Annotated in this window: 57 protein-coding genes (1 of these 57 running past the window's edge); 33 read left to right on the top strand and 24 right to left on the bottom strand. The window is 62.7% G+C overall.

The genetic code is table 11. The annotated features are described in order from the left end of the window. The 5 genes from iolG to NKI54_RS10735 all read right to left on the bottom strand — a co-directional run. A protein-coding gene (iolG, locus tag NKI54_RS10715) for an inositol 2-dehydrogenase (RefSeq protein ID WP_352691455.1) crosses the window boundary here: on the bottom strand, window positions 1-980 show its 5' portion. It extends 22 nt beyond the left edge of the window; only the first 980 of its 1002 coding nucleotides appear in the window; it begins with the start codon at window positions 978-980; its stop codon lies beyond the left edge, outside the window. A 68-nt stretch (window positions 981-1048) separates the two neighbouring features. Next, on the bottom strand, window positions 1049-1816 hold the full coding sequence (locus NKI54_RS10720; RefSeq protein ID WP_352691457.1) for an ATP-binding cassette domain-containing protein: 768 nt from the start codon (window positions 1814-1816) through the stop codon (window positions 1049-1051). A 2-nt stretch (window positions 1817-1818) separates the two neighbouring features. After that, complete coding sequence (locus tag NKI54_RS10725; protein ID WP_292655972.1) at window positions 1819-2895, bottom strand: ABC transporter permease; 1077 nt, start codon at window positions 2893-2895, stop codon at window positions 1819-1821. A gap of 114 nt (window positions 2896-3009) precedes the next feature. Continuing rightward, window positions 3010-3951 (bottom strand): sugar ABC transporter substrate-binding protein, encoded by a 942-nt coding sequence (locus tag NKI54_RS10730; protein WP_352691460.1) that lies wholly within the window; start codon window positions 3949-3951, stop codon window positions 3010-3012. A gap of 309 nt (window positions 3952-4260) precedes the next feature. Further along, window positions 4261-5292 (bottom strand): LacI family DNA-binding transcriptional regulator, encoded by a 1032-nt coding sequence (locus NKI54_RS10735; protein ID WP_023677522.1) that lies wholly within the window; start codon window positions 5290-5292, stop codon window positions 4261-4263. A gap of 116 nt (window positions 5293-5408) precedes the next feature. Between NKI54_RS10735 and NKI54_RS10740 the strand changes: the two genes are divergently transcribed. The 3 genes from NKI54_RS10740 to NKI54_RS10750 are packed head-to-tail and all read left to right on the top strand — an operon-like array spanning window position 5409 to window position 8144. Then, window positions 5409-6557 (top strand): fatty acid desaturase family protein, encoded by a 1149-nt coding sequence (locus NKI54_RS10740; RefSeq protein ID WP_502898212.1) that lies wholly within the window; start codon window positions 5409-5411, stop codon window positions 6555-6557. A gap of 40 nt (window positions 6558-6597) precedes the next feature. Further along, complete coding sequence (locus tag NKI54_RS10745; protein WP_352454826.1) at window positions 6598-6912, top strand: MocE family 2Fe-2S type ferredoxin; 315 nt, start codon at window positions 6598-6600, stop codon at window positions 6910-6912. 2 nt (window positions 6913-6914) lie between these two features. After that, on the top strand, window positions 6915-8144 hold the full coding sequence (locus tag NKI54_RS10750; protein WP_352635044.1) for an NAD(P)/FAD-dependent oxidoreductase: 1230 nt from the start codon (window positions 6915-6917) through the stop codon (window positions 8142-8144). 34 nt (window positions 8145-8178) lie between these two features. Here NKI54_RS10750 and NKI54_RS10755 read toward each other — a convergent pair whose 3' ends face one another. From NKI54_RS10755 to hslV, 5 genes are all read right to left on the bottom strand, one after another. Then, complete coding sequence (locus tag NKI54_RS10755; RefSeq protein ID WP_352576350.1) at window positions 8179-9138, bottom strand: DUF1402 family protein; 960 nt, start codon at window positions 9136-9138, stop codon at window positions 8179-8181. 182 nt (window positions 9139-9320) lie between these two features. After that, complete coding sequence (gene hslU / locus NKI54_RS10760) at window positions 9321-10634, bottom strand: ATP-dependent protease ATPase subunit HslU (RefSeq protein ID WP_352454824.1); 1314 nt, start codon at window positions 10632-10634, stop codon at window positions 9321-9323. 4 nt (window positions 10635-10638) lie between these two features. Further along, a complete protein-coding gene (locus tag NKI54_RS10765) occupies window positions 10639-11235 on the bottom strand; it encodes a DUF2585 domain-containing protein (RefSeq protein WP_352634846.1) in 597 nt (198 codons plus the stop codon). 4 nt (window positions 11236-11239) lie between these two features. Beyond that, the gene (locus NKI54_RS10770; protein WP_352634848.1) at window positions 11240-11782 is read right to left on the bottom strand and encodes a GNAT family N-acetyltransferase; all 543 of its coding nucleotides are present in this window, start codon (window positions 11780-11782) and stop codon (window positions 11240-11242) included. Continuing rightward, the gene (gene hslV, locus NKI54_RS10775; protein WP_023677530.1) at window positions 11772-12323 is read right to left on the bottom strand and encodes an ATP-dependent protease subunit HslV; all 552 of its coding nucleotides are present in this window, start codon (window positions 12321-12323) and stop codon (window positions 11772-11774) included. Before hslV ends, NKI54_RS10770 begins: the two co-directional genes overlap by 11 nt. Window positions 12324-12549: 226 nt before the next feature. Between hslV and hisB the strand changes: the two genes are divergently transcribed. The 14 genes from hisB to NKI54_RS10845 all read left to right on the top strand — a co-directional run bounded on the left by hisB (window position 12550) and on the right by NKI54_RS10845 (window position 23818). After that, entirely contained in the window at window positions 12550-13149 is a 600-nt protein-coding gene (gene hisB, locus NKI54_RS10780; RefSeq protein WP_352634850.1) for an imidazoleglycerol-phosphate dehydratase HisB, read from the top strand. 4 nt (window positions 13150-13153) lie between these two features. Next, complete coding sequence (locus NKI54_RS10785; RefSeq protein ID WP_023677532.1) at window positions 13154-13627, top strand: DUF2628 domain-containing protein; 474 nt, start codon at window positions 13154-13156, stop codon at window positions 13625-13627. Window position 13628: 1 nt separating this feature from the next. Then, complete coding sequence (gene hisH / locus NKI54_RS10790; protein ID WP_023677533.1) at window positions 13629-14279, top strand: imidazole glycerol phosphate synthase subunit HisH; 651 nt, start codon at window positions 13629-13631, stop codon at window positions 14277-14279. Window positions 14280-14282: 3 nt separating this feature from the next. Beyond that, window positions 14283-14573 carry a DUF1330 domain-containing protein gene (locus NKI54_RS10795; protein WP_023677534.1) on the top strand — a complete coding sequence of 97 codons (291 nt, stop codon included), beginning with the start codon at window positions 14283-14285 and terminating at the stop codon, window positions 14571-14573. Window positions 14574-14575: 2 nt separating this feature from the next. Then, window positions 14576-15319: a 1-(5-phosphoribosyl)-5-[(5-phosphoribosylamino)methylideneamino]imidazole-4-carboxamide isomerase gene (gene hisA / locus NKI54_RS10800; protein ID WP_023677535.1), complete on the top strand. Its 744-nt coding sequence runs from the start codon at window positions 14576-14578 to the stop codon at window positions 15317-15319. Between the two features lie 3 nt (window positions 15320-15322). Beyond that, a complete protein-coding gene (locus NKI54_RS10805; RefSeq protein WP_352634852.1) occupies window positions 15323-16159 on the top strand; it encodes an arginase family protein in 837 nt (278 codons plus the stop codon). Then, a complete protein-coding gene (gene hisF, locus NKI54_RS10810) occupies window positions 16156-16950 on the top strand; it encodes an imidazole glycerol phosphate synthase subunit HisF (RefSeq protein WP_352635046.1) in 795 nt (264 codons plus the stop codon). The genes NKI54_RS10805 and hisF overlap by 4 nt, the downstream gene beginning before the upstream one ends. 36 nt (window positions 16951-16986) lie before the next feature. Next, window positions 16987-17313 (top strand): phosphoribosyl-ATP diphosphatase, encoded by a 327-nt coding sequence (locus tag NKI54_RS10815; protein WP_352645299.1) that lies wholly within the window; start codon window positions 16987-16989, stop codon window positions 17311-17313. Window positions 17314-17331: 18 nt separating this feature from the next. Beyond that, window positions 17332-18291 (top strand): type I pantothenate kinase, encoded by a 960-nt coding sequence (gene coaA, locus NKI54_RS10820; protein WP_023677538.1) that lies wholly within the window; start codon window positions 17332-17334, stop codon window positions 18289-18291. A 77-nt stretch (window positions 18292-18368) separates the two neighbouring features. Then, window positions 18369-19376, top strand: coding sequence for a glycosyltransferase family 2 protein (locus NKI54_RS10825; protein WP_352454814.1), 1008 nt, complete (start codon window positions 18369-18371; stop codon window positions 19374-19376). Next, a complete protein-coding gene (locus NKI54_RS10830) occupies window positions 19376-20146 on the top strand; it encodes a class I SAM-dependent methyltransferase (RefSeq protein ID WP_023677540.1) in 771 nt (256 codons plus the stop codon). The genes NKI54_RS10825 and NKI54_RS10830 overlap by 1 nt, the downstream gene beginning before the upstream one ends. A 7-nt stretch (window positions 20147-20153) precedes the next feature. Beyond that, window positions 20154-20549, top strand: coding sequence for a GtrA family protein (locus NKI54_RS10835; protein ID WP_023677541.1), 396 nt, complete (start codon window positions 20154-20156; stop codon window positions 20547-20549). Beyond that, complete coding sequence (locus NKI54_RS10840; protein ID WP_352576333.1) at window positions 20539-22113, top strand: hypothetical protein; 1575 nt, start codon at window positions 20539-20541, stop codon at window positions 22111-22113. The genes NKI54_RS10835 and NKI54_RS10840 overlap by 11 nt, the downstream gene beginning before the upstream one ends. Window positions 22114-22204: 91 nt before the next feature. Then, window positions 22205-23818, top strand: a complete 1614-nt coding sequence (locus NKI54_RS10845; RefSeq protein WP_352691469.1) for a hypothetical protein — start codon at window positions 22205-22207, stop codon at window positions 23816-23818. On the opposite strand, the gene NKI54_RS10850 is transcribed toward NKI54_RS10845, so the two are convergent. The 3 genes from NKI54_RS10850 to NKI54_RS10860 all read right to left on the bottom strand — a co-directional run bounded on the left by NKI54_RS10850 (window position 23781) and on the right by NKI54_RS10860 (window position 26657). Further along, window positions 23781-24398, bottom strand: coding sequence for an alpha-ketoglutarate-dependent dioxygenase AlkB family protein (locus tag NKI54_RS10850; protein WP_352691471.1), 618 nt, complete (start codon window positions 24396-24398; stop codon window positions 23781-23783). The two genes, NKI54_RS10845 and NKI54_RS10850, sit on opposite strands and share 38 nt — an antisense overlap. Before the next feature lie 131 nt (window positions 24399-24529). Continuing rightward, entirely contained in the window at window positions 24530-24967 is a 438-nt protein-coding gene (gene arfB / locus NKI54_RS10855; protein WP_023677545.1) for an alternative ribosome rescue aminoacyl-tRNA hydrolase ArfB, read from the bottom strand. A 79-nt stretch (window positions 24968-25046) separates the two neighbouring features. Further along, window positions 25047-26657 (bottom strand): phosphoenolpyruvate carboxykinase, encoded by a 1611-nt coding sequence (locus tag NKI54_RS10860; protein WP_352568486.1) that lies wholly within the window; start codon window positions 26655-26657, stop codon window positions 25047-25049. Between the two features lie 342 nt (window positions 26658-26999). Between NKI54_RS10860 and NKI54_RS10865 the strand changes: the two genes are divergently transcribed. The 13 genes from NKI54_RS10865 to NKI54_RS10925 all read left to right on the top strand — a co-directional run bounded on the left by NKI54_RS10865 (window position 27000) and on the right by NKI54_RS10925 (window position 45182). After that, window positions 27000-27701, top strand: coding sequence for a response regulator transcription factor (locus tag NKI54_RS10865; protein ID WP_023677547.1), 702 nt, complete (start codon window positions 27000-27002; stop codon window positions 27699-27701). A 22-nt stretch (window positions 27702-27723) separates the two neighbouring features. Then, window positions 27724-29508 (top strand): sensor histidine kinase, encoded by a 1785-nt coding sequence (locus tag NKI54_RS10870; protein ID WP_023677548.1) that lies wholly within the window; start codon window positions 27724-27726, stop codon window positions 29506-29508. Window positions 29509-29539: 31 nt separating this feature from the next. Further along, on the top strand, window positions 29540-29986 hold the full coding sequence (locus NKI54_RS10875; protein ID WP_352568484.1) for an HPr kinase/phosphorylase: 447 nt from the start codon (window positions 29540-29542) through the stop codon (window positions 29984-29986). 164 nt (window positions 29987-30150) lie between these two features. Next, window positions 30151-30552 carry a PTS sugar transporter subunit IIA gene (locus NKI54_RS10880; RefSeq protein WP_254815942.1) on the top strand — a complete coding sequence of 134 codons (402 nt, stop codon included), beginning with the start codon at window positions 30151-30153 and terminating at the stop codon, window positions 30550-30552. After that, window positions 30549-30845: an HPr family phosphocarrier protein gene (locus NKI54_RS10885; protein WP_023677551.1), complete on the top strand. Its 297-nt coding sequence runs from the start codon at window positions 30549-30551 to the stop codon at window positions 30843-30845. The genes NKI54_RS10880 and NKI54_RS10885 overlap by 4 nt, the downstream gene beginning before the upstream one ends. Before the next feature lie 412 nt (window positions 30846-31257). Further along, entirely contained in the window at window positions 31258-32658 is a 1401-nt protein-coding gene (gene ahcY, locus NKI54_RS10890; RefSeq protein ID WP_023677552.1) for an adenosylhomocysteinase, read from the top strand. Window positions 32659-32846: 188 nt separating this feature from the next. Further along, on the top strand, window positions 32847-35408 hold the full coding sequence (locus NKI54_RS10895) for a sensor histidine kinase (RefSeq protein WP_023677553.1): 2562 nt from the start codon (window positions 32847-32849) through the stop codon (window positions 35406-35408). A gap of 8 nt (window positions 35409-35416) precedes the next feature. Continuing rightward, entirely contained in the window at window positions 35417-36928 is a 1512-nt protein-coding gene (gene tsaE / locus NKI54_RS10900; RefSeq protein ID WP_023677554.1) for a tRNA (adenosine(37)-N6)-threonylcarbamoyltransferase complex ATPase subunit type 1 TsaE, read from the top strand. A gap of 41 nt (window positions 36929-36969) precedes the next feature. Beyond that, window positions 36970-37728: a nucleotidyltransferase family protein gene (locus tag NKI54_RS10905; RefSeq protein WP_352568482.1), complete on the top strand. Its 759-nt coding sequence runs from the start codon at window positions 36970-36972 to the stop codon at window positions 37726-37728. Next, a complete protein-coding gene (gene addB / locus NKI54_RS10910; protein WP_352691473.1) occupies window positions 37725-40862 on the top strand; it encodes a double-strand break repair protein AddB in 3138 nt (1045 codons plus the stop codon). The genes NKI54_RS10905 and addB overlap by 4 nt, the downstream gene beginning before the upstream one ends. Beyond that, the gene (gene addA, locus NKI54_RS10915; RefSeq protein WP_352590799.1) at window positions 40859-44371 is read left to right on the top strand and encodes a double-strand break repair helicase AddA; all 3513 of its coding nucleotides are present in this window, start codon (window positions 40859-40861) and stop codon (window positions 44369-44371) included. The genes addB and addA overlap by 4 nt, the downstream gene beginning before the upstream one ends. Before the next feature lie 73 nt (window positions 44372-44444). Continuing rightward, window positions 44445-44768 carry a thioredoxin gene (gene trxA, locus NKI54_RS10920; RefSeq protein ID WP_023677558.1) on the top strand — a complete coding sequence of 108 codons (324 nt, stop codon included), beginning with the start codon at window positions 44445-44447 and terminating at the stop codon, window positions 44766-44768. A gap of 132 nt (window positions 44769-44900) precedes the next feature. After that, on the top strand, window positions 44901-45182 hold the full coding sequence (locus NKI54_RS10925) for a cupin domain-containing protein (RefSeq protein WP_023718287.1): 282 nt from the start codon (window positions 44901-44903) through the stop codon (window positions 45180-45182). A gap of 48 nt (window positions 45183-45230) precedes the next feature. On the opposite strand, the gene NKI54_RS10930 is transcribed toward NKI54_RS10925, so the two are convergent. The 6 genes from NKI54_RS10930 to NKI54_RS10955 form a co-directional block, all read right to left on the bottom strand. Then, window positions 45231-45650, bottom strand: a complete 420-nt coding sequence (locus NKI54_RS10930) for a VOC family protein (RefSeq protein ID WP_352634865.1) — start codon at window positions 45648-45650, stop codon at window positions 45231-45233. A 61-nt stretch (window positions 45651-45711) separates the two neighbouring features. Continuing rightward, complete coding sequence (locus NKI54_RS10935; RefSeq protein WP_352472565.1) at window positions 45712-47037, bottom strand: bifunctional folylpolyglutamate synthase/dihydrofolate synthase; 1326 nt, start codon at window positions 47035-47037, stop codon at window positions 45712-45714. Window positions 47038-47092: 55 nt separating this feature from the next. Further along, window positions 47093-48019: an acetyl-CoA carboxylase, carboxyltransferase subunit beta gene (gene accD, locus NKI54_RS10940; protein ID WP_352634867.1), complete on the bottom strand. Its 927-nt coding sequence runs from the start codon at window positions 48017-48019 to the stop codon at window positions 47093-47095. A 37-nt stretch (window positions 48020-48056) separates the two neighbouring features. After that, window positions 48057-48896, bottom strand: a complete 840-nt coding sequence (gene trpA / locus NKI54_RS10945; protein ID WP_023677563.1) for a tryptophan synthase subunit alpha — start codon at window positions 48894-48896, stop codon at window positions 48057-48059. 2 nt (window positions 48897-48898) lie between these two features. Beyond that, entirely contained in the window at window positions 48899-50149 is a 1251-nt protein-coding gene (trpB, locus tag NKI54_RS10950; RefSeq protein ID WP_352576311.1) for a tryptophan synthase subunit beta, read from the bottom strand. A 33-nt stretch (window positions 50150-50182) separates the two neighbouring features. Then, entirely contained in the window at window positions 50183-50842 is a 660-nt protein-coding gene (locus NKI54_RS10955; protein WP_023677565.1) for a phosphoribosylanthranilate isomerase, read from the bottom strand. Window positions 50843-51009: 167 nt separating this feature from the next. Between NKI54_RS10955 and NKI54_RS10960 the strand changes: the two genes are divergently transcribed. After that, a complete protein-coding gene (locus NKI54_RS10960) occupies window positions 51010-51228 on the top strand; it encodes a hypothetical protein (protein WP_023677566.1) in 219 nt (72 codons plus the stop codon). Continuing rightward, the gene (locus NKI54_RS10965; RefSeq protein WP_352634869.1) at window positions 51218-51685 is read left to right on the top strand and encodes a T6SS immunity protein Tdi1 domain-containing protein; all 468 of its coding nucleotides are present in this window, start codon (window positions 51218-51220) and stop codon (window positions 51683-51685) included. Before NKI54_RS10960 ends, NKI54_RS10965 begins: the two co-directional genes overlap by 11 nt. Before the next feature lie 2 nt (window positions 51686-51687). Here the strand turns inward: NKI54_RS10965 and NKI54_RS10970 are convergent, their stop codons facing one another. The 4 genes from NKI54_RS10970 to NKI54_RS10985 form a co-directional block, all read right to left on the bottom strand. Then, window positions 51688-52446, bottom strand: coding sequence for a M48 family metallopeptidase (locus NKI54_RS10970; protein WP_352451640.1), 759 nt, complete (start codon window positions 52444-52446; stop codon window positions 51688-51690). Window positions 52447-52543: 97 nt separating this feature from the next. Continuing rightward, window positions 52544-53032 (bottom strand): DUF2852 domain-containing protein, encoded by a 489-nt coding sequence (locus NKI54_RS10975; protein ID WP_023677569.1) that lies wholly within the window; start codon window positions 53030-53032, stop codon window positions 52544-52546. 13 nt (window positions 53033-53045) lie between these two features. Continuing rightward, window positions 53046-53309, bottom strand: coding sequence for a hypothetical protein (locus NKI54_RS10980; RefSeq protein WP_352568475.1), 264 nt, complete (start codon window positions 53307-53309; stop codon window positions 53046-53048). Next, window positions 53290-53754: an Lrp/AsnC ligand binding domain-containing protein gene (locus NKI54_RS10985; RefSeq protein WP_352568474.1), complete on the bottom strand. Its 465-nt coding sequence runs from the start codon at window positions 53752-53754 to the stop codon at window positions 53290-53292. The genes NKI54_RS10980 and NKI54_RS10985 overlap by 20 nt, the downstream gene beginning before the upstream one ends. Window positions 53755-53924: 170 nt before the next feature. Here NKI54_RS10985 and NKI54_RS10990 point away from each other — a divergent pair, with 170 nt between their 5' ends. Then, on the top strand, window positions 53925-54938 hold the full coding sequence (locus NKI54_RS10990) for a 1-aminocyclopropane-1-carboxylate deaminase (RefSeq protein WP_352568473.1): 1014 nt from the start codon (window positions 53925-53927) through the stop codon (window positions 54936-54938). 2 nt (window positions 54939-54940) lie between these two features. Here NKI54_RS10990 and NKI54_RS10995 read toward each other — a convergent pair whose 3' ends face one another. Further along, window positions 54941-55708, bottom strand: coding sequence for an alpha/beta hydrolase (locus tag NKI54_RS10995; RefSeq protein WP_352568472.1), 768 nt, complete (start codon window positions 55706-55708; stop codon window positions 54941-54943). Window positions 55709-55852 lie beyond the last annotated feature (144 nt).

Below are 55852 nucleotides of genomic sequence, written 5' to 3' on the forward strand. Positions count from 1 at the left end.
ACGGTCTTGCCTTCCTTGGCCGATTTCAGCGCCGCATCCGCCAGCCTGAGCGCCACCAGCCCGTCCTTGCCGCTCGGCGCCGCCTTCTTGCCTGACGTCGCTGCCGCGATGAAGGCAGCGATCTCGTTGGCATAAGCGTCGAGGTAACGGGTCATGAAGAAATCGTGCAGCGGCGGCCGCGTATAGCCTTTCTCATTGGCCAGTTCGATCGACACCGGCCGCTGGTTCTCGGCCGCAATCATGCCTTCCGAGCCATGCACCTCGATGCGCTGGTCGTAGCCGTAGGTGGCGCGGCGTGAGTTGGAGATAACGCATTGCTTGCCGGAGGCGGTTTCGAGGATGACGCTGACGCTGTCGAAGTCGCCGGCCTCGCCGATCTTCTTGTCGACCAGCACCGAAGCATGCGCGCTGACCGCCACCGGCTCCTCGCCGAGCAGGAAGCGCGCCATGTCGAAATCATGAATGGTCATGTCGCGGAAGATGCCGCCCGAGCGGCCGATATAGTCGAGCGGCGGCGGGCCGGGATCGCGCGAGGTGATTGTCACCATTTCGACAGTGCCGATGGCGCCGTCGTCGATCGCCTTGCGCACGGCGGCAAAATGCGGATCGAAGCGGCGGTTGAAGCCGACCATCAGGGTGGCGCCGGCCTTATCGACGACGGCCAGGCAACGTTCCACCCTGGCGGCGTCGAGGTCGATCGGCTTTTCGCAGAAAATCGCTTTACCCGCTTTGGCGAAGCGTTCGATCAGATCGGCATGGGTATCGGTCGGCGTGCAGATGACGACCGCATCGATATCGCCGGCCTTCTCGATGGCATCGATGCTGCGCACTTCGGCGCCATAGGCAGAGGCCAGATCGGTCGCCGCCTTCTCGAAGGCGTCGGCAACTGCGACCAGCCTGGCCTCAGGATTGGAACCGACGGCGCGAGCATGGACCTTGCCGATACGGCCGGCACCGAGAAGAGCAAAGCGAAGAGGCATGAAGAGTTTTCCTTTGAGAATGATTCGGAAGGGAGGGCGTGTCAGCGCCTGTGGCTCGGCGTTGGCCGTTACGCCGCAAGTTCCGCCTGCCCGGTCTTGGCGCCGGTAATGTAGGAGACGATATCGTTGCCGTCGGTGTCCTGCTTGCGCAAATTAGCGACGATGCGGCCGCGCCGGAAAACGACGATCCGATCGACCAGATCGAACACCTGGCGCATGTTGTGAGAGATCAGGATCAGCGGTTCGCCATTCTCCTTCAGCGTGCGGATGATGTTTTCGACCTGCATCGTCTCCTGCACGCCGAGTGCCGCCGTCGGCTCATCCATGATGATGAGCTTGGACGCAAAGGTCGCGGTTCTGGCAATTGCCACGCACTGGCGCTGGCCGCCCGACATGTGGCGGATAGTATTGGAAAGATTGGGGATCTTGACCGCTGTCCGGACCAAGGCTGCCTCGGTCGCCTTGCGCATGAACTTGCGATCGAGGATCGAGAAGGGCCCGAGATTGAAAAGCACCCGCTCGCGGCCGAGGAACAGGTTCGACGGCACGTCGAGGTCGTCGGCGAGCGCCAGGTTCTGGAACACCGTCTCGATGCCCGCCTCGCGGGCTTCGATTGGGCCGGCAAAATTCACTTCCTTGCCGTCGAACCACATCTTGCCGTTGGTGCGCTGCTCGACACCGGTGATCTGGCGCACGAAGGTCGATTTGCCGGCGCCATTGTCGCCCATGATGGCGACATGCTCGCCCTTGCGCAGCTCGAAGTCGGCACCCTCCAGCGCATGGACGCCGCCATAATACTTGGTCAGGTTTTCGGTTTTCAGGACGATGTCCGACATGATCAAGCCCTCATTGCCCGCAGGCGTTGGCGCCACTGGTCGAGAACGACTGCGCCGACGATGATCACGCCTTTGACCATCTCCTGATAATAGGCGTCGAGGCGCAGAAAGGTGAAGCCGGAGATGATGACGCCGAAGATCAGCGAGCCGATCACTGTCCCGATAATCGAACCGCGGCCGCCCGACAGCGAGACGCCGCCGATAACCGCCATGGCGATCGCGTCGAGCTCGTACATTACACCCATGCCGGCCTGGGCGGTGAGATTCTTGGAGCTCAGCACCACGGCGGCGAGCGCGGCGAGGACGCCGGCAATGACGTAGACGAGGATCTTGTGGTTGGCGATGTTGATGCCGGACATGCGCGCGGCGTCCTCATTGGAGCCGATTGCATAGCAGTGCTTGCCATATTTGGTGTAACTCAGGATCAGCTGGAACAGCACTGCGAGCGATATGAAAATGATGACCGGCATCAGCCCCTTGCCAATGGCGGCGAAACTCTCGGTCGGAAACGAGATCGGCTGCCCCTTTGACCACCATTTGGCGATGCCGCGCGCGGTGACCATCATGCCGAGCGTGGCGATGAACGGCGGGATGCGCGTGTAGGCGATCAAAGCGCCGTTGACCAGGCCGGCCAGCAGGCCGCAGCCGATCGCGACCAGCACGGGCACGATCACCGGCAGGTCGGTCCAGCCCTGCGCGATGAACATCGCCTTCGGGTTCGGGTTGCCATTGACGGTCGCCACCTGGGCGAAGCTCATGGCTATCATCGCCGTGGCGCCGACGATCGAACCTGAGGACAGGTCGATGCCGCCGGTAATGATCACCTGCGTCACGCCGATGGCAATGATGCCGACTATCGACACCTGCAGGATGATGATCTGCAGGCGCGCTTCGTTGAAGATCGCATCGATATTGTCGCGGGTGTTGAACAGGAAGCTGTCGCCCAGGAAAACCCGGCCGATCAGCTCGAAAGCGCCGACCAGGATGACGAGCGCCAGGAAGACGTTGAATTCGGCCGGCCATGCGCGCCGCTTCGCATCATAGCTGAGCCCGCCGACGCCGTGAGATGTCTGTGCCAATCGTGCTTCCTCCGTCAGCCACGGTCTCCACTCGGCGCTGTTCAGGCCGAGAGGGAAAAAGCGGAGCGGCGCTGTCTTACTTTGGCGCGCCGCTCCGTATCGGACAGGTCCGCCTCAGTTCTTCTTCAGGAACTTGTCGATGTTTGCCGGCGTGACCAACTGGAACGGGATGTAGACCTTGTGCTCGACCTTCTCGCCCTTCGCCAGCTTGAGCGCTGCGTCAAGCGCGCCGGCACCCTGGCCGGCCGCGTCCTGGAACACCGTCGCATCGAGGTCGCCCGTCTGCATCGCGGCAAGCGCATCCTGGGTAGCGTCGACCCCGCCGACGACAACCGACTTCATGTCGATGTTGGCGGCCTTCATCGCCTGGATGGCGCCGATGGCGCTTTCGTCATTATTGGCGATGACGCCGTCGAACGGCTTGCCGGTCGACAGCCAGTTGGTCATCAGGTTCTGCGCTTCTTCGCGCTTCCAGTTCGACGTCTGCTTGTCGATGATCTTGATGAAGCTGCACTCCGGCGTGGCGATCACGTCGTCAATGTCCTTGGTGCGCTGCACCGCTGCCTGGTTCGACAGCTCGCCCATGATCACATAGACGTTGGCTTCAGTCTTGCCGGCCTCCTTGAACAGGCGGCAGACCTCCTTGGTCTCGAGCGTGCCGGAATCGGCTTCGTTCGAGGCGACGAAGGCCTGGTTTTCGGGCAGCGTGTCGACGTTGACCGGCTCGCGATTGACATAGACCAGTGGAATCTTGGCAGCGGCGGCTGCGTCCGACATCGCCTGAGTCGCCGAGGTGTCGACCGGGTTGACGATGATGGCGTCGACGCCTGAGGCGGCGAAGTTCTTGATCTGGTCGAGTTGCTTAGCGACGTCGTTCTGCGCATCCTCCACCTGCAGCTCGACGCCGTCCATGCCCTTGGCCTGTTCAATCATGCCGTTGCGCAGCACGGTGAGAAAATTGTCGTCGAACAACGCCATCGACACGCCGATCTTGGCAGCAAAGGCGGACGAACTCATCAGCGCCGCGAACGCGACGCCCAAAAGCAGTTTTTTCATTTTATTTCTCCTCCACATTGGTGTCCGGCTGCACCGATCTACCCGGAATCCCCGATCTCGCGGGGAATTCTCTCCCGATTGCCATTTTTAGTTCCGGAGGCATTTGCCTGAAACAGATCTTCCGGAACGAAAGAACCAAAATTCTCAGTTGGTGAAATATTTATTCCATTTCGCTTGGGCGTCAAGCGAGATTTCGCCATGAGGAATGGATTTTCGGCATTTCGAGCGCTTTTAGACGGACGCTAACGCAAGCCAGGCCTGAAAGCGTTCTGATAGATTACATCATGTCTGCCGCCGATGACCGCGACGTCAGATGTTTTCCGGCAGATAAATGTCGAAGGGCAGAAAGGTCTGGCCCGGCGCATTCGCAGCGCCGGTCTCGATGGCATGCGCCATCAGCCCGACAAGCTCGCGGCAAAGCGCCGCCAGTGGCGTCGAGATCACCATGGTCAGGAAATTATCTGCCAGCGCCGCGCGGGAGTCGGGCGTGATCTCGTTGCAGACGACCGCCGGCATCTCAGCCGGCTTTGCCTCCCTCAGCGCCGAGATCGCGCCTTCCATGCCGCCACCGGCGACATAGCAACCGGCGAGATCAGGGTGGCGGGCCAGAAGCTCGATCATTGCATCATGCGTGATCTGGTTCGCTTCCAGATTGACCAACGTCTCGAGGAGAGTGAATTCCGGCGCCTGCTCGCGAAAGAAGGAGCGAAAACCGATCTCGCGAAGCTCATGGCCATGGAAGCGATGGCTGCCGACGAAGAGGGCAACCTTGCCAGGTCTCTTCGCGGCCTTCGAGATCATCCAGGCAGCGGTGCGGCCGACCTTGCGATTGTCCAGGCCAACATAGCCCTCGCGAATACCGGACGCAAAGTCGGAAAGCAGGGAGAACACCGGTACGCCATTGGCTTTGAGAGCCTCGACGGCGACGGTCAGCGTCGGGTGATCAGGCCCGACCAGGGCGACGGCCCTGGATTTGGCGGCCAGCTTGCGCATCCGCTCGACGATCTCGTCCGGCGCCAGCGAAGCGGCGAAGTCGATGGTGGCCACGCCGCGAAAGCGCGGCGACTGCGATACCGCCAGTTCAAGCTCGCGGGCAAATTCACTGTAGAAGACGTCCTCCCGTCTCAACAGCAGGAACCCGAGCCGGTATTCGGGCAATTCATGGCGCATCCGCTGCTTGATCAATCCGGCTGCGTGATAGCCGATGCTGGTCGCGGCCTCATAGACGCGGCGCGCGGTTTCCTCGCGCACCGGCAAGCGGTTGTTCAGTACCCGGTCGACGGTGGCAACGCTGACCCCCGAAATGCGCGCCAGGTCGGTGATCGTCGGCCGTTTCGCCATCGCTGCCTCATTCCACTGTTTGGCCCTTTTACACCATTATGATGGAAAATGATAGAAACTATCTTTGTGATATTGAGCCTATCAGGGCTCGGCGTTATTTTGAACGCTGACCGAACATGATCGAGGCCTCCGCTATGGTGGATATTGGACTCCGAACCGGGAATACGAGCTCCGCAGCAGCGTCCCGACGCGACTACAGCCTGATCGGCCGCGACGCGAAGCTTGCCGTCGAGAGCGGGCTGGCGGAGGCCGAGTGGTATCACACCGACGTGCCGCGCAAGCAGATGAAGGAGCTGATGCAGCGCTCCGACGGCCCGGCGATCCGCGATACCATCATCTGGCTCGGCACCATGATCCTCAGCGGCGCCGGCGCCGCCTGGTTCTGGGGCAGCTGGTGGTGCGTGCCGTTCTTCTTCGTCTATGGCGTCCTCTACGGTTCCTCCACCGATTCACGCTGGCACGAATGCGGCCACGGCACCGCCTTCAGGACGCAGTGGATGAACGACGTGGTCTATCAGATCGCCTGCTTCATGATCATGCGCAATCCCGTGACCTGGCGCTGGAGCCACACGCGCCATCATACCGATACCATCATCGTCGGCCGCGATCCGGAGATCTCGGTGATGCGTCCGCCCGATCTGCTGCGCGTGGTGCTCAACTTCGTCGGCATTCTCGACGCCTGGCAGGCGATGAGCGACATGCTGCGCAATGCAGCCGGTATCGTCAGTCCGGCCGAAAGAACCTTCATTCCCGACCAGGAGCAGCCGAAGGCAATTCGCATTGCCCGCATCTGGACGACAATCTATGCCGCGACCATTGCGCTGGCGCTCTATACCGGCTCGTTCCTGCCGCTGATGCTGGTCGGTCTGCCCAGGCTTTACGGTGCCTGGCACCATGTCATGGTCGGCCTGCTGCAGCATGGCGGCCTGGCTGAAAACGTCACCGATCACCGGCTCAACAGCCGCACCGTCTACATGAACCCGATAAGCCGCTTCATCTACTGGAACATGAACTACCATGTCGAGCATCACATGTTTCCCATGGTGCCCTATCATGCGCTGCCCAGGCTGCACGAACTGATCAAGCACGATCTGCCGGCGCCGACACCGTCCATCCTGGCCGGCTACCGCGAGATGATACCGGCTTTCCTGCGCCAGCTGCGCAATGAGGATTATTTCATCAAGCGCGAACTGCCGCCGACGGCGAGGCCCTATCGCGAGGATTTCCACAGCGATAACGCTGCTGTTGCGGTGGCTGCTGAATGACAAGCCCATGCCAAGGCATCAAACATCGAGGGACCCGTAAATGAGCGACTGGGTCGAGGCCTGTGACGCCGAGGACATCGACGAAGAGGACGTGATGCGCTTCGACCATGGCGGCCGCACCTTTGCCATCTATCGCAGCCCCGACGACGGGTATTTCGCCACCGACGGGCTTTGCACGCATGAGAAGGTGCATCTGGCCGACGGGCTGGTGATGGACGATATCATCGAATGCCCGAAGCATAATGGCCGCTTCAACTACAAGACAGGGGCTGCCAGGGGCGCGCCGGTCTGCGTCGATCTCAGGACCTATCCGGTCAAGGTCGACGCCGGCAAAGTCCTTGTCCGGATCGGTTGATGATGACGAAGGGAATGGTCATCATTGGCGCCGGCGAATGCGGCGGGCGCGCCGCCCTTGCGCTGCGCGAGCTCGGCTATGATGGACCGGTGACGCTGGTCGGCGACGAGCCGCATCTGCCCTATGAGCGGCCGCCGCTGTCGAAAGACGCGATGGTTGCCGACGCGCCGCTGCTCAAGGCAATCGCCACCGACGCGATCCTGGCCGAAAGATCGATCAGGCATATCCATTCGGTTCAGGCGGTGGCGATCGACCGCGCGGCGCATGTCGTGCGCCTCTCGGACGGTTCCGTCCTGGCCTACGACAAGCTCCTGCTGGCGACCGGTTCGGTGCCGCGCAAGCTGCCGATGCCGGGCCTTGGCGGGCGCTGCGTCTACCTCCGGACCTTCAACGACGCGCTGGCCATTCGCGCCCATCTCAGCGCCGGAAATCGCATCGCCATCATTGGCGGCGGCTTCATCGGGCTTGAGCTTGCCGCGGCGGCACGCAGACTGGGTGCGGCGGTCACAGTTATCGAGGCGCAGCCGCGCATCTTGATGCGCGGCGTGCCGGCCGAGATCGCTGAGATCATCCATCAGGCGCATGAAGCCGAAGGCGTGAAAATCCTGTGCGGCGAGGGCATCGCCGCCATTGCCGATGATGGCGCCGAAGTGCGCATCGCGCTCGCCGGTGGACACGACATTGTCGCCGATCTTGCCGTGATCGGCATCGGCGCCGTGCCGGTGACCGGACTTGCCGCGGAGGCGGGGCTGACCGTCGACAATGGTGTCGCCGTCGACGCCGAGCTTCGCACCAGCGACCGGGATATCTTTGCCGCCGGCGATTGCTGTTCGTTTCCGCTCGCCATCTATGGCGGCCGGCGCGTGCGGCTCGAAGCTTGGCGCAATGCACAGGAGCAGGGCGCGCTCGCCGCAAGGAATATGCTTGGCGCCGGCGAGTCCCATGCGGCGGTGCCGTGGTTCTGGTCGGATCAGTACGGCCTGACCTTGCAGATCGCCGGCCTGTCGGACGAAGGCCGCAGCATCGTGCGCCGCGACCTCGGCTACGGCGCCTTCATCCTGTTCCACCTCGCCGAGGACGGCAGGCTGGTTGCGGCAAGCGGCATCGGCCCAGGCAACGCGGTCGCCCGCGACATAAGGCTGGCCGAGATGCTGATTGCAAAGCAGGCAAGGCCGGCGCCGGAAGCGCTAGTCTCGCAGGCGGTCAAATTAAAATCGCTGCTGGCGGCTTGATCCGCCGCGTGGATAATTGGCCGAACGCGTTCGGCTAAAACAGCGCTTTCAGCTCCGGCAGCTTGTCGTTGACCAGCCAGCCATAGTAATTTTCCTCGGGCAGCTTTTCCGGCTCGCCCGCAGCGCGGCGCTTGTCGTTCTCGGCTTTCAGCGCATAGGCGCGCTGTTCGGGATTGCCGACATTGTAGAGCGTCGACGTGATGCCGGGATTGCCTGAGATGTCGAAGCCGGCAATGCTTTTATAGGCGTCGATCGACTTCCTTATCGTCGCCGCGACATAAGGCAGTGTCAGGTCAGGGTCCATGATCGTCTTGTAGACCGCATTGGGGTCACCGACGTCGAGTTCCGGCAGGCCGGAAACCTTGTGCACGAGATCGCTCATCTGCAGTGCCGTCAGCGGATTGAGCTGGCCAAGGCCAAAAGTCTGGCCGGCATAATAAGGCTGGAAGAAAGTGGCGCCGAAGCGGTCGTTGGGAAAGCTCTCGCCGTTGACGGTTTTGCCGCGGAACGACCGGTTCCACACCTGTTCGCGGCACTCCCACAGATCGTAGCTGTCGGACTTCCCTGCGCATTTCGCAAATTGCGGCCGTTGCACGAAATCGGTGATGTCCTCGCCATCATAGGCAAAGGAGAGCTTGCTCGACAGATACGAGATCGCCTTGACGTAATAGGTCTGCAGCCGGTCATAGGCATCGACATTATAGGTATGCTCGCCGACGATGGCTCCAACGATATGCATTGGGTCGATGTCATAGGCCGCGGCTGCCTGCTTGATCTTACCGCGCAGCTCGGCATCGTTCTGGAGCAGCGCAAAGACTTTGCGGTATTTCGCCTGGAAGGTGGTGTTGGTCGCCTGGGTGCGCCGGCTCGAAGCGCCCGGTATGTCGGGCTGCTCGGTGTTGCGGTTGCCCGGCGGCACCATCGTTGCCGCTTGTGCGGCGAACATGGCTGCCGCCAGCGTCAGCCCCAAAATGACGAGGATTAGTTTTTTCATGCGCCGCCGCCCAAATAGTCGCCGGCAAACTAGGTAATGCTCCACCGGGAGTCGAGAGACGCCTGCACCCGACGGGACGAAAGCTTGCCGGATGCTTCCATTTGGCCACACATCGGGAATGCTGGGCCAAATTGGGGAGGCCGGGAGCAATTCCCCGACCCTCTTCGAGAATGAAGCGTCTCCTACAGGATGAAACGCGACAAGTCCGTGTTTCTGGAGAGGTCACCGACATGCTTCTCGACATAGGCGGCATCGATGGTCACCGAGGTGCCGTTGCGGTCCGGCGCGTCATAGGAGATATCGTCCAGCACCCGTTCCATCACCGTCTGCAGCCGCCTGGCGCCAATATTCTCGACGCTGGCGTTGAGGTCCACGGCGATGCCGGCCAACGAATCGATGGCGTCGTCGGTGAAGACCAGATCGACGCCTTCGGTCTTCATCAGCGCGATATACTGCTTGATCAGGCTGGCTTCGGTCTCGGTGAGGATGCGGACGAAATCGCCCTTCTCCAGCGCCCGCAGCTCGACGCGGATCGGCAGGCGGCCCTGCAATTCCGGCAGCAGATCGGAGGGCTTGGCGACGTGGAACGCACCCGAGGCGATGAACAGGATGTGGTCGGTCTTCACCGGTCCGTATTTGGTCGCAACCGTGGTGCCTTCGACCAGCGGCAGCAGGTCGCGCTGCACACCTTCACGCGAAACACCGGCACCGATGCCGCCTTCGCGCGAGGCGATCTTGTCGATCTCGTCAAGGAAGACAATGCCGTCATTCTCGGTCGATTCGAGTGCCCTGCGCACTACTTCGTCCTGATCGAGCAGCTTGTCGGACTCGTCGCTGATCAACAGCCCGTAGGACTCCTTGACGGTCGTCTTGCGCAACTTGGTCTTCTTGCCGCCCATCGCTTTCGACAGCATATCGTTGATGTTGAGCACGCCGATATTGGCGCCCGGCATGCCGGGGATCTCGAAGCCGGGCATGCCGCCATTGCCGGTATCGGCCACTTCGATCTCAATCTCCTTGTCGTCGAGCTCGCCGTCGCGCAGCTTCTTGCGGAAACTGTCACGGGTGGCCGGGCTCGCCGTCTTGCCGACGAGCGCTTCGAGCACCCGTTCCTCGGCGTTGATGTGGGCACGCGCCTTGACGTCCTCGCGCATCTTCTCGCGAACCAGCCCGATGGCGATCTCGACCAGGTCGCGGATGATCTGCTCGACATCGCGGCCGACATAACCGACCTCGGTGAACTTGGTGGCTTCGACCTTGACGAAAGGCGCACCGGCAAGGCGTGCCAGGCGGCGCGAAATCTCGGTCTTGCCGACGCCGGTCGGGCCGATCATCAGGATATTCTTCGGCATCACCTCTTCGCGCATCTGGCCCTCGAGCTGCTGGCGGCGCCAGCGGTTGCGCAAGGCAATCGCCACGGCACGCTTGGCGTCTTTCTGGCCGATGATGAAGCGGTCGAGTTCCGAAACGATTTCGCGAGGAGAGAAGGTGCTCATGTCACTAAATTCCACTTTGCCACTGCCGAACGGACTCGAACGGATGCAGCAGCATGATCACGTTGAGTGTCAGATTGTCCCGGATGAGATAGCCGACACCGAATTCGAAGATGAGGGCGAGGGTTACGATCACCCATATAGGAAGCCTTCGCGCCATGACAAACCCCAGCACCATGGCCAGCGTGTCCGACACCGAATTGATGATGCTGTCGCCATAATAGTCGAGCGAGATCGTGCCGGCGCGATAGCGATCGATGATGAAAGGGCTGTTCTCGAGCAGCTCCCAGCCGCCCTCTATAACCACCGCAAAGGCCAGCCTGAGCCCGATCGGCGAGCGCGGGAAAACGAACCACGCCAGCGCATAGAACAGGAAGCCGTGAATGATGTGCGAGAAGCTGTACCAGTCCGAAATATGCTGGGAATTCTCCGAGCTTTGCACAATGCCGTGCCACAGCTTGACGTAGCCGCAGGTACAGATCGGCGTCCGCCCCATGCCGTAGAGGACCCCGGCCTGGAAGATGACCAGGCCGAGAACCAGCAGAAGCCCCATTCGCCAACTGTCGTAGTAGGCCGAGACGGTTTTGTCGCTGGATACGCTCATGCTGCTATTGCCCCTCTTCTGCGTCACCCTGTTCGGCATCACCCTCTGGGGCATCAATCGCCATCAGCACGGCATCGCCATATTCCGACTTCCTGCGATCGATAGCCGTGAAACCGGCCTTTTCATAGGCACGGATAGCCCGTGCATTGGCGGGGTCCGGGTCGATGATGACGCGCGGCGTACCTTCCTCGAAAAGCTGCTCGACGAACTGCCGGACGATCGCCGAGCCGTGGCCGACCCCGACAAGCTCCGGCACGCCGATCGACAGATCGATGCCGAGCGTGCCGAACGGCTGGTCGCTATAGGGATGGCCGTCCTCCAGATGCGGATCGTAGCTCTGCAAATAGCCGATGGGCTTTCCGTCGAGCTCGATAATCAGCGGCTCGACCGAAATGCTGTCGATATGCTCGCGGATCTCCGCAATCTCGGTCTCTGGGTCGTTCCACCATTCGGCGACATGCGGCTCGGCAAGCCAGCCGGCGATCATCGGCAGGTCCCTCTGGGTCACCGGCCGAAAACCATAGCGGAGGCTCCGCTCAGGCGGCATCGAGGGTTTCGACGACGAAGTTGTTGTTGGTGTAGACGCAAATGTCTGACGCGATCTGCATCGCCTTGCGGGCGATCTCCTCTGCGCCCTTGTCGCTGTCCACCAGCGCGCGTGCCGCTGCCAGCGCGTAATTGCCGCCCGAGCCGATGGCCATGACGCCAAATTCGGGCTCCAGCACGTCGCCGGTGCCGGTCAGCGCCAGCGACACCGACTTGTCGGCCACCAGCATCATCGCTTCCAGCCGCCGCAAATAGCGGTCGGTGCGCCAGTCCTTGGCAAGCTCGACGCAGGCGCGTGTCAGCTGGTCGGGATATTGTTCGAGCTTGGCTTCAAGCCGCTCGAGCAGAGTGAAGGCATCGGCGGTGGCGCCGGCGAAACCGGCGATGACGTTGCCGCCCTTGCCGATGCGGCGCACCTTCTTGGCGTTGCCTTTCATGATGGTCTGGCCGAGGCTGACCTGGCCGTCGCCGGCGATCACCACCTTGCCGCCCTTGCGCACGGTCAGGATGGTCGTGGCATGCATGGTCAGTTCATTCGACATTTTCTGCTCCGATAAGCACCGATCCCATCGAGGCGATCGGCGCGTTACGAGTGACTTGATCGGCCATATGTATGCATAGGCCGGACGATTGCAAACCGGCCATCCACCGGGTCGGATCGGGCTCCGCAGCGGTAACTGGCAATCGCCGGATCATGCTGCTAGAAGGCTTTCGTTTTCAGGCATGTGAACGCCTGAATCGTGCAAAATCTGAGACAAGGATGAGGTCATGGCGCCCCGTTCCGCCGAGATAAGCCGCAAGACCAGGGAAACCGACATCGCCGTATCGGTTCAGGTCGACGGCTCGGGCAAATCCGACATTTCGACGGGCGTCGGCTTCTTCGACCATATGCTGGACCAGTTGTCGCGCCATTCGCTGATCGACATGACCGTGAGGGCCAAGGGCGACCTGCACATAGACGACCACCACACGGTCGAGGATACGGGCATTGCGCTCGGCCAGGCGCTGGCCAAGGCATTGGGCGAGCGGCGCGGCATCATGCGCTACGCCTCGATCGATCTCGCCATGGACGAGACACTGACGCGGGCGGCAATCGATGTCTCCGGCCGGCCTTTTCTGGTCTGGAATGTTTCATTCTCGTCGCCGAAGATCGGTACGTTCGACACCGAGCTGGTGCGCGAATTCTTCCACGCGCTGGCGCAGAATGCCGGCATCACGCTGCATGTCACCAATCATTACGGCGCCAACAACCACCACGTCGCCGAGACCTGCTTCAAGGCCGTGGCGCGTGTGTTGCGTTCGGCACTTGAGCGCGACCTGCGCCAGCCGGACGCGGTTCCCTCCACCAAGGGATCCCTGAAAGGGTAACGCCATGGCCATCTATGTCGTAATGGAGCCGCCAGGCCGCAGCGAAAGCGTGGACACTACCTTTATCCGTGACGGCTTTGCCTGGCTCGGCTTCCTAGTGCCGCCGCTGTGGCTGGCCTGGCACCGGCTGTGGGTCGAGGCGGCATTGGCGTTTGTCGCCATGGGCCTGCTCTCGATGCTGGGCGAAAGGCTGGACCTGGAAACAGCCGGCTCGCTTTTATCCCTGCTTGTCATGCTCTTTGTCGGACTGGAAGGGCAGGGCTTGCGGATCGCAGCCCTGCGCCGTCGCGGCTGGCATGAATGGGGCGTGGTCGAGGCCGACAGGCTCGACGACGCAGACGTCCGCTATGCATTGGAAGCCGATGCTCAGTCGGATGAACAACCGACGGTGCAACGCATCGTCCCAGACGCAGCACATGCCCGGTCGGCGCAGATGGGCCTGGCGCTGGGGCTGAACCATATTCCGGGAAAGCCCTGAGATGAGGGTGGCGATCATCGATTACGGGTCGGGCAATCTGCGCTCGGCCACCAAGGCCTTCGAGCGTGCTGCGCATGAAGCCGGCATTGCCGCCGCGATCGAACTCACCGCCGATGCCGAGCGGGTCAGGACCGCCGACCGCATCGTCCTGCCCGGCGTCGGTGCCTATGCCGATTGCGCCGCTGGACTGCGTGCGGTCGCCGGCATGTGGGAAGCGGTCGAGGAGGTGGCGATCGCCAAGGCTCGGCCGTTCCTCGGCATCTGCGTCGGCATGCAGCTGATGTCGGAGCGAGGCCTGGAAAAGACCGTCACAAAGGGCTTTGGCTGGGTCGCCGGCGACGTCAAGGAGATCACGCCGGCCGATCCGACACTGAAGATCCCGCAGATCGGCTGGAACACGATTGACCTGAAGCGCAAGCATCCGCTGTTTTCCGGCATTGCGACGGGTGGCAAGGGACTGCACGCCTATTTCGTCCACTCCTACCATCTCGATGCACGGAAGGAGGATGAGGTGCTGGCGGTTGCCGACTATGGCGGCCCGGTAACGGCCGCTGTCGCCCGCGACAACCTAGCCGGAACGCAATTCCACCCCGAGAAGAGCCAGGCGCTGGGCCTGGCGCTGATCACCAATTTCCTAGGCTGGAGGCCCTGAACCATGAGCAAGAAGGGCTATTGGATGGCAATGGTCGATGTCCACGATCCCGAGATCTACAAGCAGTACATCGAGGCCAATGCCGCGGCTTTCGCGAAATACGGCGCGAAGTTCCCGGTGCGCGCCGGGCGGTACACCAGCCCGGAAGGACCGGCAGGCAATCGCCACGTGCTGGTGGAATTCGAATCCTATGAAAAGGCGCTGGAATGCTACGGCTCGCCTGAATACCAGGAGGCCTTGAAGTACAGGCTCGCCGGCTCGACCGGCCACTTTGTCATCGTCGAAGGCGCCTGAAGGTGTTTCTGTTTCCGGCGATAGACCTCAAGGACGGCAAATGCGTGCGCCTCAGGCATGGCGACATGGCGACCGCCACCATCTACAATGACGATCCCGCCGCTCAGGCGCGCGCCTTCGCAGAGCAGGGCTTCGAATGGTTGCACGTCGTCGACCTCAACGGCGCCTTCAAGGGCCAGAGCGTCAACAGCGCCGCGGTCGGCGCCATCCTGAAGGCGACGAGCAATCCGGTGCAGCTCGGCGGCGGCATCCGCACCCTGGCGCAGATCGAGGACTGGCTCGACCGTGGGCTGGCCCGCGTCATTCTTGGCACGGTGGCGGTGCGCGATCCGGATCTGGTCAGGCAGGCCTGCAAGGCATTCCCGGGCAAGATCGCCGTCGGCATCGACGCCAAGGGCGGCAAGGTCGCGGTCGAAGGCTGGGCTGAAGCCTCGAGCCTCGGCGTCATTGAACTGGCGAGGAAATTCGAGGGTGCCGGCGTCGCCGCCATCATCTACACCGATATCGACCGCGACGGTGTGCTGACCGGCATCAACTGGGACGCCACCATCGATCTCGCCGACGCGGTGTCGATCCCGGTTATCGCCTCGGGCGGGCTCGCCTCGATCGCCGACATCGTGCGCATGACCCTGCCCGATGCCCGCAAGCTCGAAGGCGCGATCTCCGGACGCGCCCTCTACGACGGCCGCATCGACCCGGCCGAGGCATTGGCGATCCTGCGTGGCAAACCGATGGCAGGGGTGTGAAACGTGAAGGTCTCGATTATCGTTGCTCCCTACGACAGCGGGCACTATCACGAAGGGTGCGGCCAGGGGCCGGACGCCATCATCGGCGGTGGGCTGGTCGAAGCCCTGACCGTGGCTGGCCATGACGTCGCCGTCGAAGATATCGGCAAGGTCGGAGACGAGCAGGGGCGCGAAATTGCAACCGGCTTCGCCGTCTGCAACGCCGTCGCGACCAGGGTTAACCTCGCCCGCGATGGAGGACGCTTCCCCATTATCCTTGCTGGAAATTGCCTGACCGCCGCCGGTGCGGTCGCCGGTGAAGTTGCGGATTCGATCATCTGGATCGACCAGCATGGCGATCTCAACACGCCGGAGACGTCCTCCTACGGCTTTCTCGACGGCATGGCGCTGGCGGCGACGCTCGGGCTCTGCTGGCATCCGATGGCGGCAGCAATTCCGGCGTTCCGGCCGATAGACCCGGCGCGCTGCATGCTGGTCGATGCCCGCGACCTCGATCCCGACGAAAAGCGACTGCTGGAAACTTTGCCGATCGTGCGCACCGAATGTGCCGGTGCACTCGATATGATCGGAAAGCTCACGGCGACAGGGACTGTGCGGGCGCATCTGCATCTCGACCTGGATGTCCTCGATCCGGATGTGTTGCAGGTGAACCGCTACGCGCACCCGGGCGGCCCGAGTCCGGAACAGCTACGGCAGCTTGCCTGCGGACTGGCCAGGTCAATCCCAATCGTCGGCGTGACGCTCTCGGCCTACGACCCGGCCTTTGATTCCCAGTCCGAAGTTCCGCCCGTCGTCGGCCAGCTGCTTGTCGACTTTCTTGCGGCGATCGAGAGGATCTGATGCTGAAAGCCCGCGTCATCCCCTGTCTCGACGTCAAGAACGGCCGTGTCGTCAAGGGCGTCAATTTCGTCGACCTGGTCGATGCCGGCGATCCCGTCGAAGCGGCAAAAGCCTATGACGCGGCCGGCGCCGACGAGCTCTGCTTTCTCGACATCACCGCCTCGTCGGAAAACCGCGAGACCATTTTCGATGTCATCGCCCGCACCGCCGAACAATGTTTCATGCCGCTGACCGTTGGCGGTGGCGTCCGTCAGGTCGCCGACATCAGGAAGCTGCTACTGGCCGGCGCCGACAAGGTGTCGATCAACACGGCGGCGGTGAAGACCCCAAATTTTGTCGCCGAGGCTGCCGACAAATTCGGCAACCAGTGCATCGTCGTCGCCATCGATGCCAAGAAAGTGTCCGCTGCGAGCGAGGCTGATCGCTGGGAGATATTCACCCATGGCGGCCGCGAGAAGACCGGCATCGACGCCGTCGAGTTCGCTCGGCGAGTGGTCGATCTCGGCGCCGGCGAGATCCTGCTAACATCGATGGACCGCGACGGCACCAAGGCCGGCTACGACATAGCCCTTACCCGCGCGGTCGCCGATGCCGTATGCGTGCCGGTCATCGCTTCCGGTGGCGTCGGCACGCTCGACCACCTTGTCGAAGGCATTCGCGACGGCCATGCCGGCGCGGTGCTGGCGGCGTCGATCTTCCATTTCGGCACCTACAGCATCGCCGAAGCCAAGCTGCACATGGCTCAGGCCGGACTGCCGATGCGGCTGGACTCGCCGGGTAATCGGTCCTAGAGCCTTTCCGGCTAAGAAGAGGCCGTAAACGCCGTCATGACCGAGTTCTCGCTCTCCGAACTGGAGAAGATTATTGGCGAACGCGCACGTTCCGGCGATCCGGATTCGTGGACGGCCAAGCTCTTTCAGCGCGGCATGAGCAAGGCAGCGCAGAAACTCGGCGAAGAGGCGGTCGAAACGGTGATCGCAGCCGTCAGCGCCGACCGGGACGCGCTTGTTTCGGAAAGCGCCGATCTCATCTATCATTGGCTTGTCGTTCTCGGCATAGCGGACATTCCGCTGAGCGATGTGCTCAACGAGCTTGAACGCCGCACCGGTCGTTCGGGCATCGCCGAAAAGGCGTCTCGGCTGGACCGGGGCTGATCGCTGCGGAGGAACTCGATGGACCAGCTCGCTCCTACCGAGAAGTATTCACCCTATCGTTTCTTCTCGGCCGAGCAATGGTCGCGGTTCCGCGCCGATACGCCGATGACGCTCACCGAGGACGAGGTCCGTCGTCTGCGGTCGCTGAACGATCCGGTCGATCTCCACGAGGTCGAGCGCATCTATCTTTCGATGTCACGGCTGTTGTCGGCTCATGTCGAAGCCAGTCAACTCCTGTTCAGGCAACGCCAGGCCTTCTTCAACGCGCTGGACGCGGCCAAGACACCGTTCATCATCGGCATTGCAGGTTCCGTGGCGGTCGGCAAATCGACCACGGCGCGCGTGCTAAAGGAGCTGCTGGCGCGCTGGCCGTCGAGTCCCAAGGTCGACCTGGTCACCACCGACGGTTTCCTGCTGCCGAACGAAATCCTGCGCCGCAACAATTTGATGGAGCGCAAGGGCTTTCCGGACAGCTACGACGTCGGCGCGCTGCTGCGCTTCCTGTCTGGCATCAAATCGGCGCAGCGCAACGTCCGCGCGCCGGTCTATTCGCACCTGACCTATGACGTCATTCCGGGCGAGTTCCAGACCATCGACCGGCCCGACATCCTGATCTTCGAAGGCATTAATGTCCTGCAGCCGGGCAAGCTGCCCAAGGACGGCAAGATCGTGCCTTTCCTGTCGGATTTCTTCGACTTCGCCATCTATATCGATGCCGAGGAGGCGCTGATCCATCACTGGTATATCGCCCGCTTCATGCGGCTGCGCGAAACCGCCTTCCGCGACCCGGCCTCCTTCTTCCACCGCTATTCGCAACTTTCCGAGGATGCGGCCCGCGCCATCGCCGAGGGCCTGTGGACCAACATCAACCTGAAGAATCTGCGCGAGAATATATTGCCGACCCGCGCCCGAGCCGATCTCATCCTGCGCAAGGGCGCCAACCATCTGGTCGAGGAAGTGGCGCTCAGGAAACTGTGAAATCCCGGGACATTCCTTAAAGTCATCTTAACCCAGTCTTTCTATTGTCGGGCCTGATCTGCGGGCTCGGCAAACAAATGAATGCGCCATTCCTAAACATCGATCGGCCGGCAGCTGACCGCATCGCACGTCCGGGCAGCGGCGGCGCAACGATTGCCCTGATCGTGCCTGTCCACAATGAGGAAGGCGCAATTGCTCCATTCCTGAAGGCGGTATGCGAAAGCACCGCGCCGCTGAAGGACAAAGGCGTTGCCCTCGAGTTCATCTTCGTCAACGACGGCAGCAGCGATACGACGCTCGAAAAGCTGATCGAAGCCCAACAAACCGATCCACGTATCCACGTAATCGACCTTTCACGCAATTTCGGCAAGGAAGCCGCGATGACCGCGGGGCTCGACAGCTGCGATGCCGATGCAGCGATCCCGATGGATGTCGATATGCAGGATCCGCCGCATGTCATTCCGCTGCTTGTGGAAAAGTGGCGCGAGGGTTTTGAGGTTGTTCTGGCCAAGCGAGCCAATCGGTCGAGCGACAGCTTTCTCAAGCAGCGCTCCGCCTCGATGTTCTACCGCGTTCACAACTGGATCGCGCAGCAGAAGATCCCGCACGATGTCGGCGACTTCCGTTTGATCGACCGCCAGGTCATCCAGGCGCTGCGGTCTTTGCCCGAACGCCGTCGTTTCATGAAGGGCCTGTTCGCCTGGGTCGGGTTCCGCACCGCAAGCGTCGAATATGTCCGCGATCAGCGCATCGCCGGCCAGTCGAAATTCTCCGGCTGGAAGCTGTGGAACTTCGCGCTCGAAGGCATCACCAGCTTCTCCACCGCTCCGCTTGAAATCTGGACCTATGTCGGCGCGACGATTTCCGCGCTGTCGTTCCTGTACGGCCTGCTGATCGTCGCCAAGACAATGATCTTTGGCGTTGATGTGCCCGGCTACGCCTCCCTGCTGGTCAGTGTTCTTTTCCTTGGCGGCATCCAGTTACTCGGCATCGGCATTATCGGACAATACCTCGGCAGGGTCTACGCCGAGATCAAGCAGCGTCCGATCTACATCGTGCGCCGCAAATATGAGGGAATGAGCTGATGGAGATCGACGCCTACCGACAGATGGCCGCCACCGAAGACGAGCATTGGTGGTTCTGCGGGCGTCGCGCCATCGCCGAGGCGGTCATTCGCAGCATCGGCCTGCCTGAAAACGCGCGCATCGTCGAGATCGGCGCCGGCACCGGCGGCAACATCCGGATGCTGGAGCAGTTCGGCGCAGTGACGGCAGTCGAGATGAGCGATCTCGCGCGCAGGATTGCCTGGGAAAAGACCGGCCGCGACTTCCTCGCCGGACATCTGCCGGACAACATTCCCGTCGCGCCGCAAAGCTGCGACCTCGTCTGCCTGTTCGACGTGCTGGAGCATGTCGCCGAAGACGAGGCGTCGCTTGCCGCGATCCGCCAAGTGCTGAAACCGGGCGGCAGCGTCGTCCTCACTGTGCCCGCACACCAATGGTTGTGGAGCACGCATGATGTGGGGCTGCATCATATGCGGCGCTATTCACGCAATCTGCTGCGTGAACGAATCGAAAGGGCTGGTTTCGCGATCGACCGGCTGAGCTACACAAATGCCGCGCTCTTCCCGGTAGCGGCGCTGGCACGACTGGTGGACAGGTTGCGCAAGTCGGCCTTGCCAGCCGGCCATGCCACGCCGCCAAAACCACTGAATGCGGCGATGAAGGCAGTGTTTTCGGCGGAAGGCCGCATCATACCAAATGCAAGCTTGCCCTTCGGGGTTTCGCTGCTGGCGGTATTCCGCGAGGACAGCGCCGTCGAAACCGCTCGCCTCGACGAGAAATTGGCAGCTTGACCGCGTCATGGGCACCGGCTCGTATCGTCGACTATCGCGCTTTGCGCTGATTGGCATCGCGTCGACGCTGATCTACGCCGTTTGCGCTTTTCTGCTGTCGCGTGGACAGGCAACGGCGGCCCTGCCGGCGGCGCTCACATCGTTTGCGGCCTACGCCGTCGCCGCGCTGTTCTCCTACACCGGGCATAAATATTTCACGTTCACCTCGGGCGGCAGCCACGCTATGGAATTGCCCCGCTTCCTCCTGCTCACCGCTTCCGGCCTCGCCGTCGCGATCGCCCTGCCGGGGCTTTTGACCCAGATGCTCGGCGTCCCTGCCGCAATCCCGATCCTGCTCACCTGCATTGCCGTGCCGGTCATCAACTATGTCGTCCTCGGGCGGTGGGTGTTTCGTGGTCTCTAGCGCGCGATCGCTCAGTGAACTGCTGCCCGGCGCCAACCGCTTCTCGCCCTTTGTGGGCGTAGCGGGTGCTCCGTTGCTGCTGGCCAGTCTGGTCGTCACATACGCCGTCTGGCTATCGACCGTTGCAATTCCGACCAATGTTGACGTGTCGTGGCTTCTGGTCGTCTGCGACCGCCTGCTTGGCGGAGAGCGGCTCAACACCGACATCGTGGAGACCAACCCCCCTTTCTCGATCTGGCTCTACATGCCGTTCATGCTCCTGGAAAAGCTCACTGGCATGCGTGCGGAATTCTGGCTGACGCTTGGCGTCGTTTGCCTGAGCCTGGCCAGTCTTTTCGTTTCCGTCCGCATTCTCGCGCGCGATGAACCGGTCTACCGGCAGCCTCATGCGCTGTGGGCGGCAGCGGCGGCCCTGTTTTTGATCCTGTGTTTCATGCCGGATCAATTCGGCCAACGCGAGCACTTCGCATTGATTGCCATTCTGCCTTGGGTGGCGTTGCAATGCACACGTCAGCGGAACCTGGATTTCAGCGCGGGCTCGCGCCTGGAGCACATGGTCGCGGGCTTCGGCGCGGCGGTCGTGGTCATGGTCAAGCCGCCCTATTTTGTGCTGGCCTTCATGTTGCCGTCGCTCTGTCTTGCGCTTGAAAGGCGGTCGCTGAAACCGCTCTTCGTCGCAGAGAACCTGGTGGGCGCTGCGATCGTGGCCGCCTATATCGCGTCCATCGCGCTCTTCGACCGCGCTTACGTCAGCGACGTCCTGCCCTTGGTCAGGGAGGTCTATCTTCCGTTGAGGGCCTCTGCCGCCGATATGCTGGCAAACTGGCCGAAAGTGGTGCTGCTTCTGGCCGCCGCCACCGTGCTTGCGGCCGGCGGCCTGAGAAAGACGAACTGGGACGTCAGGATTCCGCTCCTGACCGCCCTGGGGTTCATTCCGGCCTTCATCGTCATGGGCAAGGGTTGGCCCAATCACGCGCTGCCGATGGTCGTTGTTGCGACACTTGCATTTGGCATCCAGCTTGTGCGGTTCGGCACATTCGGCAGTGCAGGCTTCGTTCGCAAGGCCGCCCTGATCTTCGGCTGCGTGCTGGTGCTGCAAATAGCGGTCAGGGCACAGTACGCGGCGCTGACGACGGATAACGGCCCGATCGCCCGGTCTGTCGCCGCGATCCGCGCAACGGTCGAAACCCCGACCATCATGTCTATTGCCGACCAGATGCAGGTTGCCCATCCCCTCGCCAGGCTGGTCGGCGGCAGGTTCATATCACGCCATCCGAGCGCCTGGGCGGTCTCCAACGCGGACACGCTCGCCCGCGTCACCGGCGATCTCGAACGGAGACCGGAACTTGAAAGCATCCGCGATCGGGTGATCGGCGAAAACGCCGCCGAGATATCAGCGAAGAAGCCCGATATCGTGCTGTCAGGCTCGCCCGCGTGGACTGCCCTGATGCTGCAGGACAAGCGGATCCAGGTTGCCTTGGCCGACTATCGTCTGCTGCACGCCGAGCCGGAAATCACTGTCTATCTGCGTTACACGGCGCCTGCGCCGCTCCAAACCGATTGAGCAGGAGCCCCCGGAAACCCATGACACGGCTGGATCCAATCGCTCCGCTGGACGACATATGGCTCGATCTCGAGAGCCTCGGTGCAACAGCATGAGCATCTCGAACGACATTGGCGGCTTGAGCCGCTGGCGCGACCGGGATATTGCGGCGTCGCTGCTTCCTAGCCGCAATGTCCTGGCCATTGCCGCAGTCACCGTCTTCTCGATCTTCTGGCAGCGACGTTGGGGGACTGTTCCCGACACTAGCTGGCTGATCACGGTCTGCGAGCGTATGCTGTCCGGTGAGCGGCTTTACTCGCAAATCTATGAGACCAATCCCCCATTCAGCGTCTGGCTCTATCTGCCGCCAGTGGCTGCGGCCAGATTGCTGGGCACCGCCCCGGAAATCCTGGTTGAGGCCTGGACATACCTTGCCGTGCTTATCGGACTTTCGCTCTCGGGCGTGATCGTCAAGCGTGCGGGTTTCACCGAAACTGCATCATTGTTTGCACTGGGGCCAGCGTTTTGCGCAATGTTGGTGGTCTTCCCCGGAAATGCCTTCAGCGAGCGGGAGCATATCGGCATGGCACTTTTCATGCCGCTGCTTGCGCTTCATGCCTGGCGCGCGCGCAGAGATGCAGCTGCCCAACCAGACCCCGGGCTCGCCGTACTCGCCGGCCTGTCGGGCAGCATTCTGCTGCTGGTCAAGCCCTACTATGCGATCATGGTGTTGGCGCCGGCACTGGTCGTTGCAGTGCGCCGGCGCAGTCTGAAATCGATCTTCGCCCTGGAACACTGGGTCATTGGCGGCATCTGCGTTGTCTATCTCAGCACGGTCACGCTGATCCATCCGGAATTCATGCGCGACATCTATCCCCTCTTGGCGGACGTTTATGCAAAGATCGGCATCTTTTGGCCGATTGTGATCGGCTACGGTTTCTCGTGGTGTTTCCTTGTCTTCCTGATCTGGTGGCTGTGGCCTGCCAGGCGGTTTCCAGAGCTGGCGGCGGTAGCGTTGGCGGCATCGATCGCTGGCATGTTTCCCCTGTTCTACCAAGCCAAAGGCTGGTCTTATCATGCCTATCCCGCGATCTTTTGCGCTGTGGCAGCCATTTTCTGCCTGCTGGCACTGCCCAGGATCGTGCAGCAGCCGTCGAAGCTGTTGACGTTCGTGACGGCTCCTTCGCGAGCTTGGGCATTGGCGGCGGTGGCAATCGCTTTCTTGCCGTACTGGAGCACCCAGAAACCAGGGCCGGCGCTGGTTGCCGCAATTCGCGCCGCCACCGATCGGCCGACCGTAGCGTTGGTCAGTTCGGATATTTCCTCGGGACATCCGTTGAACCGTATGATCGATGGGCAGTTCGTTTCGACCCACGTCAGCGATTGGCTTGGAGCGTTCGCACTTTCCCTGTCCCGGCACGCAGCCCTCTCGGGTGACACCGCCGAAGCCACGCGTTACCAGGCCATCATGGCGCGCTACGTCGAAAGCAAACGCGAAGAGTTCGCGCGTCTGCGCCCGGATATCGTCGTCTTCAAGAAAAACAACACAATGTGGACAAGCCAACTGATGGGGCGTTTTGGCTTTGACGCCATCCTGGCGCACTACCGCATTCTTATCGAGGACGAGACCGAGCGCATCTATTTGCGCGACGATTATGTCCGCCCGGGCCACCGGCCACCCGAACAGCCTATTTCGGCATCGTCACCCGTCGCAGCGTCAGATTGATGCGGCCGCCACTCCTGAGCAATGCCGAGGTCGACGGGTAGATACGGTCGACGCCGTGAAAGCAGAGCCGCCCTTCGCCGCCAAGCACGACGACGTCGCCGCTCCTCAGCCTGAACGATTTGGTGGCGCCGTCGCGCGTCGTCTGGCCGACCCGGAACAGGCAATCGTCGCCGAGCGACACCGAGACGACAGGCGCGGAGAAATCGCTCTCGTCGCGGTCCTGGTGAAGACCCATCTTGGCATCCTGCGAATAGGAATTGACCAGGCAGGCTTCCGGCGGGTGCGCATAGGCAGATACATCCCGCCACAGTTCGAGCAGCATCTCCGGGATCGGCGGCCAAAGCCTTCCGGTCACCGGGTGGGTCGGCTGGTAGCGATAGCCGTGCTCCTTGTCGGTGACCCAGCCCAGCGGACCGCAATTGGTCATGCGCACGCTCATCTCCTTGCCGGTACGCGGCATCGCCGGCACGAACAGCGGCGCCTTCTGCACGACCTGCCTGATATCTTCCACCAGCACTTCCTGCATGGCGCGCGACAGGTAGCCGGGCATATGGCGGACGCCTTTGGGCAGTACGAGCATCGCGTCGCTTAATCCGTTGGTCTGGAGAAATCAGAATGCCACCGTCAAATGAAAACGGCGACCCGAAAGCCGCCTCCGACGGTGGCTGCGCGCTTTAACCGGCGATCTGAGATCCGAAGCCGCTTCGGCTGTCACTCATCCCCGACCCGGCCGCGCAGTTTCTTGATCGAGCCGCGCCCGGCCTTGCTCTTGAGTCGTCTTTCGACCGCGCCTTTGGACGGCCTGGTCTTCTTGCGCGGCGGTGGTGGTGGTTCGGCGGCCTTGGCGACCAGTGCCGTCAGCCGCGCCCGGGCGTCCGCCCGGTTCTGCTCCTGGGTGCGGAAGCGTCCAGCTTCGATGACGATGACGCCGTCCTTGGTGGCGCGCTGGCCGGCAAGCTTGATGGTCCGTTCGCGCACCCGCTCCGACAGGCCAGCCGCATTGGCGGCATCGAAGCGCAATTGCACTGCCGTCGCCACCTTGTTGACGTTCTGGCCGCCCGGGCCGGACGAACGAATGAAGTCCTCGTGCAGGTCGCCCGGATTAATCACCGCATCGTCGGTAATGATGATCTTGTCGTCGGCGTTCATGCCGCACTCATGGCGCGGCAGGCGAAAAAAGAAAAGGCCCGATCGAAGCCGGGCCTTGAAGCATCACCCGGGGCGACGGCTATTCAGCCGCTACCTGCATGCGTGGTGCGGCGCCGAGCACGGTGGCGTCGACATGGGCTTCGAACTTTTCGAAATTGTCGACGAACATGCCGACCAGCCTTGCCGCCTGCCGGTCGTAGGCGGGCTTGTCGATCCAGGTCGATCTAGGGTCGAGAATGGCGCGGTCGACGCCGGCAACCGTCACCGGTACGTCGAAACCGAAATTGGCGTCGGTGCGGAAGTCGGCCGCTTTCAGCGAGCCGTCGAGCGCCGCCGCAAGCAGCGCCCGCGTTGCTTTGATCGGCATTCGCTTGCCGGTGCCGTAGGCGCCGCCGGTCCAGCCGGTGTTGACCAGCCAGCAATCGACGCCTTGGCGGGCGATGAGCTCGCGCAACAGATTGCCGTATTCCGACGGATGCCGCGGCATGAACGGTGCGCCGAAGCATGTCGAAAATGTCGCTTCGGGTTCCGTAACGCCCTTCTCGGTCCCCGCCACCTTGGCGGTATAGCCGGAGAGGAAATGGTACATGGCCTGCGCCGGGGTCAGCCGCGCGATCGGCGGCATCACACCGAATGCGTCGGCGGTCAGCATGATGATGTTCTTCGGGTGGCTGGCGCGCCCCGTCTTGCTGGCGTTGGGGATGAAGTGGAGCGGGTAGGCGCAGCGTGTGTTTTCGGTCAGCCCGCCGTCGTCGAAATCCGGCACGCGGCCTGCGTCGAGCGCCACATTCTCCAGCACCGTGCCGAAGCGCTGGGTGGTGGCGAAGATCTCCGGCTCGGCTTCGGCCGAAAGCTTGATCGTCTTGGCATAGCAGCCGCCCTCGAAATTGAAGATGCCGTGCGGTCCCCAGCCATGCTCGTCGTCGCCGACCAGCGTGCGCGACGGGTCGGCCGACAACGTCGTCTTGCCGGTCCCGGAAAGGCCGAAGAAAACGGCCGCGTCGCCGACGGGCCCTTCATTGGCCGAGCAGTGCATCGGCATCACACCTTTTGCCGGCAGCAGATAGTTGAGCACGGTGAACACCGACTTCTTCATCTCGCCGGCATACGAGGTACCGCCGATCAACACGATCATGTGCGAAAGATCGACGGCAATCACCGTTTCGCCGCGCGTGCCGTGGCGGGCGGGATCGGCGCGGAACGACGGCAGGTCGATGATCGTCAAATCGGGCATGAAATGCTCGAGTTCGGCGGCGGCCGGTCGGATGAGCAGATTGCGGATGAACAAGGAGTGCCAGGCAAGCTCCGTGATCACCCTGGTCGGCAGCTTCAGCTCCTCGTCGGCGCCGCCGACCAGGTCCTGCACATAAAGGTCCTTTCCAGCCGCGTGGGCGCGAAAATCGCCAAGCAGCGTATCGAACTGGATCGGCGAAATCGCTTTGTTGTTGTCCCACCATACATGCGGCGCGGTGCTTTCGTCGCGCACCACGAATTTGTCCCTGGGCGAGCGGCCGGTGTGCTGCCCGGTCTCGGCGGCAAGCGCGCCATGCGCGGTGAGTCGGGCCTCGCCACGGCGGATTGCCTCCTCGTAGAGCGCGGCCGCGCCGAAATTATAGCGCACCACGCCCGTGGTTCTTAGGCCGATCCGATCGATTGCACATGCAGGATTGCGTTTGCCGGCTTCCGACATGGGTGTCCCTTCTTCGATTTACCGCGTCTTTACCGGCGAATTCCGGAACTCCCATTGCAGGAGCTAAAAACGTCAAAACCAGAAAAGGCGAATGATATCAAATCATTAATCGATTTAAATATTTTGAAAGTTGTTTAAATCGTTTATATGTGCAAAAACACTGATGGTTGCCCAAAGGATTGGCGATGTTCATTCGTCCAATCCATATCGAGGTACAATTGTGGCCGTCGACATGCCGCGCGTGACAGCGGATACAGCCTATGCCACATTTTGTACCTAATTTGTCCTGCAAAAGCCCCTTCTCGACGAAAGAAGGGACAGCTCATGAGGGAGCCGCTTGAAATGGCAACAATCGCGCTTGTCGACGACGATCGCAACATTCTGACTTCGGTTTCGATCGCCCTCGAATCCGAGGGTTATCGGGTCGAAACCTACACGGATGGGGCATCGGCGCTGGAGGGACTGGCGGCGCGCCCGCCGAACCTCGCCATCCTCGACATCAAGATGCCGCGCATGGACGGCATGGAGTTGCTGCGCCGGATGCGTCAGAAATCCGACCTGCCGGTGATCTTCCTGACCTCCAAGGACGATGAGATCGATGAACTGTTCGGCCTCAAGATGGGCGCCGACGACTTCATCCGCAAACCCTTCTCGCAGCGTCTTCTTGTCGAACGCGTCCGCGCCGTGCTGCGACGCGCCAGCACCCGCGAGGCGGCTGCCAAGGCGCCCAACCAGCAGGCCCGGTCGCTTGAGCGCGGCCAGCTTGTCATGGACCAGGAGCGCCACACCTGCACCTGGAAGGGCGAGCCGGTGACGCTGACCGTCACCGAGTTCCTCATCCTGCATTCGCTGGCCCAGCGTCCGGGCGTTGTAAAAAGCCGTGATGCGCTGATGGATTCGGCTTATGATGAGCAGGTCTATGTCGATGACCGCACCATCGACAGTCACATCAAGCGGCTACGCAAAAAGTTCAAGGCCGTTGATGATGACTTCGAAATGATCGAAACCCTTTACGGAGTCGGATATCGGTTCCGCGAAGCTTGAGTCGAGCGGGAGCTGCTATTCGATGGCAGTGCAAGTAGAGCGAGTGAGACGGTCGGGCGCCGCCAGGCGCCCGCCGCGGATTCTGCCCGCCTTCGTGTCGAAAATTACGGTGCCGATGCGCCGGTTTCTCGGCCATCACATCTTTTCCAGCCTGACGCGGCGTATCCTCTTTCTCAACCTTGCCGGCCTTGCCGTCCTGGTCACCGGCATTCTCTATCTCAATACCTTTCGCGACGGGCTGATCGACGCCCGTGTCGAGAGCCTGATGACTCAAGGCGAGATCATCGCCGGCGCGATCGCCGCCTCGGCGACGGTCGAGACCGATTCGATCAGCATCGATCCGGAGAAGCTGCTCGAGTTACAGGCCGGCGAAAGCCTCGGCCCGGGCTCCGATCAGCTCGATAACCTCGATTTCCCGATCAATCCGGAGCGCGTGGCGCCGGTGCTCAGGCGGTTGATCTCGCCGACGCGCACCCGCGCCCGCATTTACGACCGCGACGCCAACCTGCTGCTCGATTCCCGCCATCTCTATTCGCGCGGCCAGATCCTTCGCTACGACCTGCCGCCGGTCGAAGAGGAACAGCCAGACCTTCTGGAGCGCATCCAGAAATTCGTCTTCGATTTCTTCCGCAACAAGCAGCTGCCCGTCTATCGCGAGCAGCCGGGTGGCAACGGCGCCGCGTTTCCGGAAGTGGTCAAGGCGCTTACCGGCAGCCCGTCGACGATCGTGCGGATCTCGGAGCAGGGCGAGCAGATCGTTTCTGTGGCGGTGCCGATCCAGCGCTTCCGTGCCGTTCTCGGCGTGCTGATGCTGTCGACCGAAGGCGGCGACATCGACAAGATCGTCGCGGCCGAGCGCAAGGCGATCCTGCGCGTGTTCGGCATTGCCGCCCTGGTTACCGCCATCCTGTCGATGCTGCTGGCCTCCACCATCGCCAACCCGCTGCGCCGGCTTTCCGCGGCGGCGGTCAGGGTTCGCCGCGGCGTCAAGAACCGCGAGGAAATCCCCGACTTCTCCGACCGCCAGGACGAGATCGGCAATCTGTCGATCGCCGTGCGCGACATGACCAATGCGCTCTACGCCCGCATCGAGGCGATCGAAAGTTTTGCCGCGGATGTCTCGCACGAGTTGAAGAACCCGCTTACCTCGCTGCGCAGCGCGGTGGAGACATTGCCGCTGGCCAGGAACGACAATTCGCGCAGCCGGCTGATGGATATCATCCAGCACGATGTGAGGCGGCTTGACCGTCTCATCACCGATATTTCCGATGCCTCCCGTCTCGATGCCGAGCTGGCGCGGGAAGATGCGGGAACCGTCGACCTCAAGAAGTTCATCACCGATCTGGTCGCCGTCTCGCGCGAGGCCACGCGCAACAAGAAGGCGGTCGAGATCGAATTCAAGGTCGCCAAACTGCCACAGGGCGTGAAAGGCTACTTCGTCGTCGGTCATGACCTGAGGATCGGCCAGGTGATCACCAACCTGATCGAGAATGCCCGCTCGTTCGTTCCCGAGGAACGTGGCCACATCACCATATCGCTGGCGCGCGCCGGCAAGTTCAACATCGTCACCATCGACGACAATGGACCCGGTATCCGTGCCGATAACATCGACCGCATTTTCGAGCGGTTCTATACCGATCGGCCGGCCGGCGAGGCGTTCGGTCAGAACTCGGGCCTTGGCCTGTCGATATCCAGGCAGATCGTTGAAGCCCATGGCGGCACGCTGAGCGCCGAGAACATCCCGGGCACCAAGCCTGGCGAGATCAAGGGCGCGCGCTTCGTGGTGACGCTGCCGGCGGAAGGCTGACGGATGAATTCCAATCACGCCTGGTCCTATTGTGCAGCCTGAAAATATTCACGGCACCGCGATCCTGATAGGTGATCGCGGCATTCTCATCACCGGACCGTCCGGCTTGGGCAAGACGACGCTGGCGCTCGCCTTGATCGATCATTGCAGCCAGCGTGGGCTGTTTTCCCGGCTGATCGGCGATGACCAGCTCTATGCTGCAGATTGCGACGGGCGGCTGGTCTGCCGCGCACCAGCCAGCATAGCCGGCCTCGTCGAGGTGCCGGGATTCGGCCCCAAACCGATACGGTTCGAGCCAAGCTGCGTGATCGACCTCATTATCCGGCTGGTGCCAGCCGGCAAAATGGCCCGCTTCCAGGAAGACTGCAGCGAACTCGTTGTCGGCGTACCAGTGCCGCGCATTGATCTTGCCGGGCGCAATGTAGCGGCGGCCTTGCCGGCAGTGATGTCGCGCCTGTCGATTGCGCCTTTCCTGTGATCCGATTTCGATTTTTTGCTGCAATGCGTCAAATTGGCTTGGGCCGGCGCAATTTTGGGCTTGTCAACAGGCCTTGCGTCGACAAGATAGCGCTCCCGCCACCTGGAACGGTCGGCGAGCATAAAATGCGCCTGTGAAGCGGCGATGACGGGAGCCACCAAAGAATGATCGGACTCGTGCTTGTAACGCACGGTCAACTGGCCGCCGAGTTCCGCAATGCCGTGGAACATGTCGTTGGGCCACAAGACAATTTCGAGACCGTGGCGATCGGTGCCGACGACGATATGGAACAGCGCCGCCGCGACATTATCGACGCGGTCGGCCGCGTCGATACGGGATCAGGCGTCATCGTTTTGACCGATATGTTCGGCGGCACGCCCTCCAACCTCGCCATTTCCGTGATGGAATCCGGGCGCATCGAGGTCATTGCCGGCATGAACCTGCCGATGCTGATCAAGCTGTCCAGCGTTCGCAAAGGCGACAACATGACGGCCGCGCTGGATGAGGCGCAGGCTGCCGGCCGTAAATACATCAATGTCGCCAGTCAGCTCCTGAGCAGCAAATGAGTGCCCTGTTGCCGGAAAAGGACAAGATCGTTCGCGACTTTCCGATCGTCAACCAGCGCGGCCTGCATGCGCGCGCCTCGGCCAAGTTCGTTCAAATCGCCAGCGGCTTCAACGCCACGGTCCAGGTCGAGAAGGACGGCGTCAAGGTCGGCGGCACCTCGATCATGGGCCTGATGATGCTGGCGGCGAGCCCCGGTTATTCGATCCGCGTCACCGCCACCGGCCCGGAGGCCGAAGAGGTCATCGATGCGCTGGAGCAACTGGTTGCTTCCCGTTTCGGCGAGGAGTGCTGACGGCTTCGCCGACGGCACCTGCTGCGGCATGTTCGGGCGCAACCTTGCGGCGGTGAAGGAAATCGCATTTTTGCGCGACCGTCGCGTATTTTGTTCTTGCTTTGTGCCTGCAGCTATGCTACTAATCTCGCTATGGTGCCAATTGGCCCCGAAGACCCGCCCGCCGAGGCGGGTTTTTTGTTTCCGGCTTTGAAAGTGTTGCCGATCTGAGGTCTGAGGGACGGCCACCTTGGACAGCACCCCTTCTGCGCGCTCTCATGGCCGCCGTAGCTGAAGACATGCACGGATAAAGATTTCTTTATATCCCATTGTCGTCCGACTCCCGATCTGCTAGTCAGGCCGGCAACTCGCGCCCTCCGACACGCCTTCGGGGCGGGCGCGTCCCGCAATCAATTCGCATCGGAGCACTGCCATGACGGGTAGCAAGGACTATGTGGTCGCAGACATCGCGCTTGCCGGCTGGGGCCGCAAGGAGATCGAGATCGCCGAAACCGAAATGCCGGGCCTGATGGCCTGCCGCGAGGAATTCGGCGACAAGAAGCCGCTCAAGGGCGCGCGCATCACCGGCTCGCTGCACATGACCATCCAGACGGCGGTGCTGATCGAAACGCTTAAGGCGCTCGGCGCCGATATCCGCTGGGCTTCCTGCAACATCTTCTCGACCCAGGACCACGCCGCCGCGGCCATTGCCGAGGCCGGAATTCCGGTGTTTGCCGTCAAGGGCGAGACGCTGGAGGACTATTGGGTCTACACCGACAAGATCTTCCAGTGGGCCGATGGCGGCACCTCCAACATGATCCTCGACGACGGTGGCGATGCCACCATGTACATCCTGATCGGCGCCCGCGCGGAGGCCGGCGAGGATGTGCTGTCCAATCCGGGCAGCGAAGAGGAAGAGATCCTGTTTGCCCAGATCAAAAAGCGCATGCAGGCATCGCCCGGCTTCTTCACCAAGCAGAAGGAAGCGATCCGCGGCGTCACTGAAGAGACGACGACCGGCGTCAACCGGCTCTATCAGCTGCAGAAAAAAGGCTTGCTGCCGTTCCCGGCGATCAACGTCAATGATTCCGTCACCAAGTCGAAATTCGACAACAAATATGGCTGCAAGGAATCGCTTGTCGACGGCATTCGCCGCGGCACCGACACGATGATGGCCGGCAAGGTCGCGGTTGTCTGCGGCTATGGCGACGTCGGCAAAGGCTCGTCGGCTTCGCTCAAGGGCGCCGGCGCCCGCGTCAAGGTCACCGAGGTCGATCCGATCTGCGCGCTGCAGGCGGCGATGGACGGTTTCGAGGTGGTCACGCTCGAGGACGCGGCGCCGACGGCCGACATCGTCATCACCACCACCGGCAACAAGGACGTCGTTACCCTCGACCACATGCGCCTGATGAAGGACATGGTGATCGTCGGCAACATCGGTCACTTCGACAACGAGATCCAGGTGGCCTCGCTGCGCAATCTGAAGTGGACCAACATCAAGCCTCAGGTGGACATGATCACCTTCCCGGACGGCAAGCGGATGATCCTTTTGTCGGAGGGCCGTCTGCTCAACCTCGGCAACGCCACCGGCCATCCGAGCTTCGTCATGTCGGCGTCCTTCACCAACCAGGTGTTGGCCCAGATCGAGTTGTACACCAAGCCCGGTCAGTACGAGAACCAGGTCTATGTCCTGCCGAAGCATCTCGACGAAAAGGTCGCGCGCCTGCATCTCGACAAGCTCGGTGCCCGCCTGACCGAACTGTCCGGCGAACAGGCCGCCTATATCGGCGTCACTCCGCAGGGACCGTTCAAGCCGGAACACTACCGCTATTAACCACGGCGAAACTTGCCACTAGATATTGAAGCCGGGCAATTGACTTTTCGCCCGGCTTTATTTTTGCGCTGATTGATTCTTCACGCCGATTCGCGCAAGCGCTATGGTGCTGATTCGCGGTCCGGGGACGAGGCCCGGGCGCACGCATCAGGGCGGTCTTGCATTCAGGCGGCGAAGAGGACCAAGACATGCCGGGGGATAACCCGCCTTGCGCGGGACAGGCCGTTTCCGGCGGCCATAACGATTCGATCACGGGCTCCGCTGCCAGAGGCGGCAGCCTTCTATGGCGCGCCGGCAGCCGTGTCGGTGTGCTGCTTGCTTCTTCCGCGCTGGTTGGTCCGCTGCTTGGCTTTACTGCACATGCCCAAACCCGCGTGGCGCAAAAGGCCGGGCTGTCGGTCAGCACGGTCGAGGTCATGCAACTCGCCATGTTCGTCGGCGTCATGGGGGCGGCATTGCTGTCGGCCATCTTTCTGATCCGCGAACGGGCGCGCACCGCGGCGGAAAATGCCGAGCTCAGGACCCGCATCGCCGACGTCAATGCCGCGCTGCAGCGCTCGGAGGCGCTGCTCCATTCTCGCGATCAGCGCGTGGTGGTATGGGCGGCCGAGAACAAGAAGCCCGAACTTGTCGGGACATTGCCGATCGAGAGCGGCGCGCCGGAGGACCGGGCGGCCTTCCTGGCTTTCGGCCGCTGGCTGATGCCGCGTTCGGCGGCCGCACTCGAACATGCCGTAGCGGCACTGCGGGACAAGGCAAAGCCGTTCGATCTGGTCATCGAATCGCAGGCCGGCCAGCCGCTCGAGGTTCACGGCCGCAAGAGTGCGGCGCATGTGCTGGTTCGCTTCGTCTCGCTTTCGGAGACACAGCGAAGCCAGGCCAGGCTGAAGATCGAGAACCAACGCTTAGCCGCCGACCATGAGACGCTGATCGGTCTTCTGGATGCGCTCAAGATGCCGTCATGGCTGCGTACTGTCGACGGGCGGCTGAAATGGGTCAACCGCGCCTATGCCGAAGCGGTCGAGGCCGAGAATGCCGAAGCGGCGGTCCGCGATGGCAAGGAATTCCTCGGCGGCCAGGCGCGCGACACGATCGCTGCGCAGCACAAGTCGCGCGCGGTCTTTGAACAGACGCTCTCCACGGTCATCGAAGGCGACCGCCGTATGTTTGCCGTGACCGATTTTGCCGGGGCGGATGGTTCGGCTGGTCTTGCCTGCGACATCAGCGCTATCGAGGCCATTCGCGCCGAATATGAGCGGACCATGCAGAGCCACGCCGACACGCTCGATCAGCTCAACACCGCCGTGGCGATTTTCGACACCGACGAGAAATTGCGGTTTTTCAATCAGGCGTTCCAGAAGCTATGGGGCCTCGACAGCGGCTTCCTGCACAGCGCGCCGGACAACGCCTTGCTGCTTGACCGCCTGCGCAGCGAAGGCAGGATCGCCGAGCAGCCCGAATGGCGGCGCTGGAAAGAGAGCCTGCTCGGCGCTTACCGCGCGGTTGAATCGCAGGAGCATTGGTGGCATCTGCCGGACGGCAAGACCATTCGCGTCGTCGCCAATCCGCAGCCCAAGGGCGGCGTCACCTGGGTGTTCGAGAACCTGACCGAGAAGATGGACCTTGAAAGCCGCTACCAGACCGCCGTCCGGGTCCAGGGCGAGACGCTCGACAACCTCGCCGAAGGCGTCGCTGTGTTCGGCCCCGACGGCAAGCTGAGATTGTCGAACCCGGCGTTCGCGGCATTGTGGGGGCTGGATGCCGATGCCTCAAAACCCAACGTCCATGTCTCGACGATCCGCAACCTTTGCGACCGCCGTGCCGTCGACAGTCCGTGGGGCGGGTTCGTTGCCGCCATCACCGGCTTCGACGACGAGCGCCGCGACCGCCACGGCCAAACCGAATTGAACAACGGCACCGTTTTGCGCTACGCCGTCATCCCTTTGCCCAACGGCCAGGTGATGATGACCTTCGTCGACGTTACCGACAGCGTCAATGTCGAGCGGGCGCTGAAGGACAAGAATGAGGCGCTGCAAAAGTCCGACCAGATCAAGAACGAATTCGTGCAGCACGTCTCCTATGAGCTGCGCTCGCCACTCACCAACATCATCGGCTTTACCGAGCTTCTTTCACTGCCGTCGACTGGTCCGCTGAACCAGAAGCAACGCGAATATATCGGGCATGTCGGCTCGTCTTCCTCGGTCCTGCTCACCATCGTCAACGACATCCTCGACCTGGCGACGGTGGATGCCGGCATCATGGAACTCGACATTTCCGAAGTTCACATCGATCGAACCATTACGGCTGCCGCCGAACTGGTCGCCGACCGGCTGGAGGAACATGCGATCAAGCTTAGGATCGACGCGGCGGCCGCGCCGAAAACCTTCCACGGCGACGAGATCCGCGTCCGCCAGATCCTCTACAATCTGCTCAGCAATGCCGCCAATTACGCGCCGGAGGCGAGCACCATAACGCTCGCCTGCCGCCAACTTGCCGACGGCGTGGAATTTTCCGTTCACGATGACGGCCCCGGCATGCCGCCGGACCTGCTTGACTCAGTGTTCCGGCGCTTCGAGCCGCGCACCAATGGCGGCCGCCGCCGTGGCGCCGGGCTCGGCCTGTCGATCGTCAAGAGCTTTGTCGAACTGCATGGCGGCAGCGTCCGCATCGAGACCGGCAGGGATAAGGGCACCACGGTTGTTTGCGCCTTTCCCGACACGCCGTCCGGCATCCGCGCGGCGGCCGAGTAGCGCGTTCGATGGCGGTATTGGTGCTGGAGCGTTTTCTCGCCGACGAGGCTGCGACGGCAAGGTTCGGCGAGGATCTCGCCATGTCGCTGCGCATTGGCGACGTGCTCGCCCTCAAGGGCGATCTCGGCGCCGGCAAATCGACCTTGGCACGGGCGCTGATCAAGGCACTGGCCGACGATGCCGGACTCGACGTGCCGAGCCCGACCTTCACGCTGGTCCAGAGCTACGACACGCGTGTGCCGGTTCATCATTTCGATCTCTACCGCTTGGGCACGGCATCCGAGCTGGACGAGCTGGGCTTCGACGAGGCGCTGACGCAAGGCGCCGCGCTGGTCGAATGGCCGGAGCGGGCAGAGGCATATCTGCCGAAAACCTCGGTGCTGGTCGAACTTCTCCAGCAGGGCGACGGCCGACTGGCGAGACTATCGGGAGAGGGCGCCGCCTTCGAGCGCGCGGCGCGATCGCTGGCAATGCGCGATTTTCTCGGGCAGGCCGGTTGGGGCGAAGCGCAGCGACGACATTTCATCGGTGATGCCTCGGCTCGCTCCTACGAGATCGTCACGCTCGCCAGATTTCCGCCGCGGGTGCTGATGAACTCGCCAAGGCTGGTGCTCGGACCGCCAGTCCGCGACGGCAAACCCTATGCCGAGATCGCTCACACCGCGCAATCCGTTTCGGCGTTCGTCGCCATCGACCGGGCCTTGCGGGCCGGCGGCGTCAGCGTCCCGGAAATCTATGCCCAGGATCTCGACCAGGGTTTTCTCCTGCTGGAGCATCTCGGTTCCCAAGGGTTTCTCGACAAGCGCGGCCAGCCGGTGGCCGAGCGCTACGCTGCGGCGGCCGAACTGCTTGCCATGATGCACGGCAAAACATGGCCGGCCCGCATGCAGGCCGGCCCCGGCGTCTTCCATGAGGTGCCGCCTTTCGACCGCGACGCCATGATGATCGAGGCCGAATTGTTGGTCGACTGGTATGTCCCGGCGATATCAGGCGCTCCGCCTAGAGAGGCGCTGCGCGCCGGTTACCGCAGCGAATGGAGTGCGGTGCTCGATCGGCTGGAGGGGCGCGAATACACGCTGATGCTGCGCGATTTCCATTCACCCAACCTGATCTGGCGCGCTGACCGTTCCGGTCACGATCGCCTCGGCGTCGTCGATGTCCAGGACGCGCTGATCGGGCCGTCCGCCTACGACGTCGCCTCGCTCGCCATGGACGCGCGCGTCACTATCTCACCCGAAATCGAAAAGCACACGCTCGCCGCCTACATCGCCGCGCGACGCGCTGCCGGTGCCTTCGATGAGAACGAATTCCGCGAAACCTATGCAATCATGGCCGCACAGCGCAATTCCAAGATCCTCGGCATCTTCGTGCGGCTCGAAAAACGCGACGGCAAGCCTTATTATCTGAAGCATCTGCCGCGCATCCGCGACTATCTTCGCCGGGCACTGGCGCATCCGGCGCTGGCCGGGCTGCAGGATTTCTACATCGCCCACGGCTTGCTGGAGGAACGCTCGATTTGACGGCTAAGGATTTGGGCCCGAAGGCGTCGGATGAGCAGCCGATGCCGACGACCGCCATGGTGCTCGCCGCCGGGCTCGGCAAGCGCATGCGGCCGATCACCGACACCATGCCGAAGCCGCTGGTCAAGGTCGCCGGCAAGACATTGCTCGACTGGGGGCTGGACTGCCTAGCCGAAGCCGGCGTCGCCAAGGCCGTCGTCAACGTCCATTACCTCCCGCAACAGATCGTGGACCATGTAGCCCGCCGCAGTGCGCCGAGAATCGTCATCTCGGATGAGAGTAGGGGCTTGCTTGACTCCGCCGGTGGTATCGTCAAGGCATTGCCCAGTTTAGGGGTGCCCTTCTACGTGCTCAACGCCGACACCTTCTGGATCGACAGCGGCGTCTCCAATCTCAGGCGTCTTGCGCTTGCATGGGAGGGCGCGACAATGGACATTCTGCTGATGCTTGCGGATCTCCAGTCGGCAACCGGACATAGCGGCGGCACCGATTTCCTGGTGGCGCCGGACGGCGCCTTGCGGCGTGCGAACAACGATCCCGCCGGCCTGATCTATGCCGGCGCCGCAATCGTCCATCCGCGCATCTTCAAGGATGCGCCGGCCGGTCCACACTCTCTCAACGCCTATTTCGATGCGGCAATCGCCGCCGGCCGCCTGTTCGGCATGAAAATGCAGGGCCACTGGATTACTGTCGGCACACCTGACGCGATCTCGCGGGCGGAAGCAGCGGTCGCCGCCGCGCTTGCCGGCACGCCCAATGCTGTTGCTGAGGCACCCGGCGCTCTTACCGAGTCGAAATGAGCGGCTCCCGCCGCGTTTTCTCGATCCCGCCCGGAGCGCCGTTCCTGCCGACGCTGGCCGAGGCGCTGCTTGCGGGGCGCTTGGTTCCCGGCTTCGCCTATGACGGCGATCCGCTGGCGCTGGCCGATCTCACCATCTATGTGCCGACGCGCCGTGCGGCGCGGGCGCTTCGCGGCGTCTTCGTCGATGCTCTCTCGCGCTCGGGAAGCCGCTCGGCGATCCTGCCGGTCATCCGCCCGCTTGGTGAGTTCGATGAAGATGAAGCCGCCTTCGAGGCAGGAGCTTCGGTCGCCATCGACCTTGCGCCGCCGATCGCCGCGGTCGAGCGTCTTCTGCTGCTTGCGCCGCTGGTGCGGGCGTGGAAACGCCGCCTGCCGGCACATGTCGCGGCATTGTTCGACGAGGAGATTGTCATACCGGCCTCCGCCGCCGACGCCATCTGGCTGGCGCGCGACCTTGCACGCCTGATGGATGAGATCGACACCGAAGGCACGGATTGGGCAAGGCTCGCCGACCTTGTAACCGGCAATCTTGCAGGCTGGTGGCAGGTGACACTCGACTTCCTGACCATCGTGACGGAGAACTGGCCGAACCTGCTCGAGGAACGCCATCGTTCCAATCCGGCCGCGCATCGTAATGCCCTGATAAGGCTGGAGGCGGCGCGGCTGAAGCGTAATCCGCCAGCCGGACCGGTGATCGCCGCCGGTTCCACCGGCTCCATTCCCGCCACGGCCGAGCTGCTTGCCGTGATCGCCGGTCTGCCCAATGGCGCCGTCGTGCTGCCCGGGCTCGACCGGGCGTTGGACGAGCCGTCCTTTGTCGCGATCACCACACCGGGCGCGCGCCCAGCCGTGCTTGGCCACCCGCAATACGGCCTGGCAAAGTTGATCGGCAAGATCGGCGTGCCGCGCGCCGATGTCGAGGAGATTGCTGTTGCGCCGCGACCGCTTGCGCTGCGCGCCGCACTTGTCGGCGAAGCGCTGCGCCCGGCGGAGACCACCGAGCTCTGGGCCGAGACGCGCGCCCGCTTTAGGGCCGGCGATATTGCCGAGGCCTTCGCCGATGTGACGCTTCTCGAAGCCGCCAGCGAACGCGACGAAGCCGTGGCGATCGCCGTCGCGCTCAAACAGGCCGTCGAACGGCCCGGCCAGCGCGCCGCACTCGTCACCGGCGACCGCGCTCTGGCGCGGCGGGTCTCAGTCGAGCTGCTGCGCTTCGGCGTTGCCGCCGACGATTCCGGCGGCACGCCGCTGATCAACACACCAGCCGCCAGCCTGCTCAGGCTGGCGCTGCAGGCAGCCTTCCGCCCGGGCGACCCCGTCGCCCTGCTGTCGCTGCTCAAGCATCCCCTGCTTGGCCTCGGCCTGGAGCGGGCAAGCGTGCGCTATGCGGCCGAAATCGTCGAACTCGTGGGGCTGCGCGGCGGCACAGGGCGTCCGGACGTGGCGTCGCTGCCGCAGCTCTTCGACACCCGGCTCCTCGAATTCGACGGCGGCGGCAATCGCCGTCCACCCTTCTGGTGGCCGCGGCTTTCGGTCAGGCGCATCGAACAGGCGCGCGACCTGCTGATCCGGCTAACGGCCGCGCTGGCGCCGCTGGTTGCTTTTCGCGGCGACGAGAATGCCGATCTTGCCACCCTTGTGCGCGCCAGCGTCGTTGCGCTCGAAAGTCTCGGCCGCGCCGCTGATGGCAGCCTGAGCGAACTCTATGCGGGCGATGCCGGCGAAAAGCTCGCCGAGCTCTTGCGCGGGCTGGTCGCGGCCTCGGTGTCGTTCTCCTTCGCCGCTGACGAATGGCCTGACGTGATGGAGGCGCTGATCGCGCCCGAGACGGTCAAGCCGGCGCAGGGCAGCGACAGGAACATCGCCATCTGGGGTGTGCTGGAAGCGCGGCTTCAGGATGTCGACACGCTGGTCGTCGGCGGGCTCAACGAAGGCGTGTGGCCGCGCAAGCCGGAGAGCGACCGCTTCATGTCGCGGCTGATGAAGACCGGCATCGATCTTGAACCGCCCGAGCGGCGCATCGGCCTTGCCGCCCATGATTTCCAGATGGCCATGGGCGCCAAAAAAGTGGTGCTGGCTCGCTCCGGCCGCTCCGGCGACGCACCGTCGGTACCTTCGCGCTGGCTGCAGCGCATCCTTACATTCGTCGGCGAGGACCACGCTGCTGCACTTCGCCGGCGCGGCGACGAACTGCTTGCCTGGGCGCGTGCGCTCGATGCCGGCGAAAAGCAGGACTTTGCGCCGAGGCCGCAGCCGAAACCGCCGCTCGCCGCGCGGCCGCACCACTTCTCGGTCACCGAGATCGAAACGCTACGCCGCGATCCCTATGCGGTCTATGCCAGAAGGATACTCGGCCTGATGCCGCTCGATCCGGTCATTCGCGATCCGGGCGCCGCCGAGCGTGGCACGCTGTTTCACGCCATTCTGCACCTCTTCTCGGCGAGGGTGGCCGACCCGCGCGCGCCGGAGGCGCTGGACGGGCTCATCGCCGCAGGCCGCTCCTGCTTTGCCGAGGCGGCCCTGCCGGCCGATGTCGAGGCGGTGTGGTGGCCGCGTTTTGAAAAGCTTGCCGCCGGCATCATCGAATGGGAGCGCGGCCGGGCCGCCGCCGTGGCACGGCGGCACGCCGAGGAACGCGCCGAAAAGACCGGTGTCGGCCGATCCGGCGTGACCCTGTCCGGCTACGCTGATCGAATCGATCTGCTGGCTGGCGGCATGGCCGACATCCTCGACTACAAGACCGGCTCCTCGCCATCCAAAGCGCAGGCGCACACGCTGCTCGCGCCGCAACTGGCGCTGGAGGGCGCGCTGCTGCGTCGCGGCGCCTTCAAGGAGCTTGGCGCCTGTGAGCCGTCGCAACTGGCTTTCGTGCGGCTGAGGCCGAATGGCGAGGTGTTCGAAGAATCGATCCTCGAATACAACCGCAAGCCGCGAACCGCCGCCGATCTCACCGAAGAGGCCTGGGCGAGGTTGGAAAAGCTGCTGATCCACTATGCCGACCCGACGACCGGGTATTTGTCGCGGGCGTTGCCGTTCCGCGAGGGTGAGACCGACGGCGATTACGACCATCTCGCCCGCGTGCTCGAATGGTCGGCCGGCGGCGATGCCGACGACGAGGGAGGGGAGGCATGAAAAAGGCCTATCCCATTCCAAGCGACACTGTCGCCAGTCAGGCAAGCGCCTCCGATCCGCGCAATTCCGCATGGGTGTCGGCCAATGCCGGATCCGGCAAGACCCATGTACTCGCCCAGCGCGTTATCCGGCTGTTGCTGCGCGGCACCGATCCGTCCAAGATCCTGTGCCTGACCTATACGCGTGCCGCCGCCGCCAACATGTCGAACCGGGTGTTTTCGACCCTGTCGCAATGGACGGCCCTGGGCGATGCCGAGCTCTCGACACGGATAGAGGCGCTGGACGGCCGCCAGCCCGACCGCGAAACCATGCGCCGGGCGCGGCGGTTGTTTGCCGAGGCTCTGGAAACACCGGGCGGGCTGAAGATCCAGACCATCCACGCCTTCTGCGAATCGGTGCTGCATCAGTTCCCGCTGGAAGCCAATATCCCTGCGCATTTCGAAATGCTCGATCCGCAAATGGAGGCATCGCTGTTTGCCGCCGCCCGCCGCGACATGATTTCGGGCGGCGTTGCAGGCGATGCGGCATTGTCCGACGCCTTCGCCACCGTGCTGGAGCGCGGCGGCGAGCATGGGCTCGACGCACTGCTGGCCGAGATCGTGCGCAAGCGCGATGGTTTGCGTGCGTTCATCACCGCGGCCGGCGGCGATGGTTTTCAGGCGCTGTTCGACGAGTTCCATTTCCGCGCCGGCCAGACGGCCGAAGGTATAGCCGCCTCGGTCTGGCCGCTGCCCGGCTTCCTGCCGGATTATCTCGTCACCTTTTCACGGGCGGCCGAGGCCGCCGATGCGCGCATCGTGCTGAACAATCTGCTGCCATACGCCCGCCTTGCCTTTGCCGAGGAGGATCCGGTACGTCGCCTGAATTTGCTCTCCAAGGCTTTCCTGAGGGCCGACGGCGAGCCTTACGATCCGGCAAAGACATTTAAAAGGGCATTGCTTGACCGGCTGCCCGATCTTGCCGAACGTTATCTGGCGGCGGTCGACGCCATTCTCGAAATCTCCGACCGGCTGGCCTTGTTCAGGATGCTGGAAGGCACGCGTGCGGCGCTGACCATCGCCGACTGGCTGATCGCCCGTTACGAGCAATTGAAGCGCGCCCGCGGCTTCCTCGACTTTAACGACCTGATCACCCGCACGGTCAACCTTTTGGCACGGCCCGATGCCGGCCCTTGGGTGCAGTACAAGCTCGACCAGGGCATCGACCACATCCTGCTCGACGAGGCGCAGGACACCAGTCCCGACCAGTGGGAGGTGGTCAAGCGGCTGGCAGAGGAGTTCTTTGCCGGGCTCGGCGCACGCGACGCGGTCCACCGCACCATCTTTGCTGTCGGCGACGAAAAGCAGTCGATCTATTCCTTCCAGGGAGCCGCCCCGGATTCCTTTGCCGACAGCCGGCTTTTGTTTGCCGGCAAAGTTAGATCCGCCGCCGCCGCCTTCGCCGATCTCAAGCTGACCTGGTCGTTCCGCTCGACCGAAGATGTTCTTGCCGCCGTCGACCGGGTCTTTGCCGACCCGAACGTGCGGCGCGGCATCAGCCACGATCCTGATCCGCTCGACCACAAGGCGATCCGCACCGATGCGCCGGGTCATGTCGAGGTCTGGCCGTCGATCGGCGCCAACGTCGTCGACGAACCAGACGATTGGACGCAAGCGGTCGACCATGCCCACGCGCCGGCAGTCCGCGTCGCTGAAAACGTCGCCGCAACGATTGCCGGCTGGATCGGCAACGGTGAGGTCATCGAAGGCCGCGGCAAGAAACTCCGCCCCGGCGACGTGCTGGTGCTGGTGCGCAAGCGCGATCGCTTCGTCCATGCGCTGACGCGGGCGCTGAAGCGCCGCGACATTCCGGTGGCCGGCGCCGACCGGCTCAGCCTGCCCGGCCACGTCGCGGTGAAAGACCTGATCGCACTTGGCCATTTTCTCATCCAGCCCGAGGACGATCTGTCGCTGGCCGCCGTGCTGCGCAGCCCGATCTTCGATGTTTCGGAAGAGCAGCTTTTCGCGCTTGCTGCCCAGAGGCCGTCGGGCGTCTCGCTGATCGCCTCGCTGCGCCGGCATGTCGGCGAAAGCGAGGCGTTGGCCGCCGTCGTCAGCCGGCTCGACACATGGTCGAACGAGGCCGCATTCAAGCCGGTGTTCGAATTCTATGCCGCAGCTCTCGCCCGCGACGGCCTGCGCAAGAAGATGATCGCGCGGCTCGGTCCGGAGGCCGGCGATATCCTCGACGAATTCCTGAATTTCTGCCTGGCCGAGGAGCGAACCGGCCTGCCAGGGCTGGAATCCTTCCTGTCGACGCTGGAAAACGCCGGCCCCGAGATCAAGCGCGAAATGGACCAGACCCGCGACGAGGTTCGCGTCATGACCGTGCATGCCGCCAAAGGCCTGGAAGCGCCGGTGGTATTCCTTGTCGATGGCGGCTCCGCGCCGTTCAGCGACCAGCATCTGCCGAGATTGATGCCGTTCGAAGGCTCGGGCGACTGCTGGGAGGGCAAGGGCTATCTCTGGCGTTCGGCCAGCGATGTCGCCAATGGGTTTTCACGCGCCGCATCGGCCCGCGCCCGCGAGCTCGCCGACGACGAATACCGCCGGCTGCTCTATGTCGGCATGACCCGCGCCGAGGATCGGCTGATCGTCTGCGGCTACCATGGCAAGCGGGCGCCGAATACCGGCACCTGGCATTCGATCGTCAGCCGCGCACTGGTCGGTGCCGCGGAGAGCAAAGAACGCCGGCATCCCGCCACTGGCGAGACCGTGCATCGTTTCCAGGTGACGAAACTGCCGCCCATGCCACTGGCGGCAGTGAATGAGGCACGACAGGCGGAACGCTTTGCACCACTGCTTGAAACCCTGTTCCGGCCTCTGCCGCCCTTCGAGGAATTGCCGCGGCCGCTCTCGCCGTCCGGCGCCTCGGTGCTGATCGAGGAGGCGCGGCAAGCGGTGGCCGACACGCGTTCGCCGGTACTGGATGCCGACGCCGAGCCCGGCTTTGCCGTCATGCGCGGGCTGGCGCTGCACAAATTGCTGCAGATGCTGCCCGGCATCGCCGAGGGAAAACGCCGGGATGCCGCCGAACGCTATCTGGCAAGAGCCGGCGCGGAATGGCTCGACGACGAGCACGACAAGGCCTTGGCTGGCGTTTTCAGAATTCTTGCCGACAGCCGCTTCGCGCCGCTGTTTGCGCCAAACTCGCGCGCCGAAGTCGCCATCATGGGCAGCCTGGAGGTAAGGGGCAAACTGCGCTCGATTTCCGGCAAGATCGACCGGCTGGCAGTAACGCCGGACAAGGTTTCGATCGTCGACTACAAGACCAATCGGCCAGCGCCAGCTACGCTCGCCGAAGTGCCGCAAGCCTATGTTCTGCAGCTCGCACTTTATCGCGCGCTGCTTCAGCCGCTCTATCCGGGACGCGAGGTCTCGGCGGCGCTGCTGTTCACCGAGGCGCCGCGGCTGATCGAGCTGCCGGCGGCGGCCTTGGACGATGCGCTTGCTAGACTCACGGGAGCGTGACACAACACTTGCTTGAAGACGGACGCGATCACCACCACATTTGGTGCGACGAACAAATCGAAAGGATCTCAGCATGGCCACCGTCAAGGTCGACAAGAGCAATTTCCAGGCCGACGTGCTCAACGCCAAGGAGCCGGTCGTGGTCGATTTCTGGGCGGAATGGTGCGGCCCGTGCAAGATGATCGCCCCGGCGCTCGAGGACATCGCCATCGAACTCGGCAGTAAGATAAAGATCGCCAAGCTCAACATCGACGAGAATCCTGAGCTGGCCGCGCAGTTCGGCGTACGCTCGATCCCGACGCTGATGATCTTCAAGGGCGGCGAAGTCGCCGACATGAAGGTCGGTGCTGCGCCGAAAACGGCATTGTCGCACTGGATCAACGGCAGCCTCGCCTGATCCGATCAAAATTTTGCAGAAAAGCCCGGCCTCGCGCCGGGCCTTCTTTTGCTGGCGTCATTGGTGGGCCGCTCTGGCACTCGCGGCTTGCCGCCCGGTATTCTTCTCTTCTGAATTCAAAGGAGAAGCGATATGACCGGATCCGCCAAGGCCACCGTCTTCATCGACAATGAGCGCGTCATCGTCACCGAATACCGCTTCGCCCCGGGAGACAACACCGGCTGGCATCGCCATGGCCACGACTATGTGATCGTGCCGTTGACCGACGGCAAGGTGAAGCTCCTGACCAAGGACGGCGAATCCTTTGCCGAGATGAAGAAGGGCGCGCCGTATTTCCGCAACGAGGGCGTCGAACATGATGTCATCAGCGCAAACGATGGCGAATTCGCCTTCATCGAGGTCGAGCTGAAGTAGTCCACCAACCATCGGCTGCGCCGCTACAATTGTCCCGGCGAGGCGCGATCACCAATCCGCGATACGATCGCCACCGACGAATTGTGCGCTTTTCTCAGTATATTCGAACAGTTCGATCTTCACGCCGTTGGGCTCGCGGATCCAAGCCTGGTAGGTGTCATCGCACGCGCGTTTCTTTGAAGTGACATCAACCCCCTTTGACCTCAGATGGGCGATCGCGGCGTCGATGTTTTCCACTTCGAGGCAGAAGTGGTTGATCTGGTTCAAGTCGCCATAGCTGGCGCCGTCTTTCTGGAACACCTCGACATGGCTACGGCTGCCGCAATTGAGGTAGAAGCCGAAAATCTTCCCGTCGCGCAGGAAATTGAACTGGGTGTCCATGCCGAGGACGTCCCGATAGAAGCTTCGCGTCATCTCCAGGTCATTCGCGAAAATGCAAACGTGAGCGAGCTGCTTTACCTTGATCATGATTGGCTCCTCGCGGTGGTCTGATAAGTGTGGCGTCACCGTGGCCCGGCTGAAGCACGCCTCAAACCGGCGGCGTGCCGTTTTCGGCCAATACCGCGCCGGCCAGGTAAAGTGACCCGCCAATCAGGATGCGCGGCGGCGGTCCGTCCCATGTGTCGCGCAGCAGCATCAGTGCGTTTGCAACGGAACTAACCGGTTCGGCCGACAAGCCTGCCTCAATGGCGCGGGTCGCCAGCTCGTCGTTCGGCACGCCGGCGTCGCTCAGGCTCACCGGCACGGTGTAGACGTGCCGCACCAGCCCTTTGAAGGCGCGGAAATAGCCGCTTTGGTCCTTGGTGTTGATCATGCCCGAGATCAGGAACAGCGGCCGCGGGTTCTTTTCCTCCTGCTCGGCCAGGGCCTCAGCGACGACCACGCCGGCGCCGGGATTATGGCCGCCGTCGAGCCAGATGTCGGCGCCCTTCGGCGCCAGTTCGCTCAGCCGGCCTTGTGGCAGCTTTTGCATGCGGCCCGGCCAGGCGACATTCGCCATCGCCTTCTCGGCAGCGCGGTGGCTGATCTCGAAGCCCGCTGCCTTGACCGCCGCGATCGCCGCCGCCGCATTGGCGAATTGATGGCGCCCCGGCAGGCGCGGCGGCGGCAGGTCCATCAATCCGTCTTCGTCCTGATAGACCATGCGGCCGTTTTCCTCATAGGCAAGGAAATCCTGGCCATAGACGAAGGCGGGGCAGTCGAGCCGCTCGGCGGTTTCGATGAGCACCTGCTGGGCCGTCTCGCTTTCCTGCGCGCCGATGACGACCGGGCATCCGCGCTTGATGATGCCGGCCTTTTCGGCGGCGATCAGCTCGACGCGGTCGCCGAGATAGGCTTCATGGTCGAGCGACACCGGCATGATCACCGACACGGCCGGCTCGGCGATGACATTGGTGGCGTCGAAGCGGCCGCCAAGGCCAACCTCGAGGATGACGGCATCGGCCGGATGTTCGGAAAACAGCAGGAAGGTGACGGCGGTGAGGATTTCGAAGACGGTGATCTTCTGGCCTTGATTGGCTTTGGCGACGCGGGCGATGGCTTCGGCGAAGACCTTGTCGTCCACCAGCCTGCCGCCGCCATCCGCGGCCAGCCGGTAGCGCTCGTGCCAGTTCACCAGATGTGGCGAGGTGTGGACGTGGACGCGGTAGCCGGCGGCTTCGAGCAGCGCCCGTGAAAAAGCAGCGCAGGAGCCCTTGCCGTTGGTGCCGGCGATGTGGATGACCGGCGGCAGCTGGTCCTGCGGATTGCCGAGCCGCTCGAGCAGCCGCGAAATGCGGTCGAGCGAAAGGTCGAAGCCCTTCGGATGAAGCGCCATCAGGCTTTCGATTTCGCGGTCGGCGGCAAGCGTGGTCATGGCGAATCCTAGGCGCGCCACGGACGGCGCGCAATCGCGGTTCGTGGCGAATGCGTCAGGCGTGCGGCCGGGCTTCGACCGGGATCACCGACGGCGGCAGGATTTCCGGCTCCTGCGGTTTTTGCTCTTCCGGCAGCTTGAGCAGCATTCTCAGCAGCCGCGCAACCGTCTGGCGCATCTCCAGCCGCGACACCACCATGTCGACCATGCCGTGTTCCATCAGATATTCGGCGCGCTGGAAGCCGTCGGGCAGCTTTTCCCGGATGGTCTGCTCGATGACGCGCGGGCCGGCAAAGCCGATCAGGGCGCCGGGCTCGGCAATATGCACGTCGCCCAGCATGGCATAGGAGGCGGTGACGCCGCCGGTCGTCGGGTTGGTCAGGACGACGATATAGGGAAGGCCAGCCTCCTTCAGCCTGTCGACGCCAATCGTGGTCCGCGGCAGCTGCATGAGCGACAGGATGCCTTCCTGCATGCGGGCGCCGCCGGAGGCCGCAAACAGGATCAGCGGCCGCTTGCGCTGCAAGGCGACCTCGAAACCATGCACGATGGCGTCGCCGGCCGCCATGCCGAGCGAGCCGCCCATGAAGGCAAAATCCTGCACCGTCACCACCACCGGCAGGCCCTCGACCGTGCCCAGCGCATTGATGATGGCATCTTCCATGCCGGTCTTGGCCTTGGCATCCTTCAGCCGGTCAATGTAGCGCTTTTCGTCGCGGAACTTGAGTGGATCCTGAACGACCTTGGGGTTTTCCAGCGTCTCGTATTTGCCGTCGTCGAGGAAGAATTTCAGCCGTTCCTTTGCCGATATCTTCATATGATGGCCGGAGGACGGAATGACGAACTGGTTCTGCTCCAGATCCTTATGGAACACCATTTCACCGGTCTCGGGATCCTTGATCCACAGGTTTTCCGGCATGTCGGTGCGGCGGCCGAGCATCGAATTGATCTTCGGACGGACGTAATTGGTGATCCAGTTCATCGCTTCGGCTCCTGTCCCTTAAGAAGACGTAGGAAGATTATTCGGCGGCAGCAAGGCGAGCCGCGCGAACCCCTTGCGAAAGCCCGCTGACCAGCGTGGCGACGGCCTCGGCCGGATCGGCGGTCTTTTCGCCCTTCGGCCCGAGCACGTTGGCGACGGCATTGACAATCGCGGTGCCGACAACGACGCCGTCGGCCGACGCGCCGATGGTGCGCGCCTGCTCGGCGGTCTTGACGCCGAAGCCGACGCAGACCGGCAGGTCGGTATGGCTCTTGATGCGCTTGACCGCTGCCGCCACCTTGCCGGTGTCGGCCAGCGCCGAACCGGTAATGCCGGTCATCGAGACGTAGTAGACGAAACCCGACGTGTTCTGCAGCACCTTGGGCAGGCGCTTGTCGTCGGTGGTCGGCGTCGCCAGCCGGATGAAATTGATGCCGGCCTTGAGTGCCGGGATGCAAAGCTCCTCGTCCATCTCAGGCGGCAGGTCGACGACGATCAGCCCGTCTATACCGCTGGCCAGCGCATCGCTCAGGAAGCGCTCGACGCCGTAGATGTAGATCGGATTGTAATAGCCCATCAAGACGATCGGGGTTTCACTGTCGCCGGCGCGGAATTCCGAGGCCATCTTCAGCGTTTTGACCAGTGTCTGGCCGCCCTTCAGCGCCCGCAGGCCGGCCGCCTGGATCGCCGGGCCGTCGGCCATTGGATCGGAAAACGGCATGCCGAGCTCGATGATGTCGCTGCCGGCGCCGGGCAGCGCCTTCATGATCGACAGGGAGGTGTCGTAGTCCGGGTCGCCGCCCATGAAATAGGTGACGAGTGCCGGTCGACCTTCGGCCTTCAGCTTTGCCATGCGGCGGTCGATGCGAGTGGCCATGATCAGATCTCCATGCCCAGCATATTGGCCACTGTGTGCACGTCCTTGTCGCCACGGCCGGACAGGTTGACGATGACGATCTGGTCCTTGTCCATATCAGGCACGATCTTCACCGCCTGCGCGATGGCATGGGCCGATTCCAGCGCCGGAATGATGCCCTCGACGCGTGTCGTCAGCTGGAACGCCTCCAGCGCCTCGTCGTCGAGGATCGGCACATAGTCGACGCGGCCGGAATCGCGCAGCCATGAGTGCTCCGGCCCGACGCCGGGATAGTCGAGGCCGGCCGAGATCGAGTGGCCGTCCATGATCTGGCCGTCGGCGTTCTGCAGGAGGTAGGTGCGGTTGCCATGCAGCACGCCGGGCGCGCCGGCACTCATCGAGGCGCAATGCTCGATGCCGTCGAGCCCGCGGCCGCCGGCTTCGACGCCGATGATGCGCACCTGCCTGTCATCCAGGAAGGGATGGAACAGGCCGATGGCGTTCGAGCCGCCGCCGACACAAGCGATGATGGTGTCCGGCAGCCGGCCTTCCTGCTCGAGGATCTGGGCACGCGCCTCGGTGCCGATCACCGACTGGAAGTCGCGCACCAGCTCCGGATAGGGGTGCGGGCCGGCGGCGGTGCCGATCAGGTAATAGGTATCCTCGACATTGGTCACCCAATCGCGCAGCGCCTCGTTCATGGCGTCCTTCAGCGTGCCGTGGCCGGCGGTCACCGGCCGCACCTCGGCGCCCAGAAGCTTCATGCGAAAGACGTTGGGGCTTTGCCGGGCGACATCGGTTGCACCCATATAGACGATACAAGGAAGCCCGAAGCGCGCCGCCACTGTAGCGGACGCGACGCCATGCTGGCCGGCGCCGGTCTCGGCGATGATCCGCGTCTTGCCCATGCGCTTGGCGAGCAGGATCTGGCCGAGGCAGTTGTTGATCTTGTGCGAGCCAGTGTGGTTCAGGTCCTCGCGCTTGAAATAGACTTTTGCGCCGCCCCCGAGGCCCTTAGCCGCGGAAACCCCGCGAAGATGCCGGGTAAGGCCTTCGGCGAAATAGAGCTTCGAAGGCCGCCCGGCGTAATGCGTCGAGAGATCGGTCAGCTCGGCCTTGAAATCCGGGTCGTTCTTGACCTCGTTCCAGTGCCGCTCCAGCTCGAGGATCAGCGGCATCAGCGTTTCGGCAACGAAACGACCGCCAAAAATGCCGAACATGCCCTGCTCGTCGGGGCCGGTGCGGAAGGAATTCGGTATCGCCGGCTTATCCATCGCCGATCTCCTGGTCTGCGGTTTGAAGCGTGGTCAGGCGGCGCGGTTGTCGCGTGCTGCCCCGACGGCCCGGAAAAATTGTTCGATCAGCGCCGGTTCCTTGACGCCCGGCGCGCTTTCCACGCCCGAAGAAATATCTATTCCGGGCGGGTTCACGAGCCGAACGGCGTCGCCGATATTTCCAGCATTGAGCCCACCGGAAAGCATGTAATCGACGCCGGCGTCAAGGCCGGCAAGAATGCGCCAGTCGAAGGCAAGACCGTTGCCGCCCGGCAATTCCGAATTCCTAGGCGGCTTGGCATCGAACAGAAAGCGGTCGGCAATGCCGACGAAGGGTTTTACCTGCTCGAGATCGGCAGCCTCGCTGACCGGCAGCGCCTTCATCACCGGCAAGCCGTAGCGCGCCTTCACCTCGGCCACCCGCTCAGGGGTTTCGGCGCCGTGAAGCTGCAGCATGTCGGGCTGCATTTTTTCGACGATCTCATCCAGAAACGCGTCGCCGGCGTCGACCGTCACCGCAACCGCCTTGGCCCTGCCGCGCGCCGCTTCGCGCAGGCGGCCAGCTTCCGCCGGCTCGACATAGCGCGGGCTTTTGGCAAAGAAAATGAAGCCGACATGGCTGGCGCCGCCGGCCAATGCCGCGGCCAGTGCCTTGTCGGTCTTCAACCCGCATATCTTGATGTCGAGCGCCATGGCGCGGGATTGGCACGAAACGGCCAAAGAGTCGAGAAAAAGCATCCTGTTTGCCGCCAGCGCGGAACGCGCTACCTTGCTAATGTAAGAGCGCAACGCGGTACCTTGCTAATCTAAGAGCGCAACGCGCTACCTTGCTCAGGCACTAAGGCGGGAGAACAAAGATCATGCCGGAAAAGACCGTCGCGGAACTCAGGCAAAAGCTGGCGCAGGCCCATGAGGTCATCGCTCATTTGATGGACAAGGCAGCCTTCAACGGCGCCGAGGCGCACCGGGCGCTGGCTTATTTCAGCAACGATGGCTTCGAGAAGGATTTCCTGCCCTGGCCGCGCCACGCCGATGAGGGATTGCGGCCGGAGGAGTTGAACGCGGCCAATGACGATTGACTCCTACGGTCCAGGCGAGTGTACCGACATGGCCAAAGCTACGATCAACTGTGAAGACATCGACTGCTCTGGATTGTTCCACGACTGGTCCTGGCTTGTGCCGACCAGCCACACCCCACTGATGGTAGGTCATTTCGGGGACACGGTGTTTGCAGCACCGGACGGATCGCTTTCGTTGTTATCAACGCTGGACGGGGAGTATGAACGGATTGCCAGGACCGGCGCAGAGTTCAACCGGCTGAAAGGTGATCCAGAAAATGTCGATAGCTGGTTTCAGTGGGGCTGGGCCAATATTGCGCTGCAAAGCGGGATCGTCCCCAAAGATGACGAATGTCTGGGGTGGAAAATCGCTCCAATCCTTGGCGGGCAGTTCGGCGTAGATGAGATAATGACCTTCCCGAGGCGGGCGTATCTAAGTATTCAAGGCCAGTTGCACAGGCAAATTCGTGGACAATAAACTCACTCGAACGCGATCGCCTGCAGCGCGCCGCCATTGCGCTTGAGCCAATCCTTGCAGCGCTCGGTATCCGGGCAAAGCTGCTCGCATAGTTTCCAGAATTTCGGGCCGTGGTTCATCTCCTTGAGATGCGCCACCTCATGCGCGACGAGGTAGTTTATCACCGGCCGCGGCGCCATCATGATGCGCCAGGAAAACGACAGATTGCCGTCCGACGTGCACGATCCCCAGCGGCTCGACGTATCCTTGAAGCGGATCGCCTTGGCGCGCTTGCCGACCGCAGCACTGTGCTTGGTCACCAGCGCTTCGATCTCGCGCTTGGCTTCGCGCTTGAGGAAATCGGCGATGCGGCGCGGCAGATGCACGCGTTCGCCATGCACGATCATCAGCGGCCCGCGCTCGTCGCGCGACAGCGTGACGGTGCCGCGTTTCGACGGTTCATGGACGATGCGATGCGGCACGCCGCGCACCGGCACCTTGATGCCGGGCCGCACCTGCGGCCGGTTGGGTACCTTGGCCAGCCTTTGCTCCAGCCAGTCCTGATGGCGGTCGAGGAATTTTTCCACCTCGCCGCGGCGCAGCCCCGGCGGCACGGTGATGCGCAAACCGCGGCCGCCGGAATCGATGCGCAGCGTCAGGCGCCGCGCCCGGTCGTTCTCGACGATCTTGAGCGGCAGCGTGCGGCCGGCAACGCAATGCTCGCGCTCCACGACGGGCGTGGGCTTGGGTTTCGTCGGGGTGCGGAAGAAGCCGAAGGACATTCCGGGACGATACGTGATTCGAGGGAAACGACTAGAACAAAAAAGAAACGGCGCCGCTGACGCGACGCCGTTGGATTATCTATCTGGGCACGGGACCTTACTCGTCGAGCAGGCCTGGCGTGGAGTTGCCGCCGCGTTTGTTGTTCGTCGTCGAGCCGGTTGACCCGCCGGTCGTGGGCGATGTCGACTTGTTGCGGTTGGCCATGAAGCGGTCGAACTCTTCCTGGTCCTTGGCGCGGCGCAATTCGCGGGCATATTCATCGAACTCGCTCAGCATCTCGTCGAGCTTGCGGCGTTCCTCGGCAAGCCGCTCGAGTTCCTTTTCGCGCCAGTCGTCGAAAGCGACGTTGCCGGTGCGGGCGGAGCCATGGCCCCAGCGCGCGGCCTTGTCGGAGCCGCGGCGGCAGCCGGCGAAGATGCCGTCGGTCGCGCGGTTGACGTCGCGCTTGAAGCCCTCGAGCCGGTCGCCCCAGATGATGTAGGCGAGCATGGCGAAGCCGAGCGGCCAGAACACCATGAACCCGATCACCATCAACGCGATGGTCGCCGGCGTCCAGGCCGGACGGATCAATGCAGATGTGTTCATTTCTCCCAATCCTTCAGTTGGAGACAGCCAATTCCGGCTGCGTGGAATCGAAATGGGATGAAGAAAACGGCGATTCAAGACAGCAACCGCCAAAACCGGACAAGCGGCTGAAATGATTATCGCTTTTTGAGCATTTCGAGGAAAAGAGCAGCCAAGCCCCGTAAGGGGGCAATGCCGCCGACGGTTCGTAGTGAAAATCCAGCGCCGATCGCGTCTGCTGGCTTAGTGCAATGGTTTGACGCTTCGAAGCCGTCCGTTCAAAAATCCAGAGGCGCATTGTCGACGACCTCTTTCATCACGAAGAAGGTTCTCGTCTGGCGAACGCCAGGCAGTGCGATCAATTGATCCCCGTGGATTCGGTTGAAATCCGCCATGTCACCAACCCTGATCTTCAGAAAATAATCGAAGTCGCCTGCCACCAGATGGCAGTCGAGGATGAATTTCAGTTTGGCGACGGCCTTTTCGAATTCCGCGAAACTCTCCGGGGTCGAACGGTCGAGTACGACGCCAACCATCACCAACGCGCCTCTGTCGACCTTCTGCGGGGTCACCATCGCCCTGACATGGCTGATGTAGCCTTCATCGATCAGGCGTTGCGTCCGGCGGTGGCACGTCGCCGGGCTAACAGCGACCGACTGCGCCAGCTCCGCGTTGGTCAGTCGCCCATTGCCCTGGAGCAGGCGCAACATTTTCAGGTCGATCCGGTCGAGCGCTGCGCGCATGAAAGATTCTTCCGCTATTCGGATTAAGAATTAAATATATATGACATTTTAATGCCATGAAGCGATATTTTGGATATTCTGGGCTCGATCTTTGAGAGCACATTTCAAGTCAGAGCTGATAGTGTTCATCGCACCACACCGCAATGAATGGAACAAGCGAGGGCACTCTCATGCTCGAGAAATTCGAACGTTATCCGCTCACATTCGGGCCGACCCATATCGAGAAACTGGAGCGGCTTGGTGGTCATCTCGGCGGGAAGGTCGATCTCTATGCCAAGCGGGAGGATTGCAATTCCGGTCTTGCCTTCGGTGGCAATAAACTGCGCAAACTCGAATACATCGTCCCGGACGCGATCGCCTCAAACGCCGATACGCTGGTGTCGATCGGTGGCGTCCAATCCAACCATACGCGCATGGTGGCGGCCGTCGCGGCGAAGATCGGCATGAAGTGCCGCCTCGTGCAGGAAAGCTGGGTGCCCCACGAGGACGCCGTCTACGATCGCGTCGGCAATATCCTTTTGAGCCGGATCATGGGCGCTGATGTCCAGATGGTCGATGAGGGTTTCGACATCGGGATTAGGGAAAGCTGGGAACAGGCAATCGCGGATGTGAAGGCCACGGGTGGCAAACCCTATCCAATTCCGGCCGGGGCTTCGGTACACAAATATGGCGGCCTGGGCTATGTCGGCTTTGCCGAGGAGGTCCGCGCGCAGGAGAAGGAGCTCGGCTTTGCCTTCGACTACATCGTCGTTTGTACCGTCACCGGTTCGACTCACGCCGGCATGCTGGTCGGCTTCGCCAAGGACGGCCGCGAGCGCAAGGTGATCGGCATCGACGCATCCTGCACTCCGGCGCAGACCAAGGCGCAAGTGCTCAAGATCGCGCAGAGCACCGCGACGCTGGTCGAACTCGGCAAGGAGCTCGATGAGAACGATGTCGTCCTGATCGAAGATTATGCCTATCCGGTCTACGGCGTCCCCTCGCAGGAGACGAAGGAAGCAATCCGTCTCTGCGCGCGTCTTGAAGGCATGATCACGGATCCGGTCTATGAGGGAAAATCCATGCAGGGCATGATCGATCTCGTGAGCAAGGGTTATTTTCCCAAGGGATCGAAAGTGCTCTACGCCCACCTTGGCGGCGCTCCGGCCATCAACGGATATGCTTATACGTTCCGCAACGGCTGAATCTATCCCGCCTGCCGCACCATCGCGTCCACTGCCCGCACCAGCATGTCGAGATCCTGAGGCCGCGACAGGCGGTGGTCACCGTCGGGGATGAGCGACAGCGTGACGTCGTCGGCCGGCAGCAGGCTGACCAGCTTCAACGCATGGCTCGACGGCACGTCGGGATCGGCAAGGCCTTGCAGGATGTGGACCGGACAGTGCGTGTCGATCGGCCCGGTCATCACCCGGTTGTTGCGGCCGTCCTCGATCAGTGCGCGCGTGTAGATGTAAGGCTCGGCTGAATAGTCCGACGGCTCCTCGAAAAAGCCCTTTTTCCTGAGGTCGCGCTTCTGTGCCCCGGTCAGCACCGGCTCCACCAGTTCGAACGTGAAATCGGGCGCCGGCGCCAGCAGCACAAGGCCGGCGACGCTGTTCTCGCCCGCCTTGCGCAACTCCTGCACCATGCGCAGTGCGATCCAGGCGCCCATCGAGGAGCCGACCAGGATCTGCCTGCCCTGGGTGAAGCGGCGGAAAACCGCCAGGCTCTCGCCCAGCCATTTCGAGATGGTGCCGTCGGCAAAGGCGCCACCCGATTCGCCGTGGCCGGAATAATCGTGGCGCAGAAAGGCGCGACCTTCTTTGCGCGCCCATTCCGACAGTGTTTCGGCCTTGGTGCCCAGCATGTCCGATTTGTAGCCGCCGAGCCAGACGATGCCGGGCTCGGCACCTGTCGCATGCCTGACGGCGATGCTCGTCCCGTCGACGTCCAGAAAGATCGGGGTGGTGGTCATGGTGTATTCCCTCACGCCGGTCTTTTGACACAGCAAGGCATTCAACGAAAAGTGCTCCGCCACTTTCTTCGCTTGGTGCAGAGGAGCATTCCATCGAGCAGGTGATTTCCTGAGAATGCTGTGCTATTGACTCCGACCGCGCGC

Source organism: Mesorhizobium sp. M0663 (assembly GCF_040320585.1).
Classification (GTDB): domain Bacteria; phylum Pseudomonadota; class Alphaproteobacteria; order Rhizobiales; family Rhizobiaceae; genus Mesorhizobium.

Bases quoted from the DNA above. Each gene is read 5' to 3' on its own strand.
- hslV (WP_023677530.1), bottom strand. From the start codon at position 12,323: ATGTCGAATGAACTGACCATGCATGCCACGACCATCCTGACCGTGCGC.
- NKI54_RS10850 (WP_352691471.1), bottom strand. From the start codon at position 24,398: ATGCTCGTACTGCCCAAAGGCGTCCGCCATATGCCCGGCTACCTGTCG.
- hisH (WP_023677533.1), top strand. From the start codon at position 13,629: ATGAGGGTGGCGATCATCGATTACGGGTCGGGCAATCTGCGCTCGGCC.
- NKI54_RS10750 (WP_352635044.1), top strand. From the start codon at position 6,915: ATGACGAAGGGAATGGTCATCATTGGCGCCGGCGAATGCGGCGGGCGC.
- NKI54_RS10735 (WP_023677522.1), bottom strand. From the start codon at position 5,292: ATGGCGAAACGGCCGACGATCACCGACCTGGCGCGCATTTCGGGGGTC.
- NKI54_RS10845 (WP_352691469.1), top strand. From the start codon at position 22,205: ATGAGCATCTCGAACGACATTGGCGGCTTGAGCCGCTGGCGCGACCGG.
- NKI54_RS10740 (WP_502898212.1), top strand. From the start codon at position 5,409: ATGATCGAGGCCTCCGCTATGGTGGATATTGGACTCCGAACCGGGAAT.
- accD (WP_352634867.1), bottom strand. From the start codon at position 48,019: ATGAACTGGATCACCAATTACGTCCGTCCGAAGATCAATTCGATGCTC.
- NKI54_RS10865 (WP_023677547.1), top strand. From the start codon at position 27,000: ATGGCAACAATCGCGCTTGTCGACGACGATCGCAACATTCTGACTTCG.
- NKI54_RS10785 (WP_023677532.1), top strand. From the start codon at position 13,154: ATGGCCATCTATGTCGTAATGGAGCCGCCAGGCCGCAGCGAAAGCGTG.
- NKI54_RS10955 (WP_023677565.1), bottom strand. From the start codon at position 50,842: ATGGCGCTCGACATCAAGATATGCGGGTTGAAGACCGACAAGGCACTG.
- NKI54_RS10980 (WP_352568475.1), bottom strand. From the start codon at position 53,309: ATGCGCCTCTGGATTTTTGAACGGACGGCTTCGAAGCGTCAAACCATT.
- NKI54_RS10730 (WP_352691460.1), bottom strand. From the start codon at position 3,951: ATGAAAAAACTGCTTTTGGGCGTCGCGTTCGCGGCGCTGATGAGTTCG.
- NKI54_RS10925 (WP_023718287.1), top strand. From the start codon at position 44,901: ATGACCGGATCCGCCAAGGCCACCGTCTTCATCGACAATGAGCGCGTC.
- NKI54_RS10960 (WP_023677566.1), top strand. From the start codon at position 51,010: ATGCCGGAAAAGACCGTCGCGGAACTCAGGCAAAAGCTGGCGCAGGCC.
- NKI54_RS10990 (WP_352568473.1), top strand. From the start codon at position 53,925: ATGCTCGAGAAATTCGAACGTTATCCGCTCACATTCGGGCCGACCCAT.
- NKI54_RS10965 (WP_352634869.1), top strand. From the start codon at position 51,218: ATGACGATTGACTCCTACGGTCCAGGCGAGTGTACCGACATGGCCAAA.
- NKI54_RS10885 (WP_023677551.1), top strand. From the start codon at position 30,549: ATGAGTGCCCTGTTGCCGGAAAAGGACAAGATCGTTCGCGACTTTCCG.
- NKI54_RS10995 (WP_352568472.1), bottom strand. From the start codon at position 55,708: ATGACCACCACCCCGATCTTTCTGGACGTCGACGGGACGAGCATCGCC.
- addB (WP_352691473.1), top strand. From the start codon at position 37,725: ATGAGCGGCTCCCGCCGCGTTTTCTCGATCCCGCCCGGAGCGCCGTTC.
- hslU (WP_352454824.1), bottom strand. From the start codon at position 10,634: ATGAGCACCTTCTCTCCTCGCGAAATCGTTTCGGAACTCGACCGCTTC.
- NKI54_RS10755 (WP_352576350.1), bottom strand. From the start codon at position 9,138: ATGAAAAAACTAATCCTCGTCATTTTGGGGCTGACGCTGGCGGCAGCC.
- NKI54_RS10720 (WP_352691457.1), bottom strand. From the start codon at position 1,816: ATGTCGGACATCGTCCTGAAAACCGAAAACCTGACCAAGTATTATGGC.
- NKI54_RS10930 (WP_352634865.1), bottom strand. From the start codon at position 45,650: ATGATCAAGGTAAAGCAGCTCGCTCACGTTTGCATTTTCGCGAATGAC.
- arfB (WP_023677545.1), bottom strand. From the start codon at position 24,967: ATGAACGCCGACGACAAGATCATCATTACCGACGATGCGGTGATTAAT.
- NKI54_RS10880 (WP_254815942.1), top strand. From the start codon at position 30,151: ATGATCGGACTCGTGCTTGTAACGCACGGTCAACTGGCCGCCGAGTTC.
- NKI54_RS10815 (WP_352645299.1), top strand. From the start codon at position 16,987: ATGACCGAGTTCTCGCTCTCCGAACTGGAGAAGATTATTGGCGAACGC.
- tsaE (WP_023677554.1), top strand. From the start codon at position 35,417: ATGGCGGTATTGGTGCTGGAGCGTTTTCTCGCCGACGAGGCTGCGACG.
- trpB (WP_352576311.1), bottom strand. From the start codon at position 50,149: ATGGATAAGCCGGCGATACCGAATTCCTTCCGCACCGGCCCCGACGAG.
- NKI54_RS10770 (WP_352634848.1), bottom strand. From the start codon at position 11,782: ATGCCGCCTGAGCGGAGCCTCCGCTATGGTTTTCGGCCGGTGACCCAG.
- NKI54_RS10970 (WP_352451640.1), bottom strand. From the start codon at position 52,446: ATGTCCTTCGGCTTCTTCCGCACCCCGACGAAACCCAAGCCCACGCCC.
- NKI54_RS10745 (WP_352454826.1), top strand. From the start codon at position 6,598: ATGAGCGACTGGGTCGAGGCCTGTGACGCCGAGGACATCGACGAAGAG.
- addA (WP_352590799.1), top strand. From the start codon at position 40,859: ATGAAAAAGGCCTATCCCATTCCAAGCGACACTGTCGCCAGTCAGGCA.
- hisB (WP_352634850.1), top strand. From the start codon at position 12,550: ATGGCGCCCCGTTCCGCCGAGATAAGCCGCAAGACCAGGGAAACCGAC.
- NKI54_RS10830 (WP_023677540.1), top strand. From the start codon at position 19,376: ATGGAGATCGACGCCTACCGACAGATGGCCGCCACCGAAGACGAGCAT.
- NKI54_RS10825 (WP_352454814.1), top strand. From the start codon at position 18,369: ATGAATGCGCCATTCCTAAACATCGATCGGCCGGCAGCTGACCGCATC.
- ahcY (WP_023677552.1), top strand. From the start codon at position 31,258: ATGACGGGTAGCAAGGACTATGTGGTCGCAGACATCGCGCTTGCCGGC.
- NKI54_RS10895 (WP_023677553.1), top strand. From the start codon at position 32,847: ATGCCGGGGGATAACCCGCCTTGCGCGGGACAGGCCGTTTCCGGCGGC.
- NKI54_RS10905 (WP_352568482.1), top strand. From the start codon at position 36,970: ATGCCGACGACCGCCATGGTGCTCGCCGCCGGGCTCGGCAAGCGCATG.
- NKI54_RS10795 (WP_023677534.1), top strand. From the start codon at position 14,283: ATGAGCAAGAAGGGCTATTGGATGGCAATGGTCGATGTCCACGATCCC.
- trpA (WP_023677563.1), bottom strand. From the start codon at position 48,896: ATGGCCACTCGCATCGACCGCCGCATGGCAAAGCTGAAGGCCGAAGGT.
- NKI54_RS10765 (WP_352634846.1), bottom strand. From the start codon at position 11,235: ATGAGCGTATCCAGCGACAAAACCGTCTCGGCCTACTACGACAGTTGG.
- NKI54_RS10985 (WP_352568474.1), bottom strand. From the start codon at position 53,754: ATGCGCGCAGCGCTCGACCGGATCGACCTGAAAATGTTGCGCCTGCTC.
- NKI54_RS10835 (WP_023677541.1), top strand. From the start codon at position 20,154: ATGGGCACCGGCTCGTATCGTCGACTATCGCGCTTTGCGCTGATTGGC.
- NKI54_RS10870 (WP_023677548.1), top strand. From the start codon at position 27,724: ATGGCAGTGCAAGTAGAGCGAGTGAGACGGTCGGGCGCCGCCAGGCGC.
- coaA (WP_023677538.1), top strand. From the start codon at position 17,332: ATGGACCAGCTCGCTCCTACCGAGAAGTATTCACCCTATCGTTTCTTC.
- NKI54_RS10975 (WP_023677569.1), bottom strand. From the start codon at position 53,032: ATGAACACATCTGCATTGATCCGTCCGGCCTGGACGCCGGCGACCATC.
- NKI54_RS10860 (WP_352568486.1), bottom strand. From the start codon at position 26,657: ATGTCGGAAGCCGGCAAACGCAATCCTGCATGTGCAATCGATCGGATC.
- trxA (WP_023677558.1), top strand. From the start codon at position 44,445: ATGGCCACCGTCAAGGTCGACAAGAGCAATTTCCAGGCCGACGTGCTC.
- NKI54_RS10935 (WP_352472565.1), bottom strand. From the start codon at position 47,037: ATGACCACGCTTGCCGCCGACCGCGAAATCGAAAGCCTGATGGCGCTT.